This window comes from Pseudoalteromonas sp. 2CM28B, from assembly GCF_023161935.1.
In genome coordinates, this window is the sequence record NZ_JALNTH010000002.1 from 288,358 (window position 1) to 346,028 (window position 57,671).

At 40.9% G+C, this 57,671-nt stretch carries 49 protein-coding genes (2 of these 49 only partly in view); 26 read left to right on the forward strand and 23 right to left on the reverse strand.

The features are described from left to right. Nucleotides 1-168 carry the 3' portion of an FKBP-type peptidyl-prolyl cis-trans isomerase gene (locus MTN96_RS03785; protein ID WP_008112467.1) on the forward strand. It extends 450 nt beyond the left edge of the window, so the window shows 168 of its 618 coding nt (coding positions 451-618); its start codon lies beyond the left edge, outside the window; the stop codon is at nucleotides 166-168. A 78-nt stretch (nucleotides 169-246) separates the two neighbouring features. On the opposite strand, the gene MTN96_RS03790 is transcribed toward MTN96_RS03785, so the two are convergent. Together MTN96_RS03790 and MTN96_RS03795 are read right to left on the reverse strand one after the other, a co-directional pair. Next, nucleotides 247-2,637, reverse strand: a complete 2,391-nt coding sequence (locus tag MTN96_RS03790; protein WP_248530768.1) for a TonB-dependent receptor — start codon at nucleotides 2,635-2,637, stop codon at nucleotides 247-249. Nucleotides 2,638-2,788: 151 nt separating this feature from the next. Beyond that, on the reverse strand, nucleotides 2,789-3,178 hold the full coding sequence (locus tag MTN96_RS03795) for a YkgJ family cysteine cluster protein (RefSeq protein WP_248530769.1): 390 nt from the start codon (nucleotides 3,176-3,178) through the stop codon (nucleotides 2,789-2,791). 208 nt (nucleotides 3,179-3,386) lie between these two features. On the opposite strand from MTN96_RS03795, the gene MTN96_RS03800 reads away from it, so the two are divergent. From MTN96_RS03800 to MTN96_RS03810, 3 genes are all read left to right on the forward strand, one after another. Continuing rightward, nucleotides 3,387-3,812 carry a tetratricopeptide repeat protein gene (locus MTN96_RS03800; protein WP_008112472.1) on the forward strand — a complete coding sequence of 142 codons (426 nt, stop codon included), beginning with the start codon at nucleotides 3,387-3,389 and terminating at the stop codon, nucleotides 3,810-3,812. 360 nt (nucleotides 3,813-4,172) lie between these two features. Further along, nucleotides 4,173-4,310, forward strand: coding sequence for a hypothetical protein (locus MTN96_RS37250; protein WP_248530770.1), 138 nt, complete (start codon nucleotides 4,173-4,175; stop codon nucleotides 4,308-4,310). A gap of 27 nt (nucleotides 4,311-4,337) precedes the next feature. Next, on the forward strand, nucleotides 4,338-4,934 hold the full coding sequence (locus tag MTN96_RS03810) for a DUF1287 domain-containing protein (RefSeq protein WP_138627291.1): 597 nt from the start codon (nucleotides 4,338-4,340) through the stop codon (nucleotides 4,932-4,934). Between the two features lie 119 nt (nucleotides 4,935-5,053). Here MTN96_RS03810 and yfaE read toward each other — a convergent pair whose 3' ends face one another. The 5 genes from yfaE to ubiG form a co-directional block, all read right to left on the reverse strand. Next, nucleotides 5,054-5,326 (reverse strand): class I ribonucleotide reductase maintenance protein YfaE, encoded by a 273-nt coding sequence (gene yfaE / locus MTN96_RS03815; protein ID WP_248530771.1) that lies wholly within the window; start codon nucleotides 5,324-5,326, stop codon nucleotides 5,054-5,056. Next, nucleotides 5,326-6,456 carry a class Ia ribonucleoside-diphosphate reductase subunit beta gene (gene nrdB / locus MTN96_RS03820; RefSeq protein ID WP_036982786.1) on the reverse strand — a complete coding sequence of 377 codons (1,131 nt, stop codon included), beginning with the start codon at nucleotides 6,454-6,456 and terminating at the stop codon, nucleotides 5,326-5,328. Before nrdB ends, yfaE begins: the two co-directional genes overlap by 1 nt. Nucleotides 6,457-6,529: 73 nt before the next feature. After that, on the reverse strand, nucleotides 6,530-8,812 hold the full coding sequence (gene nrdA / locus MTN96_RS03825) for a class 1a ribonucleoside-diphosphate reductase subunit alpha (protein WP_036982784.1): 2,283 nt from the start codon (nucleotides 8,810-8,812) through the stop codon (nucleotides 6,530-6,532). Between the two features lie 1,081 nt (nucleotides 8,813-9,893). After that, nucleotides 9,894-10,574, reverse strand: a complete 681-nt coding sequence (locus MTN96_RS03830; protein WP_214552424.1) for an HAD family hydrolase — start codon at nucleotides 10,572-10,574, stop codon at nucleotides 9,894-9,896. Then, nucleotides 10,574-11,284 (reverse strand): bifunctional 2-polyprenyl-6-hydroxyphenol methylase/3-demethylubiquinol 3-O-methyltransferase UbiG, encoded by a 711-nt coding sequence (ubiG, locus tag MTN96_RS03835; RefSeq protein ID WP_248530772.1) that lies wholly within the window; start codon nucleotides 11,282-11,284, stop codon nucleotides 10,574-10,576. Before ubiG ends, MTN96_RS03830 begins: the two co-directional genes overlap by 1 nt. Before the next feature lie 178 nt (nucleotides 11,285-11,462). On the opposite strand from ubiG, the gene gyrA reads away from it, so the two are divergent. From gyrA to MTN96_RS03885, 10 genes are all read left to right on the forward strand, one after another. Continuing rightward, complete coding sequence (gene gyrA / locus MTN96_RS03840) at nucleotides 11,463-14,162, forward strand: DNA topoisomerase (ATP-hydrolyzing) subunit A (RefSeq protein WP_214552422.1); 2,700 nt, start codon at nucleotides 11,463-11,465, stop codon at nucleotides 14,160-14,162. 115 nt (nucleotides 14,163-14,277) lie between these two features. Continuing rightward, the gene (gene serC, locus MTN96_RS03845; protein ID WP_248530773.1) at nucleotides 14,278-15,360 is read left to right on the forward strand and encodes a 3-phosphoserine/phosphohydroxythreonine transaminase; all 1,083 of its coding nucleotides are present in this window, start codon (nucleotides 14,278-14,280) and stop codon (nucleotides 15,358-15,360) included. Then, nucleotides 15,360-16,637: a 3-phosphoshikimate 1-carboxyvinyltransferase gene (gene aroA, locus MTN96_RS03850; protein ID WP_248530774.1), complete on the forward strand. Its 1,278-nt coding sequence runs from the start codon at nucleotides 15,360-15,362 to the stop codon at nucleotides 16,635-16,637. Before serC ends, aroA begins: the two co-directional genes overlap by 1 nt. Nucleotides 16,638-16,744: 107 nt before the next feature. Further along, the gene (cmk, locus tag MTN96_RS03855; RefSeq protein WP_069439428.1) at nucleotides 16,745-17,455 is read left to right on the forward strand and encodes a (d)CMP kinase; all 711 of its coding nucleotides are present in this window, start codon (nucleotides 16,745-16,747) and stop codon (nucleotides 17,453-17,455) included. 95 nt (nucleotides 17,456-17,550) lie between these two features. After that, the gene (gene rpsA / locus MTN96_RS03860) at nucleotides 17,551-19,218 is read left to right on the forward strand and encodes a 30S ribosomal protein S1 (protein ID WP_002961176.1); all 1,668 of its coding nucleotides are present in this window, start codon (nucleotides 17,551-17,553) and stop codon (nucleotides 19,216-19,218) included. A 67-nt stretch (nucleotides 19,219-19,285) separates the two neighbouring features. Then, on the forward strand, nucleotides 19,286-19,573 hold the full coding sequence (ihfB, locus tag MTN96_RS03865; protein WP_008114744.1) for an integration host factor subunit beta: 288 nt from the start codon (nucleotides 19,286-19,288) through the stop codon (nucleotides 19,571-19,573). Nucleotides 19,574-19,594: 21 nt separating this feature from the next. After that, complete coding sequence (locus tag MTN96_RS03870; RefSeq protein WP_036982773.1) at nucleotides 19,595-19,876, forward strand: lipopolysaccharide assembly protein LapA domain-containing protein; 282 nt, start codon at nucleotides 19,595-19,597, stop codon at nucleotides 19,874-19,876. A gap of 2 nt (nucleotides 19,877-19,878) precedes the next feature. Then, nucleotides 19,879-21,015, forward strand: coding sequence for a lipopolysaccharide assembly protein LapB (gene lapB / locus MTN96_RS03875; protein ID WP_248530775.1), 1,137 nt, complete (start codon nucleotides 19,879-19,881; stop codon nucleotides 21,013-21,015). A gap of 33 nt (nucleotides 21,016-21,048) precedes the next feature. Beyond that, entirely contained in the window at nucleotides 21,049-21,753 is a 705-nt protein-coding gene (gene pyrF / locus MTN96_RS03880) for an orotidine-5'-phosphate decarboxylase (RefSeq protein ID WP_016899932.1), read from the forward strand. 90 nt (nucleotides 21,754-21,843) lie between these two features. Next, nucleotides 21,844-22,218: a hypothetical protein gene (locus MTN96_RS03885; RefSeq protein ID WP_248530776.1), complete on the forward strand. Its 375-nt coding sequence runs from the start codon at nucleotides 21,844-21,846 to the stop codon at nucleotides 22,216-22,218. A gap of 55 nt (nucleotides 22,219-22,273) precedes the next feature. Here the strand turns inward: MTN96_RS03885 and MTN96_RS03890 are convergent, their stop codons facing one another. After that, on the reverse strand, nucleotides 22,274-23,104 hold the full coding sequence (locus MTN96_RS03890; RefSeq protein ID WP_248530777.1) for a S1 RNA-binding domain-containing protein: 831 nt from the start codon (nucleotides 23,102-23,104) through the stop codon (nucleotides 22,274-22,276). Nucleotides 23,105-23,106: 2 nt separating this feature from the next. Next, the gene (locus MTN96_RS03895; protein WP_138627286.1) at nucleotides 23,107-24,429 is read right to left on the reverse strand and encodes a DEAD/DEAH box helicase; all 1,323 of its coding nucleotides are present in this window, start codon (nucleotides 24,427-24,429) and stop codon (nucleotides 23,107-23,109) included. Between the two features lie 205 nt (nucleotides 24,430-24,634). Between MTN96_RS03895 and MTN96_RS03900 the strand changes: the two genes are divergently transcribed. Continuing rightward, nucleotides 24,635-25,642: a rhodanese-related sulfurtransferase gene (locus tag MTN96_RS03900; protein WP_248530778.1), complete on the forward strand. Its 1,008-nt coding sequence runs from the start codon at nucleotides 24,635-24,637 to the stop codon at nucleotides 25,640-25,642. Between the two features lie 59 nt (nucleotides 25,643-25,701). Here the strand turns inward: MTN96_RS03900 and MTN96_RS03905 are convergent, their stop codons facing one another. Further along, nucleotides 25,702-26,139 (reverse strand): hypothetical protein, encoded by a 438-nt coding sequence (locus tag MTN96_RS03905; protein ID WP_248530779.1) that lies wholly within the window; start codon nucleotides 26,137-26,139, stop codon nucleotides 25,702-25,704. A 221-nt stretch (nucleotides 26,140-26,360) separates the two neighbouring features. Here MTN96_RS03905 and MTN96_RS03910 point away from each other — a divergent pair, with 221 nt between their 5' ends. The 4 genes from MTN96_RS03910 to MTN96_RS03925 all read left to right on the forward strand — a co-directional run bounded on the left by MTN96_RS03910 (nucleotide 26,361) and on the right by MTN96_RS03925 (nucleotide 33,147). Next, nucleotides 26,361-27,377 carry an efflux RND transporter periplasmic adaptor subunit gene (locus MTN96_RS03910; protein ID WP_069439432.1) on the forward strand — a complete coding sequence of 339 codons (1,017 nt, stop codon included), beginning with the start codon at nucleotides 26,361-26,363 and terminating at the stop codon, nucleotides 27,375-27,377. 2 nt (nucleotides 27,378-27,379) lie between these two features. Then, nucleotides 27,380-30,460 (forward strand): efflux RND transporter permease subunit, encoded by a 3,081-nt coding sequence (locus MTN96_RS03915; RefSeq protein ID WP_248530780.1) that lies wholly within the window; start codon nucleotides 27,380-27,382, stop codon nucleotides 30,458-30,460. Between the two features lie 86 nt (nucleotides 30,461-30,546). Further along, nucleotides 30,547-32,442: a putative nucleotidyltransferase substrate binding domain-containing protein gene (locus MTN96_RS03920; RefSeq protein WP_076921119.1), complete on the forward strand. Its 1,896-nt coding sequence runs from the start codon at nucleotides 30,547-30,549 to the stop codon at nucleotides 32,440-32,442. Nucleotides 32,443-32,445: 3 nt separating this feature from the next. Beyond that, the gene (locus MTN96_RS03925; protein WP_036982761.1) at nucleotides 32,446-33,147 is read left to right on the forward strand and encodes a 3'-5' exonuclease; all 702 of its coding nucleotides are present in this window, start codon (nucleotides 32,446-32,448) and stop codon (nucleotides 33,145-33,147) included. A 75-nt stretch (nucleotides 33,148-33,222) separates the two neighbouring features. Here the strand turns inward: MTN96_RS03925 and MTN96_RS03930 are convergent, their stop codons facing one another. From MTN96_RS03930 to pxpB, 4 genes are all read right to left on the reverse strand, one after another. After that, nucleotides 33,223-34,803 carry a BCCT family transporter gene (locus tag MTN96_RS03930; RefSeq protein ID WP_036982759.1) on the reverse strand — a complete coding sequence of 527 codons (1,581 nt, stop codon included), beginning with the start codon at nucleotides 34,801-34,803 and terminating at the stop codon, nucleotides 33,223-33,225. 798 nt (nucleotides 34,804-35,601) lie between these two features. Next, complete coding sequence (gene asnB, locus MTN96_RS03935) at nucleotides 35,602-37,266, reverse strand: asparagine synthase B (RefSeq protein WP_248530781.1); 1,665 nt, start codon at nucleotides 37,264-37,266, stop codon at nucleotides 35,602-35,604. A 287-nt stretch (nucleotides 37,267-37,553) separates the two neighbouring features. After that, nucleotides 37,554-38,495 (reverse strand): biotin-dependent carboxyltransferase family protein, encoded by a 942-nt coding sequence (locus tag MTN96_RS03940; protein ID WP_248530782.1) that lies wholly within the window; start codon nucleotides 38,493-38,495, stop codon nucleotides 37,554-37,556. Then, nucleotides 38,492-39,148 carry a 5-oxoprolinase subunit PxpB gene (pxpB, locus tag MTN96_RS03945; protein WP_138627278.1) on the reverse strand — a complete coding sequence of 219 codons (657 nt, stop codon included), beginning with the start codon at nucleotides 39,146-39,148 and terminating at the stop codon, nucleotides 38,492-38,494. The genes MTN96_RS03940 and pxpB overlap by 4 nt, the downstream gene beginning before the upstream one ends. A gap of 360 nt (nucleotides 39,149-39,508) precedes the next feature. Here pxpB and msrA point away from each other — a divergent pair, with 360 nt between their 5' ends. After that, a complete protein-coding gene (gene msrA, locus MTN96_RS03950; protein WP_248530783.1) occupies nucleotides 39,509-40,795 on the forward strand; it encodes a peptide-methionine (S)-S-oxide reductase MsrA in 1,287 nt (428 codons plus the stop codon). Between the two features lie 842 nt (nucleotides 40,796-41,637). On the opposite strand, the gene MTN96_RS03955 is transcribed toward msrA, so the two are convergent. From MTN96_RS03955 to MTN96_RS03995, 9 genes are all read right to left on the reverse strand, one after another. Continuing rightward, nucleotides 41,638-42,516 carry a LysR family transcriptional regulator gene (locus tag MTN96_RS03955; protein ID WP_013464894.1) on the reverse strand — a complete coding sequence of 293 codons (879 nt, stop codon included), beginning with the start codon at nucleotides 42,514-42,516 and terminating at the stop codon, nucleotides 41,638-41,640. Nucleotides 42,517-42,763: 247 nt separating this feature from the next. Beyond that, nucleotides 42,764-43,420: a 3-oxoacid CoA-transferase subunit B gene (locus tag MTN96_RS03960; protein ID WP_013464895.1), complete on the reverse strand. Its 657-nt coding sequence runs from the start codon at nucleotides 43,418-43,420 to the stop codon at nucleotides 42,764-42,766. A gap of 15 nt (nucleotides 43,421-43,435) precedes the next feature. Further along, a complete protein-coding gene (locus tag MTN96_RS03965; RefSeq protein ID WP_013464896.1) occupies nucleotides 43,436-44,134 on the reverse strand; it encodes a CoA transferase subunit A in 699 nt (232 codons plus the stop codon). A 29-nt stretch (nucleotides 44,135-44,163) separates the two neighbouring features. Beyond that, nucleotides 44,164-45,060, reverse strand: a complete 897-nt coding sequence (locus MTN96_RS03970) for a hydroxymethylglutaryl-CoA lyase (RefSeq protein ID WP_248530784.1) — start codon at nucleotides 45,058-45,060, stop codon at nucleotides 44,164-44,166. After that, nucleotides 45,060-47,051: an acetyl/propionyl/methylcrotonyl-CoA carboxylase subunit alpha gene (locus MTN96_RS03975; RefSeq protein WP_248530785.1), complete on the reverse strand. Its 1,992-nt coding sequence runs from the start codon at nucleotides 47,049-47,051 to the stop codon at nucleotides 45,060-45,062. Before MTN96_RS03975 ends, MTN96_RS03970 begins: the two co-directional genes overlap by 1 nt. 8 nt (nucleotides 47,052-47,059) lie before the next feature. Next, entirely contained in the window at nucleotides 47,060-47,830 is a 771-nt protein-coding gene (locus MTN96_RS03980; RefSeq protein ID WP_214552408.1) for an enoyl-CoA hydratase/isomerase family protein, read from the reverse strand. Nucleotides 47,831-47,842: 12 nt separating this feature from the next. Continuing rightward, entirely contained in the window at nucleotides 47,843-49,450 is a 1,608-nt protein-coding gene (locus MTN96_RS03985) for a carboxyl transferase domain-containing protein (RefSeq protein WP_036982745.1), read from the reverse strand. A gap of 10 nt (nucleotides 49,451-49,460) precedes the next feature. Then, nucleotides 49,461-50,636 carry an isovaleryl-CoA dehydrogenase gene (locus MTN96_RS03990; protein ID WP_013464901.1) on the reverse strand — a complete coding sequence of 392 codons (1,176 nt, stop codon included), beginning with the start codon at nucleotides 50,634-50,636 and terminating at the stop codon, nucleotides 49,461-49,463. A gap of 37 nt (nucleotides 50,637-50,673) precedes the next feature. Beyond that, nucleotides 50,674-51,108, reverse strand: coding sequence for a MerR family DNA-binding transcriptional regulator (locus MTN96_RS03995; RefSeq protein WP_008114692.1), 435 nt, complete (start codon nucleotides 51,106-51,108; stop codon nucleotides 50,674-50,676). Nucleotides 51,109-51,437: 329 nt separating this feature from the next. Between MTN96_RS03995 and MTN96_RS04000 the strand changes: the two genes are divergently transcribed. The 6 genes from MTN96_RS04000 to mmsB form a co-directional block, all read left to right on the forward strand. Next, nucleotides 51,438-52,619, forward strand: coding sequence for an acetyl-CoA C-acyltransferase (locus MTN96_RS04000; protein WP_214552406.1), 1,182 nt, complete (start codon nucleotides 51,438-51,440; stop codon nucleotides 52,617-52,619). 70 nt (nucleotides 52,620-52,689) lie between these two features. Next, complete coding sequence (locus MTN96_RS04005) at nucleotides 52,690-54,180, forward strand: CoA-acylating methylmalonate-semialdehyde dehydrogenase (RefSeq protein WP_069439443.1); 1,491 nt, start codon at nucleotides 52,690-52,692, stop codon at nucleotides 54,178-54,180. Nucleotides 54,181-54,298: 118 nt separating this feature from the next. After that, entirely contained in the window at nucleotides 54,299-55,456 is a 1,158-nt protein-coding gene (locus MTN96_RS04010) for an acyl-CoA dehydrogenase family protein (protein WP_010389955.1), read from the forward strand. A gap of 10 nt (nucleotides 55,457-55,466) precedes the next feature. Beyond that, nucleotides 55,467-56,246, forward strand: a complete 780-nt coding sequence (locus MTN96_RS04015; protein WP_036982737.1) for an enoyl-CoA hydratase — start codon at nucleotides 55,467-55,469, stop codon at nucleotides 56,244-56,246. Further along, nucleotides 56,246-57,403, forward strand: coding sequence for an enoyl-CoA hydratase/isomerase family protein (locus MTN96_RS04020; RefSeq protein ID WP_248530786.1), 1,158 nt, complete (start codon nucleotides 56,246-56,248; stop codon nucleotides 57,401-57,403). Before MTN96_RS04015 ends, MTN96_RS04020 begins: the two co-directional genes overlap by 1 nt. A 4-nt stretch (nucleotides 57,404-57,407) precedes the next feature. After that, nucleotides 57,408-57,671, forward strand: the beginning of a protein-coding gene (gene mmsB, locus MTN96_RS04025; RefSeq protein WP_248530787.1) for a 3-hydroxyisobutyrate dehydrogenase. 636 nt of this gene lie beyond the right edge of the window; only the first 264 of its 900 coding nucleotides appear in the window; the start codon lies at nucleotides 57,408-57,410; the stop codon falls past the right edge of the window.

Here is a 57,671-nt window from a genome sequence, read left to right on the forward strand (position 1 = left end):
GGTGGCGTGATCAAAGGTTGGACTGAAGCATTACAAATGATGCCAGTAGGTACTAAATGGCGTTTATACGTTCCTCATGAGCTTGCTTATGGTGAACGTGGTGCCGGTGCTGCAATCGCACCTTACTCAACACTTGTATTTGACGTTGAGTTACACGCAATTCTTTAATTAGAATTTAGTTATAAAAAAACCGCATTCATTATTTTGAATGCGGTTTTTTATTGTCTGATTAAAAATGAGCGCGTTTTAAAAGTAGCCTCTAACGCCAAATTGGAAGTTACGCCCAGGAAGAGGCGCCGTATCTTTAATAAATGAACTATGCACGAAACCAAGCTCATCCGTAATATTATCAACACTTAAGTAGAGCTGTGTATCCACTGCACCTAAATCAAGCTGATAATTGGCTTGTAAATCAATTAATGTATAGCCATCCGTTGCCGTTTCGTAAGCACTAATATCATTTTGCTCAAAGTAATGGGTTCCTGTTAAGGTAAATTGCGCATTACCTAGGGTATATTGTAGTTCTGAGCCCAATTTATTGGCAGGGATACGTGGTAAATTACCTTCATTATCTTTTAGTTTGGCACGAGTAGAGTCACCAAATACTTTTACCATGGCGCTGGGGTTTATTTGATAATGTGCATCAAATTCAAAACCATAAAGCTGCGCATCTTTACTGGTAAATTGATAAACATCAATTGCATCGCTGTGTCCATTGACAGCAGACTCAAAGCCATCCATCTCATCAAACACTAATCCGGTGTTTTGTTGATAATAAAAGTTTTTAATATCGTTATAGAAAAAGTTGACGGTGTAGCCAAAGTCACCGCTAAAACGACGTAAACTAATATCAAGATTGGTAGAGGTTTCTTGTTTAATTTCTTCAGGTTCAAAATGCGCTTCGGCCCCTTCAATATGATAGCCCAAACCAAGCTCATAAGTACCTGTGGCAACATGCAAACCATTAGAGAGTAATTCAGCTGAAAGTGGCGCACGCTCTGAATGTGATAAGCTAACGGCTAGGTTGTGACTTGGCGTATACTCCCAAATCGCACCGGCTGAGGCACTTACATTAGTAAAGCTTTGGGTGTAGTTAATAGTCTCATCTGCCGATACAGGTTGTTCATCATGGCTGTGCTGATGTGTATCTACATCACTTTTGATATCATAATCTTCTAGGCGGGCGCCAAGCTCTACGGTGACATCGCCAAATGTGCGTTCTTCAAGTAAATATAACGCATGAGTGGTAGTGACACTTGCAGGCGTAAACGCTTCTTCGCCAATTGCATCGTAATCAGATTCACTATAGTGATAGCCAATCATGCCATGCCATTGGCCTAACTGATGCTCTACATTTAAACGTGCTTCAGTGGTTTCGTTACTAAATGTGGTGCCAATCGCGCCATCTTCAATTTCACTGTGCGTATAGTCGGTGTAGCCAAGACGAAGGTTAATAGATTCAATCCAGTTATCATGAAATGCATAACTTACCAGTCCTTGCCAACGATCTTGCTCTAAATGAGCATAAACGGGAGTTTCTATATGTTCTTCATCCGCATGATCTTCATGATCGCCTTCTTCTTCATGGGCATGACCGTGATCATGTGAATGCCCAGGAATGCCATAATCTGTTTCAATATTGCCGTATGAAAAGCCAACAGTTAAATGCTCACCGACATAGCTGGTACCAAAGTTTACTGTTTCACTGTCGATAAAGGTATTTTCAACTGAAGTGGCTGTTTCTTCATCGCCCTCAATGTGTACTTCACCTTCTTCATGTTCATCCGGTAGGTTAAAGCGAGGCGTTTGATAATCATCACCACTGCGTTTGGTGCCATCAAAATGAAAATTAAAGTTATTGCTGCCTGTTTCTAATTTTGCAGCATAGGTGTTCGCATTTGAAACGGTATCGTGTGTGTATTGCGCCGCTCCCAAGAGTGTGTCAGTATTATTGGTTGGAATACGGTTATCAACCACATTTACCACACCACCAATCGCACCAGAGCCATAAAGTAGGGTGCTTGGGCCTCGTAGTACTTCAATTTGTTCAGCGGCTAAGCTATCACTTGATGTTGCGTGATCTGGACCAATACGTGATGCATCACTGCTATCTAAACCGTTTTGAGTAATTTTAACACGAGGACCACCTAGGCCACGAATAATCGGACTTGAAGAGACAGGGCCGAAATAACTCGCGTTTACTCCTGGTATTCCTTTAAGTGTTTCACCGAGGGTCGGTTTCGCTTTATTTTTTAGTTCATCCCCTGATAGTACGCTTACAGGTGAAATCATTTCTAAGCTATTTTTATGCAGTGCCGAGGCATACACAATCACAGTTTCAACCGAAGACGGCTTTAATGTAACAGTAATTGTATCGTCTACATTCTCAAGTGATATACGTGAATCGATGTAGTTATCTTTACTAATATGTAATTGGCTTTTAGCATCTATGTCAATACTAAACTGACCTTGTTCATTGCTTTTCACGCTTTGTGACTTTCCATGAACATGAATTGTGGCGTTGGCAATGGGTTGCATTTTTGTATCTGTTACTGTGCCGTTAATCGTTGCTGCTAGGGCAGAGTGAGAACATAAAACAGACAGTAGCGCTGAGGATATGAGTGTTAGCTTAGTCATAATTACTTCGAATCGTGGTTGTTATGTTGTGATATAATATAACACTACAAAATTAAGCTATCAACAATGTTATACTATAACTTTAAAATTTGCGTTGAATAACACAATAGAGCGATAAATTTAATCTAGCACGGTATTATTACAGTCAAACTTAAGAGCGACTGTCTATCATTAGTATGTCTAACTTTTTTTGTGCTTTAAAATGATTTTGTTTATCGACAGGTTCAAGCATTTCACATTCATCATTTACCATTTCTGAAATTAAACTTGGGTAGTGTCGGCAATCTTGAGGACGGTCATGATAAATACTGCAAGTATATTTATCTTTTTCTTCAGGAGATGCTCTATTGGCAAGCACTAAAAATGGGCATTGCGTTAATTGCTCACCCGTTGTTGGGTCAAACCATAATTTATCGTTTTTAACGTATTGAAATATTTCAGGGTTAAATAACGCCCACATTGCAATTTCATCCTGATTTGTATCTAAATCTGCCGCACCATATTTAGTGCAGCATTTACCGCATTGATTGCAATTTTGCATAGGGTAGGTATTTACTATTGCGACTTAAATTAAGTGTTAACTGTAGCACTGTAATATCCAGGTTTTTAAATTAAACCTCTGTTTTTATCGCTTATAATACTTTTGTAACAACGCAGCGCTTAATAATAATGTACTATTAGGGAATATATTTCGAATACGATGTCTTTAATAAGTCAAAAAAGGCGCGTCAATAAGGTAGCGAGTAATTATGAATACTAAAGTATACAAAGCGGTTCACGATTTGGCGGAAAAGCTGATGGCAGCGGCTAATAAAAATGATACTAAACAGTTTGAATCTTTATATGCTGAGCTAAAAGCTATTTGTATTGAAAACGAAAATACAGCGAAAGATCACCCTGTTCAGTGGGAAACATTAGCAGATTTTACCGAAGAGCTAGAAGAAGCTATCGAGACTTACGAAAAAGCGTTACAGAAGTCGATAGAAATTAATAACAAAGATCATATGTCGTCTGTTGCCTTTTCTATGGCTACTTTACAGCTTGAGCTGGGTGATAAAGAAGCGGCAATTAAAAATTTGCAAGATGCTAAAATCAGTGCGAATAAAATTGAAGACAAAGAATTAAAATCAGAGATCCATGAGTTATTAGAATCATTGGTTGAAGAAGAAGGTTAGACAACTTTATAGCCATTATTAATAATCAGCGTCAGTAATAATACCATTGGCGCTTTTTTTTGATAAAAGCAAATTCTGCGTCATTAAATGTTTATGCTTAAATTAAGTCACTAAGCAATTTTTTGGAGAAAACATGCTAGCGCAAATAGAACAATTGATTGATAAAACGAATAGCGAGTAGTTGATCAAAGAATATGCTGTAATACATTTGCTAGCGAATTTGCTGGCTTTGGATGTAGCAGGATCACCTATAAAGACACTTATTACATATTACCTCATGTTGCGCGTAATTTAAGAGTGCATTTTCATGAGCTGGCTTATGTCGTTCAATGGCGCGAGCTCGGTGCTCACGCTTTTATTATGCGCTATATCAATGAAATCCAAACCTGTGGTTATGATGATGCTCCGCTTGAAAAAATGGCCTATAAACTTGGTGCGCACTTTACCAGCAATGGAAATAAATTTAATATTCCTGACTATATTACTCAACAGCTTTAGTTAATAAATATTATAAAAGGAATTTATATGTCGCGCTTTATTCTCTATCCGCTTGTTTTACTTGCCTTTGATGTAAAGGCAGCCGATTTTAATCATGATATTGTCAACGCATTGATACACAGAACAACGCAACAAGTAACTTACGATGGCGCCTATCATAGGCTTGAATACCCTGGTGGCGATGTGCCCGCTAATATTGGTGTGTGTACTGATGTTATAATTAGATCGTATCGACAGCTTGGTATAGATTTACAAAAGTTAGTTCATGAAGACATGCAGAATAATTTTCGTGCATATCCTTCTAAGCGTATTTGGGGATTAACCAAGCCAGATAAAAACATTGATCATCGACGTGTACCTAACTTACAGGTTTATTTTGAGCGGCATGCACAAGTGTTAACTAAATCGCTTAATGCAGCAGAATATAAAACCGGTGACATAGTCACTTGGATGCTGCCAGGCAATTTACCGCACATAGGTATGGTTGTTAATCAAATATCGCAGGACAGTGGTCACCCGCTTATTGTGCACAATATTGGTCGCGGACCTGAAATGAGCGATATGCTTTTTGCCCATACAATTACGGGTCATTACCGATTTGTACCTACTGCTTATTCAGAGTAAATAACACGGCTATAATCGTGATTACTTGAGTAATAATTGCAGCAAACAGGTAAGTGAATAAAGTGAATAAAGTGAACTGTTAGGCATTACACTGTGTGGTTTGTTAACCTCAATGCTAGTTACTTTAAATTAATACTGATATCACCATTGGGCTTGCAGCAACACAACAGTATTTCACCATCACGCACAAAGGCTAATGGTTCTTCATTGTAATTTACTTCACCAGAGACAAGCGTAGCACGACACGCACCACAATATCCCTCACGGCACTGGTAAGCAGCATTAATTTTATTCGATTCTAAGCAGTGTAAAAGAGAAGGGCAGCCAGCGGTAAAATCTAAGCACTGGCTGTTATCTGCAAGCGTGACACTTGCAGTGGTTCTATCAGTCATTATAAATCAAAGTCACCAAATTCAGCTGCATCAACCTGTGAATCAATTTGACCTACAAGGTATGAGCTAATTTCCGCTTCTTGTGGAGCAACTTGCACGTTATCAGAAACAAGCCATGAGTTGATCCATGGAATAGGGTTACTGTTATTATCAAACTGTGCTGGTAAACCAATAGCAGTCATGCGTGCATTGGTAATGTATTCAACATACTGACATAAAATATGTTTATTTAAGCCAATCATTGAACCATCTTTAAACAGGTACTCTGCCCATTCTTTTTCTTGCTCTGCAGCGTCAACAAACATTTTGATTGCTTCTTCACGGCACTGTGCAGCAACAATTGCCATTTCAGGGTCGTCTTTGCCATCTTGCATAATATTTAAAATATGCTGAGTGCCTGAAAGGTGAAGCGCTTCATCACGGGCAATAAGCTTAATAATTTTAGCATTACCTTCCATTAGCTCACGCTCTGCAAACGCAAATGAACACGCAAAACTCACGTAAAAGCGAATGGCTTCTAATATGTTCACTGACATCATCGCCAGGTATAATTTCTTTTTCAGCTCGAATAGGTTAACTACAACGGTTTCACCATTAATGTCATGTTTGCCTTCACCGTAAAGGTTGTAAAGCGACACTGAGTTAATTAAATCGTCGTAATAAGTGGTTACGGCATCGGCACGTTCACTAATTTTGTCATTGCTAACAATGTCGTCAAAGATGAGTTCAGGCGCTTGGGTTACGTTACGAATAATATGTGTGTATGAGCGGCTGTGAATGGTTTCACTAAACGCCCATGTTTCAATCCATGTTTCAAGCTCAGGAATTGACACAATTGGCAATAGTGCAACGTTAGGCGAACGGCCTTGAACACTATCAAGCAACGTTTGGTATTTTAAGTTACTTAAAAAGATATGCTTTTCGTGTTCGGGAAGCGCTTGAAAGTCTAAACGGTCTTTACTTACGTCAACTTCTTCAGGACGCCAAAAGAAAGACAATTGTTTTTCAATCAGCTTTTCAAAAATAGGGTATTTTTGTTGATCGTAACGTGACACGTTAACGGTTTGACCAAAAAACATTGGCTCTTGCATTTGGTTATTATGATTTCTGCTAAAAGTAGTATAAGACATGTTTATCACTCAAAAAACTATCACTAAAACTGTCAGGACAAAGCGGGCAAGACGCCCGCTTTAAGTTTAACTATTAAATTTTACACGCGCCGCCTGCACAATCATCATCTTCCACTTCTGGAGCGTCTTCTTGTGCATCTGATGCGCCATCACGGGTGTTATGGTAGTACAGTGTTTTAACACCTAGCTTGTAGGCACCAAGTAAGTCTTTTAATAAGACTTTCATAGGTACTCTACCGCCTTCGTATTTATTTGGATCATAATTAGTATTTGCTGAAATCGTTTGGTCGATAAATTTCTGCATTATGCCTACTAATTGTAAGTAACCATCGTTAGATGGGATATCCCACAGTAACTCATAGCTATCTTTAAGGCGTTCGTACTCAGGGACAACTTGCTTTAAAATACCGTCTTTACTTGCTTTAACACTAATATGGCCACGCGGTGGCTCAATGCCATTGGTTGCATTAGATATTTGCGATGATGTTTCTGATGGCATTAATGCGCTCAGTGTTGAGTTACGCATACCGTGCTCTTTAATGCTGGCACGTAACGTATCCCAATCAAGATGAAGTGGTTCATCACAAATTTTATCTAAATCACGCTTGTACGTATCCGTTGGCATAATACCTTGTGAGTACGTTGTTTCGTTAAATTTAGGACACGCTCCACGCTCTTTTGCCAGCTCATTAGACGCTTTCATTAGGTAGTACTGAATCGCTTCAAATGTTTTGTGCGTAAGCGCATTTGCGCTGCCATCTGAATAACGCTTACCGTTTTTAGCTAGGTAGTATGCGTAGTTAATAACGCCTATGCCTAGCGTACGACGTCCCATGGTTGCGTTTTTAGCTGCAGGTACTGGGTAGTCTTGAAAATCAAGTAGGTTATCAAGTGCGCGTACTGCAAGCTCAGCTAACTCTTCTAGTTCATCTAAAGACTCAATGGCACCTAAGTTAAACGCAGATAATGTACAAAGTGCAATTTCACCTTCTTCATCATTCACGTTGTTAAGAGGCTTAGTTGGTAACGCAATTTCTAAACATAAGTTAGATTGACGGATCGGAGCCACTTTTGAGATAAACGGACTGTGTGTATTACAGTGGTCAACGTTTTGTAAGTAAATACGACCCGTGCTAGCACGTTCTTGAGCAAACATAGAGAACAGCTCAATCGCTTTAATTCGTTTTTTACGAATTGACTCGTCTTGCTCATATTTTACATATAGCGCGTCAAACTCGTCTTGGTCTTCAAAAAATGCATCGTAAAGGCCAGGCACGTCAGAGGGGCTGAATAACGTAATGTAATCGTCTTTAATTAAACGTGAGTACATGAGTTTATTAAACTGTACGCCGTAATCTAAGTGACGTACGCGGTTATCATCAACACCACGGTTGTTTTTAAGCACTAATAAGTTTTCAACTTCTAAATGCCAAAGCGGGTAGAAAAGGGTTGCTGCGCCACCACGTACACCGCCTTGCGAACAGCTTTTAACCGCTGTTTGAAAGTGCTTATAAAACGGAATACAGCCAGTGTGATACGCTTCACCGTTACGAATAGGGCTACCTAGTGCACGAATACGACCAGCATTAATACCAATACCAGCACGTTGAGAAACGTATTTAACAATTGCTGATGATGTAGCATTAATTGAGTCTAAGCTATCGCCACATTCAATAAGTACACATGAGCTAAACTGACGCGTTGGCGTACGTACACCCGACATAATTGGCGTAGGTAAAGAAATTTTAAATAATGAAACCGCATCATAAAAACGTTTGATGTAATCAATACGTGTCTCACGAGGGTAATCAGCGAATAAGCTTGCAGCCACTAAGATATATAAAAACTGCGCGCTTTCGTAAATTTCACCCGTTACACGGTTTTGAACTAGGTATTTACCTTCAAGCTGTTTTACTGCTGCGTAGCTAAAGTTAAGATCGCGAGAATGATCTAAGTACGCATCTAGCTCATCTAATTCTTGCTCTGTGTAATCAACGAGTAAATGTGCATCGTAGCGTTTTTGTTCAACCATGTTAGTAACATGGTCAAAAAGACGCGGTGGCTCAAACTGGCCATAGGCTTTTTTACGTAAATGGAATACAGCTAAACGAGCAGCAAGATACTGATAATCAGGCGATTCTTTAGAAATCTGATCCGCAGCGGCTTTGATAATCGTTTCGTGGATGTCTTTAGTACGAATACCGTCATAAAATTGAATATGCGATTTAAGTTCAACTTGTGAAACCGAAACGTTATTTAAACCTTCGGCGGCCCATTCAATAACGCGATGGATCTTGTCTAGATCAAGCGGCTCTTTACGGCCGTCACGTTTGCTTACAGATAACTGTTGGTTCATAGTTTTGCCTGTATTCCTTGGGAATTAAATATTTTTGACCAATGAGTGCACTTAAAATGCCTAGTGCCTATTCTTTTATTGTTATTTATACCGCTTAGGTAAATTTAATTGAATAACATTTAGCCACAATATCTGGTGTTGTTCAAATTAGAGATCACAAGATAGTGTGGTCTGTGATCTTTTGCAAGGGACAGAAACCGCTCTCATTGTGGATAACGTTGGGATAACGTAATTGTGTTAGTAGGCATTAACCTTTGATCATTCGGTTAAGTTGAAATTTGTAAAAATCAACTAAGGAAAGACTAAATTTACGCTTTTTAAAAATAAATTTTGTCTGCTTTTTTTATCATCAAGCTTTGCGTAAAAACTAACACAATCACAATATGTAGTGTTTATTAATTAACATGGCACTATATGTGGTTAGTTTAATTGTTGGCACTAGCTGTTTAGTCAAACTGATATGATTAAGATAAGAATCTTATCCCGAACAAACTGGCACTGAGATGTAAAATCTAAAAATGGGCTATTAATTAGCCCATGTAAATTTAGATTATAAATAAACTACTCAACGTTATAATAACTTTAGAAACAATCATTATTACATTGTCTGAAATCTCTATAGAAATATTGACCTTCAATTTTAGTCATCCTATATTTTATCCTATCACTTGCCGATATTATCAGAATAAGATACGCTCAACTTTCCACACTTGGACGCTTTCCTAATATTTTAGCAAGTGTCTTTACTAGCATCATATTCAAGTCTTGAGTATGGTGCTAGTCCCTCCACCTAGTTGAAATATCTATTCCATCAAAGTGTTAATAGAAAGCTTAATGTGGCAAGAATTCTTTTGCAAGGGACAGAAACCGCTCTCATTGTGGATAACGTTGATGTAACGCAATTGCGTTAGTAGGCATTTACCTTTGATCATTCGGTTAAGTTGAAATTTGTAAAAATCAACTAAGGAAAGATTAAATTTACGCTTTTTAAATATAAATTTCGTCTGCTTTTTTTATCATCAAGCTTTGCGTAAAAAACCAACACAATCACAATATATAGTGCTTATTAATTAATGTGGCACTATATGTGGTTAAATGCATCTATAGGGCTATGCCAATTAAAATCTGCATTCCAAGCCAGTGCTTCGTCTACACTCGGTACATATCCCCACAGTGCGGTAGCGGTGTGCATATTCGCAGCTTTTCCTGCTTGTATGTCCCGCTGTGCATCACCTATATATAGGCAACGCGAAGGATCAACACTCATTTGCTCAGCACAATGTAATAAAGGAAGGGGTGAAGGCTTAGATTCTGCTAAGGTATCACCGCTTATCACAATTTGCGCACTCTTTAACGCAGGAATGGCCCTGACTAAAGGATCGGTTAAAAAACCAGGCTTATTTGTCATAATGCCCCAAGGTATTCCTTTATTATCAAGTGCAATGAGTAGTTGCTCTATACCAACAAAACATTGGGTATGGGTGGCAATATTGGCAGCGTAGTGTGCAACTAGCTCTGCTAAAAGTTGCTCTTGCGGTTGTTGCGCCCAGCCTTCTTTAAAACCAGCAGCAAGTAAGGCTGCTGCGCCATTTGAAGCTGCGGGGCGATATATATCACTGCCTACTTGGTGTTGTTGATGATTATGCAGCACACTATTAAGTGCAGCGCCTAAATCATCAGCGGTATCAAGTAAAGTGCCATCTAAGTCAAACAGCAGTGCTTGATATTCAATTGGGCTAGCAGGTGTTTGCGAGCTTGCCATTACACTAACTTCTCAAAATGCAGCATATAATTTACGCTTACATCATCATTCATTGTGTATTGCCTAGAAAGCGGGTTATAACTTAAACCAGCACTGGCACGTACTTTTAAGCCAGCTTGCTCTGCCCATGCAATTAATTGCGCAGGTTTAATAAACTTTTTATGGTCATGGGTACCTTCAGGGACCATTTTTAACAGTTTTTCTGCACCGACAATAGCGTATAAGTAAGCTTTTGGGGTTTTATTAAGAGTAGAGAAAAAAACATCGGCCCCAGGTTTTGCTAATTTAGCGACCGCATGAATAATAGAAGCGGGGTCGGGGACGTGCTCTAACATTTCCATGCAAGTGATCACATCAAAGCGCTCAGGGTGCTCATCAGCAAATTGTTCTGCAGGCACTTTTATATATTCAACGGGGACACTTGTTTCTAAGCTGTGTAACTTGGCGACAGTTAAAGGCTCTTGCCCCATATCGATGCCAGTTACTTTAGCGCCCATTCGCGCCATGCTGTGACTTAAAATACCGCCACCACACCCAACATCGAGGGTTTCTTTATCAAATAACCCTTTAGTTTTGTCAGCGATAAAATCTAATCGTAATGGATTAATTTCGTGTAAGGGTTTAAATTCGCCTTCTAAATCCCACCAACGTTCTGCGATGGCTTCAAACTTTGCTATTTCTGCGTTATCTACATTTTGATGTTCGGTCATAAAATACTTCCTCGTCAATCTGAGGCCATTATATAGGGCTAAATTGATAAATCGCAAAGTTTTGCGCCTGTAAATTAAAATTAATTGTGATAGCATGGCTGCTTAGAAATAATAACAAACACTCTTAATACCTAATACTGGGTTGTTAAGAGCTGATACTGAAGGAATGTGATATCAAATGACTGATCTCGCCAATGAAATTCTGCCAGTCAATATTGAAGACGAGTTAAAAAATTCCTACTTAGATTACGCCATGAGTGTAATTGTAGGACGTGCATTACCAGACGTACGTGACGGTTTAAAACCTGTTCACCGCCGCGTCTTGTTTGCAATGAACGAGCTTAGTAATGACTGGAACAAGCCTTACAAAAAATCGGCCCGTGTGGTCGGTGACGTAATCGGTAAATACCACCCACACGGCGACAGTGCAGTTTATGACACCATCGTACGTATGGCTCAGCCATTCTCTCTTCGTTATATGTTAGTTGATGGTCAGGGTAACTTTGGTTCGGTTGATGGTGATTCAGCAGCGGCAATGCGTTATACAGAAGTACGTATGGCAAAAATGTCGCACGAATTATTAGCCGATCTTGAAAAAGAAACGGTTGATTTTGTGCCTAACTACGATGGCACAGAGCAAATTCCTGATGTATTACCGACTAAAATACCTAACCTGTTAGTTAATGGTTCGTCAGGTATTGCTGTTGGTATGGCGACAAATATTCCGCCACATAACTTATCAGAAGTAGTGAATGGCTGTTTAGCGCTTATTCAAAACCCTGAGTTAACCATTACTGAGTTAATGGATTATATTCCAGGTCCAGATTTCCCAACTGCGGCAATTATCAACGGTAAAAAAGGCATTGAACAAGCTTATCAAACCGGTCGCGGTAAAGTGTACATGCGTGCGCGTGCTGAGATTGAAACCGATGAGAAAACCGGCCGTGAAACAATTATTGTTCATGAAATCCCTTACCAAGTTAACAAAGCTCGTTTGATTGAAAAAATCGCAGAGCTAGTTAAAGATAAAAAAATTGAAGGGATCAGCGCATTACGTGATGAATCAGATAAAGACGGTATGCGTATCGTTATTGAGATCAAACGTGGTGACGTAGGTGAAGTTATTCTAAACAACCTTTATTCACAAACTCAGTTACAAACTGTGTTTGGTATGAATATGGTTGCGTTAATTAATAACCAGCCCAAGTGTTTCAACTTAAAAGAAATGCTTGAAGAGTTTATTATTCACCGCCGTGAAGTTGTTACCCGTCGTACGGTATTTGATTTACGCAAAGCTCGCGACCGTGCACATACGCTAGAAGGTTTAGCGATTGCACTGGCAAACATTGACCCAATTATCGAACTTATTCGTAAGTCGCCTACGCCCGCTGAAGCAAAAGTTGCACTAACAGCGCGTCCTTGGGAATTAGGTAATGTTAAAGCCATGCTTGATAAAGCAGGCGAAGACAACGTAGCACGCCCAGATTGGTTAGCAAGCGAACTGGGTATTCGTGATGGTCAGTACTATATTTCTGAGCAGCAAGCTCAAGCAATACTAGACTTACGTTTACACAAATTAACGGGTCTTGAGCACGAAAAAATTCTAACTGAGTACCAATCGTTACTCGACCTAATTGCCGAACTATTATTCATTTTGGCAAGTCCGGAACGTTTAATGGAAGTTATTCGTGACGAGTTAGTTGAAATTAAAGAGCAATATGGTGATGAGCGCCGCACTGAAATTAATGCCGCTGCACACGATATTAGTCTTGAAGATTTAATCAACGAAGAAAACGTAGTTGTTACGCTTTCACACGAAGGGTACGTTAAGTACCAAGCGTTAAGTGATTACGAAGCCCAGCGTCGTGGTGGTAAAGGCAAGTCAGCAACTAAGATGAAAGATGAAGATTTCATTGAACGTTTATTGGTTGCCAACACTCACGATACTATTCTTTGTTTCTCTACAGCGGGTCGTTTATATTGGCTTAAAGTATACCAGTTGCCACTTGCCAGTCGTGCAGCGCGCGGTAAGCCAATTGTTAACTTATTACCACTTGAGGCAGATGAACGTATTACTGCAATCCTGCCAGTACGCGATTATGAAGATGATAAATACATCTTTATGGCGACGGCGTTCGGTACGGTTAAGAAGACGCCATTAACGGCATACAGTCGTCAACGTGCAAGCGGAATCATTGCGGTTAACTTAAACGAAGGTGATAGCTTAATCGGTGTTGATATTACCGATGGCAGCAACGAAATTATGTTGTTCACTGATGCGGGCAAAGTTGTTCGCTTTAAAGAGGCTGAAGAAACGGCTGTCGTTGATGAAAATGGTAACCCAGTACTAGACGAAGAAGGCAAACCTGAAATCCGTTTCAAAGGTGTACGTCCTATGGGCCGAACTGCAACGGGTGTTCGTGGTATTAAGATGCCAGACGATCAGCGTGTTGTATCACTTATTGTACCAAAGAATGATGGCGCAATATTAACAGTGACAGAAAATGGTTACGGCAAGCGTACTCAACTTGAAGATTACCCATCGAAGAGTCGTGCAACACAAGGTGTTGTATCAATCAAAGTGAGTGAGCGTAACGGTGCTGTTGTTGGTGCTGTACAGGTTGATGACAACGACGAAATAATGATTATTTCGAATCGTGGTACCTTAGTACGTACTCGCGTTAATGAAGTTTCTACGGTTGGACGTAACACCCAAGGTGTTATTTTGATCAGAACTATTGACGAAGAGCAAGTAGTTGGTTTACAACGTATCGAAGAGATTGAAGTGACTGAAAGTGACTTAGTTGATATCGAAGACGTTGAAACAGTAGATACAGTTATTGATGAAGTGGCGGATGACAATCCTCCTTCAGAATAATTAGATTGAAAAAAGCGGCCTTGGCCGCTTTTTTTATATGGTTGAAAAAAACTAAAGACACTTGAATTAGTTTAATTCAAGTTAAACAGTAAATTACTGGAATGAGGAAAAGGTAATGAGTATATATAATTTTTGTGCAGGCCCTGCAATGTTACCACCGGCTGTAATGCAAAAAGCACAAAAAGAGTTTTTAGACTGGCAAGGGCTTGGCGTTTCAGTAATGGAAATGAGCCATCGCAGTAAAGAATTTTTAGCATTAACGGCTAAGTGTGAAGCTAGTCTGCGTCGTTTAATGAATATTAGTGATGAGTTTGAAGTGCTGTTTATGCACGGCGGCGGTCGAGGACAATTTAGTGCCGTGCCTTTAAACCTCCATGTTGATGGAAAAAAAGCGGTGTATTGTGAGAACGGCGTGTGGTCAAAAAGTGCAACCAGCGAAGCCGATAAGTTTACAAATACACACGCTGTTGATGTGCGCAATGATGATAACGGCCTGTTTTCTATTAAGCAGGTAGCCGATTGGGTTTTACCTGCAGATGCGTCTTACATTCACTATTGCCCGAATGAAACCGTAGACGGCCTTGAAATATTTGATGTACCCAGTCATCCAACGGCGCCGATTGTGGCCGATATGTCATCGACTATTTTATCGCGCGAAATCGACGTTAATAAATTTGATTTAATCTACGCGGGTGCACAAAAAAATATCGGTCCGTCGGGCATTGCTATTGTGATTGTTCGCAAAACGCTACTTGAGCGTGAAGGGCTCGCTAAGCCGGGTATTTTAGATTACGCCATTGAGGCAAAACAAGGCAGCATGTTTAATACACCGCCTACTTTTGCGTGGTACCTAGCAGCCGAAGTATTTGAATGGCTAGAGCAAAATGGTGGCGTCAAAGCAATGGAAGCACAAAATATTGCTAAAGCTAAGCTGCTTTATGACTTTATTGATGAATCGCCTTTTTATACCAATAAAGTAGCGCCGCATTGTCGCTCTCGTATGAATGTACCATTTTGGTTAAATGATGAAAGCTTAAACGAAAAATTTGTAACGCAATCTAAAGAAGCCGGTTTACTTGCCCTAGAGGGGCATAGAATAGTGGGTGGTATGCGTGCTAGCATTTATAATGCTATGCCACTTGAAGGTGTACAAGCATTGGTAGATTTTATGGCGGCATTTGCTAAGGAGCACAGCTAATGGAACAACTACGCTTAGAGCCAATTTCTCGTGTTAATGGCAGTGTTACTCTACCTGGGTCTAAAAGCCTATCAAATCGTATTTTATTATTAGCTGCGCTGGCTCAAGGGACTACCGTTGTAGAAAACCTGCTTGATAGCGATGATATTCGCCATATGCTAGGTGCATTAAAATTATTAGGTGTTAATGTAACCCTTAATGATGATCGTACTGTGGCAACTGTGGAAGGGGTCGGCGGTGTATTTAAAACGCCCAATGAGCCATTATTTTTAGGAAATGCAGGCACTGCGTATCGTCCTCTAACTGCGGTACTTGCTGCAGTATCTGGTGAATATGAATTAATTGGCGATCCGCGCATGGAAGAGCGCCCTATAGGGCATTTAGTTGATGCTTTACAAGCGCTCGGGGGGGATGTTAGTTATTTAAAAAATAAAGATTACCCACCACTTAAAATTATCGGTGGGCAAATAGCCGGCGGTGAAGTCGAAATTGACGGCAGTATTTCAAGTCAATTTTTAACGGCGCTGCTCATGGCTGCGCCGTTATTTAAAGGCGATACACACATTAAAATTAAAGGCACCTTAGTCTCTAAGCCTTATATTGATATTACTCTGGATGTGATGGCGCGCTTTGGTGTGGCTGTTGAGCATGATAATTACACCACGTTCTTCGTTAAAGGTGCTCAGCAATACCAAGCTGTTGAGCGCATAATGGTTGAAGGTGATGCTTCATCGGCTTCTTATTTTATTGCTGCTGCAGCAATTGCCGGTGGCGAAATAGAAATTAAAGGCGTCGGCGCTAAATCAGTTCAAGGTGATATTGGCTTTGCTAAAGTGATGGAGCAGGTCGGTGCCAAAATTGATTGGTATGACGAGCGTTTAGTTGTTCGTAAAGGTGAGCTTAACGGTATTGATATTGATGCTAATGCTATACCTGATGCTGCAATGACCCTGGCGACTGTTGCCTTGTTTGCAAAAGGGCCAACCGCTATTCGTAATATTTATAACTGGCGGGTAAAAGAAACTGACCGTTTACATGCGATGGCCACCGAGCTTAAAAAAGTAGGGGCTAACGTAGTTGAAGGGCACGACTTTATTGAGATCACACCGCCAAAACATTTTAATAATGTGGCTGTAGATACCTACGACGATCACCGTATAGCCATGTGCTTTGCAATGGTAGCGGTAGGGGGCAAGCCTATAACGATTAACGATCCGGCTTGTACTTATAAGACATTCCCAAAATTTTTCAAAGTGTTAGCATCTGTCAGTAAATAAGCTATTTATAAGTATTTATAAAAAGTTACATACTAAAAGCGGATAATCTTTATTAATTGGCGTATAATGTGGCGGTTTATTTTGGTGTGCATTGAAGGAGGTTTTAAATGCCGGCGTTATTAATGCCCGTAATCACCGTAGATGGCCCAAGTGGTTCTGGTAAAGGAACTGTTTGTCGCCTATTGGCTGAAAAATTAGGCTGGGATGTGTTAGATAGCGGAGCAATTTATCGCGTACTATCACTTGCAGCACTTCATCACCAAATTGCTTTAGATAACGAGGAAGCACTTGTCCCACTAGCTGCAAATCTTGATGTGCAGTTTTTGATAGACAATGACACTAATGCAGGAAAGATTATTTTAGAAGGCGAAGATGTCACAACCACTATTCGAAATGAAGAAGTAGGTGCTGCAGCGTCTAAAGTAGCCGCATTACCGCGTGTTCGAGAAGCGTTGCTTCGCCGCCAGCGTGCGTTTAGAACAGAAAACGGTTTAATTGCCGATGGCCGCGATATGGGCACTGTGGTATTTCCAGATGCGCCATTAAAGATATTTCTAACCGCAAGTGCAGAAGAACGTGCTCGCAGACGTTTTGTTGAGTTGAATGAGCGCGGGCTTGATGTTACACTAAGTGGTCTATTACAGGACATTCAAGCACGTGATGATCGCGATATGAATCGTGCCGTTGCGCCGCTTGTACCTGCAGAGGATGCGATTGAGCTTGATACTAGCGAGCTTAACGCTCAGCAAGTGTTTGATAAAGTTATAACTTTATTAGATGCGAGCATCTCAGAAGGTAAGCTTCCTAAACGAAGCTAAATACATTTTATGCACCAGCAGGATGCCAGTGCTATTTTAACAACCCCATGCAGCATGGTTGCTTATTGGTATTAATATATGAGACGTATATTCGTATGTCAGAAAATTTTGCGCAGTTATTTGAAGAAAGCTTAAAGGGTTTTGAAGCAGAGCAAGGCTCTATCGTTAAAGGTACAGTTATTTCTATCGAGAATAACATTGTACTTGTAGATGCTGGTCTTAAATCAGAAAGTGCTATCCCTGCAGAGCAGTTCAAAAATGCTGCTGGTGAACTAGAAGTTGCTGTAGGCGACGAAGTAGATGTTGCACTAGATGCAATCGAAGACGGTTTCGGTGAAACTATCCTTTCTCGCGAGAAAGCGAAGCGTCACGAAGCGTGGATCCGTCTTGAGAAAGCATGTGAAGAGCAAGAAACTGTTACTGGTGTTATCAACGGTAAAGTTAAAGGCGGTTTCACAGTTGAAGTTGATTCAATCCGTGCTTTCCTACCTGGTTCACTTGTTGATGTTCGTCCAGTACGTGACACAACTCACCTTGAAGGCAAAGAGCTTGAATTTAAAGTAATCAAGCTTGATCAAAAGCGTAACAACGTTGTTGTTTCTCGTCGTGCAGTTATCGAATCTGAAAACTCACAAGAGCGTGAAGAGCTTCTTGCTAACCTTGTTGAAGGTCAAGAAGTTAAAGGTATCGTTAAGAACCTTACTGACTACGGTGCATTCGTTGACCTTGGTGGTGTTGATGGTCTACTACACATCACTGACATGGCGTGGAAGCGTGTTAAGCACCCTTCAGAAATCGTTAATGTTGGCGACGAAATCGCAGTTAAAGTTCTTAAATTCGACAAAGATAAAACTCGTGTATCTCTAGGCCTTAAACAGCTTGGCGAAGATCCATGGGCAGCTATCGCTGGTCGTTACCCAGAAGGTTCTAAGCTTTCTGGTCGTGTAACTAACCTAACTGATTACGGTTGCTTCGTAGAAATCGAAGAAGGCGTTGAAGGTCTAGTACACGTTTCTGAAATGGATTGGACTAACAAGAACATCCACCCTTCAAAAGTTGTTTCACTAGGTGACACTGTTGAGGTTATGGTTCTTGAAATCGATGAAGAGCGTCGTCGTATTTCTCTTGGTCTTAAGCAATGTATTGCTAATCCTTGGCAGGAATTTGCTCGTCTACAAAACAAAGGCGACCAAGTTACTGGTAAGATCAAATCAATCACTGACTTCGGTATCTTTATCGGTCTTGACGGTGGTATTGATGGTCTTGTACACCTTTCAGACATTTCTTGGAATACACCTGGCGAAGAAGCTGTACGTGAATTCAAGAAAGGCGACGAAATCACTGCTATCGTATTGCAAGTTGACCCAGAGCGTGAACGTATCTCTCTAGGTGTTAAGCAAATCGAAGCTGACCCATTCAATAACTACCTTGATGCAAACAAAAAAGGTGCTATTGTTAAAGGTAAAGTGACTGAAGTTGATGCGAAAGGCGCAACTGTTGAACTTATCGAAGGCGTTGAAGGTTACATCCGTGTAGCTGATATCGCTCAAGAGCGCGTTGAAGATGCAACTACTGTTGTTTCTGTAGGCGACGAGATTGAAGTTAAATACGTTGGTGTTGATCGTAAGAACCGCACTTTAAGCTTATCTGTTAAAGCTCTTTTCGAAGCAGAAGAGAAAGAAGTACTAGAGAAGCTTAAGAAAGAAGAGCCAGTGTTTGAAAACGCAATGGCAGCTGCTTTCGCAAATGCACAAAAAGACTAATTAATTATAGTCTTTTAATTGGAAGGGCAGTTTATGCCCTTCCACTATTTCTTTTTAAGGAAACGCTATGACTAAGTCAGAACTGATAGAAACACTTGCTGAACAACATTCACATATTCCTGTGAAAGATGTTGAGAACGCTGTTAAAGAAATTCTTGAACAAATGGCCGGCTCATTATCTTCTTCAGATCGTATTGAGATCCGAGGTTTTGGAAGTTTCTCTTTGCATTACCGTGCGCCTCGTACAGGCCGTAACCCTAAAACAGGAGAAACTGTAGAGTTAGATGGTAAGCATGTACCTCATTTTAAGCCAGGCAAAGAACTACGTGACCGTGTAAACGAGAGCATTGCTTAGTAAAATTATTGGAGTAGTTACTTGTTCAAGGTATTAAAAATTATTCTGGCGGCACTTTTTTTAATTGGTGCGTTTGTATTGGGTTCACAAAATCCACAATTAACACAAATTAACTACATAATAGCCAGTAATACATTACCTTTAGCCGTTATACTAAGTATCTGCTTTTTGCTAGGTGTTGTAGTGGGTTGTTTTGTGAGTTTTAAATTGTTCACGCAATTAAAGTGGCAAAATTACCGTTTAAAAAAGCAATTAACGCCTGAAAAAGATAATAATAAGCGTATTGCCAACAAAGACACCTAATTATGATTGAGCTGTTGTTTTTACTGCTTCCCGTTGCTGCCGGATATGGTTGGATCATGGGGAAAAACAGTGCAAAAAATCAGGCTCATCAGTTTAACCGTCAAATTACTTCTGAGTACAGTAAAGGCTTAAAGTTTTTACTGGATAGAGAAGAAGATCAGGGGCTTGAGCACTTAATTAATTTGCTCGAAGTAGCTGCTGACTCTGTTGAACATTATTCTACTTTAGCAACCATGTTTCGCCGTCGTGGTGAGCTTGACCGCGCAATAAAAATTCACGAACTGCTGCTAAAACACCCAAGCCTTAACGAAAAACAAGCCGCTAATAGCCGTTTAGAACTAGCCGAAGATTATATTATGGCTGGCTTATTAGACAGCGCAGAAGAACATTTAATATGGCTGGTAAAAAATAGCCATGCAGATGCACTCGATCCTATTATTTCTTTATATTCACAAACCCGTGAATGGGAAAAAGGCATTAATATGTTTGAAGCGCATACTGAGCTTTTTTCAAAAGAACAACACTTTAAAGCCATCGCTAATTTTTACTGTGAGCATGCCATTGCCAGTAATAACCCACAACTTATGCGTAAAGCCATCAGCTTAAACTTTAAAACAATTAGGCCTTTATATGAGCTTGGACTGTCAGCTTACACCAAAGAAGATTACGTAAAAGCAATTTACTATTGGCGAGAACTCATCTGCCAATTTACTTTTTTTGCGCCATTGTTTATTGAAAAGTTAGCGCATAGTTATAAGCAACTAAAATTAACCCATCAGTTTCATGAACTCGTAGCGGAGTTATTAGAAAAAGGTGGAGTAATGATAAAAATACAACACTGCCAAGCGTTGCTTGAGCAAGGCCATACAGAACAAGCCTTTGAGTTTTTAACTGATAATTTAAAACGTCAGCCCACAATTCGTGGTTTTAGTTTTTTATTGCAGTTAATGAGCGCCGAAAATAAAAATACAAAAGATGTGCTTAATCAAATAGATAAACTTGTTACCTCATATATTGCTACTAAGCCCGACTTTCAATGTCAGCATTGTGGCTTTACTAGCTACACCATTTACTGGAATTGCCCTTCATGTAAACACTGGGAAACCATTGTGCCTAGCAGAGGCTTAGACGGATTTTAATCTTTATACTTTTCGCTCACTAGTAGGATAGTTATGTCTTTCGAAAAATCAAAAAAAATTCTTATCGCGCTTGATTATGATGATCAGCAAACTGCTTTAGCATTTGTAAAACAGTTATCACCAGATACCTGTCGATTAAAAGTGGGCAAAGAAATGTTTACTTATTTTGGTCCTGCATTTGTTAAAGAATTGGTCGATTTAGGTTTTGATGTATTTTTAGATTTAAAGTTTCACGATATTCCAAATACCGTTGCTAAAGCGGTGACTGCTGCGGCTAAAATGGGTGTATGGATGGTCAATGTACATGCATCGGGCGGTTATGAAATGATGCATAAAGCTAAACAAGCACTTGAGCAGTTTGGCGACAAAGCGCCATTACTTATTGCAGTAACTGTATTAACCAGCATGGACGAAGCTGAACTTGAGCGTTTAGGTATAACTAAATCTCCCCAAGAGCAAGTTATGCATTTAGCTAAATTAACAAAGCAAGCAGGGCTTGATGGTGTTGTTTGTTCCGCGCAAGAAGCGCAAAGTTTAAAGGCTGCTTTAGGGAAAGAGTTTAAATTAGTTACGCCAGGTATTCGCCCAGCGGGCAGTGATGCGGGCGATCAAAAACGTATTATGACACCTAAAGAAGCGATTGAAGCAGGTAGTGACTATTTAGTGATTGGGCGTCCGATCACCCAGGCACAAAACCCTGTAAAAGTACTAAATGATGTAAATGAATCAATAGCTTAAATTTAAAGTTAGCATAATTAAGAGCAGCTCCTTACAACTGCTTTTCTTTGTGCTACATTTAAATTACGGGTGTGCAGTGAGGGATTTGCTTTGCGTATAATAATATTTTTAGTTGTAATTATCATTAGTGGCTTTGCTGTTAATAAATATGTTTTTTCAACTAAAGTGTATGATGATGTTTCAAACGTTACTGACTTGGTATCTGGTTACCCCGTTGATTTATTCAAGTTTAAAAAAATTGCTCAAAATTATGCCCAGCATCTGTGTTACACCAATGAAGGTGTGTTAGCAGAAATAGATGTTAGCAGCAGAGACTGTGTTGCGACACATGATGAAATGCAAAATGAGTGTACAGAAAAAGTTTTTAGGCTAGCGCCATTAAATTTAGATTCTAAAAAAGAATTAATTGAATATTCAAATGAATATTCTCGCTGTACCTTACCTTATAAAAACATTAGGTTATAAATTTCAGATACTAAAAAGCCACTTAGGTTTAAAATTTAAGTGGCTTTTTATTTAATTATTTTAAACGAATAGACTTAGCTTCAATATCAATTAAGCCTTGTTTAAATAAACCGCCAATGGCTTTTTTGTAGTTTGCTTTGCTGGTCGAAAATACTTTTTTAATTAATTCAGGTTCAGACTTATCGCCTATGGCTAATATACCACCTTCATCTTTTAGTTTTTCCATTATTTTTTCACCAAGCTCGTTTACTTTACCCATGCCAGGTTTTTCAAGTATGACGTCAATTTTTCCGTCTTCACGTACCTTTTGAATAAATCCTTTTAGCTTTTGACCAACAAACAGGCTCTTAAACACCATGTTGTAAAACACGACGCCAAAATGAGATTCTTCAATAAGCACCTTGTAACCAATATCAGTTTTGCCTGCAACAATTAAGTCAACTTCTTGTAAATGACTATACTGAGGCTCATCTTTTGATAAAAAACGATTAAAGTTAGTTGAGGCACAAATACGCTGACTGGCGTTATCAAGATATAAACGTACTAAATATGAGTAGCCTTCTTGCATACGTGGTTTTTGTTCATTAAACGGTGCGAGTACGTCTTTTTCTAAGCCCCAATCTAAAAACGCGCCTATGCTGTTTATTTCTTTTACACGCAGTAGGGCATATTCACCGACTTGAGCATGCGGCTTTTTAGTTGTGGCTGTCGGCAGGTTTGCATTATCTAAAAATGTGAATACGCTGATGCTATCGCCAGCTTCAAGCTCATGTTTTATTTCATGTTTAGGTAAAAAAACTTCACCTAAGTCATGCCCATCTAAATAGGCACCTTCGTTGCTGACTTCTTTAACAAAAAGGGTTTGGGTGGTTCCTAGGTAACTCATAATTATTCCTGCTCAGGCTTTTTTTTACGACGCATCGGGGTATCACCATCAATATTAAGAGGTGCTTTAATTGGGGTCGTTGGCTTTTTCGGTTTTGCTTTTCGTTTTGGCTGTGGCTTATCAGTAGTCACTGCTTTTTTAGTCGGTTTAATTGGCGCTACTTTTTTCTCTTTAATGCCTTTAAATTTCGCTTTTAAACCCTCAACAGCAGCAAACGATAATTCATCATTTAAAAATGATTTTATTGCCAAGTAACTTGCCCAATCTTTAGGGCCCACAAGTGATAATGCGTTACCTTTAAAACCAGCACGACCAGTACGACCAATACGATGAACGTATTCTTCTGCGTGTTTCGGTAAATCAAAGTTAATAACATGGGTAACACTGAGTAAATCTAAACCGCGCGAAGCAACATCTGTAGTAATTAATATTTTAAAGTTTTCACGGCTAAACGCATCCATAATATCAAGGCGCTTACCTTGAGTTAAATCCCCAGCTAATGCGACAGATTTAAAGCCTTTACTATTTAATGATTCACTTAAACGGCTGGTATCAGCTCGTGTGGCAGTAAATATAATGCACTGGCCAACGTTATCTTGGTTTAAAAAGTGCTCAAGCAGTGCTTCTTTATGATCAAGGTGGTCAGCTAAGTACAATGTTTGCTTTATATCACTGTGTTGTTCATTGGCTGCACTGAGCATAATTTGTTTGGGTTTTTTTAATAAATTACGCGATAACGCATCAACTTGAGCATGATCTAATGTCGCCGAAAACAATAAAGTTTGACGAAGACGATGATCGGCCAGTTCATTAATTAGTTTAAGTTGATCGGTAAAACCTAAATCTAAAATACGGTCAGCTTCATCGAATATAAGTAATTCTAGGCCACTTAATTGTAATGAACGTTGCTTTAAATGATCGGCTAAACGCCCAGGTGTGGCGACAACAAAATGAGGGTCGTTACGCAGTGCTTTAATTTGGTCGTTAAAATTTTCGCCACCGAGGATTTTAACGGCCTTTATGTTGGTACCGGCAATAAGTAATCGAAGTTGAGTAAAAACTTGGGTCGCAAGCTCACGAGTTGGAGCAACAATAAGTACACGAGGATCACGTTTACTGAGTGCTTTTTGTTTCATTACACGCTGCACAGCCGGTAATAAAAACGCTAAAGTTTTGCCTGACCCAGTTTTTGACTGAGCGAAAATGTCATGTCCCGCCAGTGCCGTTGGCACAGCATGAGCTTGAATATCGGTAGGCTGGGTGATCCCTTGGTGCGCTAATTGTGTTTCTAGGCGAGTATCAATCCCAAGATCAGTAAAGTGCAATGTATGTTTCTCCAATATGAGCAAGTCTGTATAAATTTATCCGCGCATTATAGCCCACTGAGCTACTGCGCTAACAGTAAAAAGCGCATTATCATCCATTTTTTTGCATTTAAATAAAAAAAGCGTAAAATACGCGCCCCATATGCGCCGGATTTACGATTCGGTAAACGCCACTTAAGGCTATCAAAGCAAAATAGGAAGCAAAATGACTGCTGTTCATAAAAATGATGTAACAAACGAGCACTTTGTAGTATGTGCTATGTATAAATTTGTAGCTTTACCAAACTTTGAAGCACTACGTAAACCACTCTTAGAAGTAATGGAAGCCAACGAAGTACGTGGTACTTTATTACTTGCTGCTGAAGGTATTAACGGTACTGTATCAGCTAAACGCCAAGGAATAGATAACTTACTAGCATGGTTAGATACACAAGAGAATCTAAATGACATCGTAACGAAAGAATCATACGATGACGAATGCCCGTTTTACCGCACCAAAGTTAAGCTGAAAAAAGAAATTGTGACTATGGGTGTTGAAGGCGTAGACCCATTAAAAGTAGTGGGCAGTTATGTTAAACCACATGAATGGAATGCTCTTATTTCTGATCCAGAGGTGATCCTTGTTGATACCCGTAATGATTACGAAATTGAAATTGGTACGTTTCAAAACGCAGTAGACCCAAACACTAAAACATTCCGTGAATTCCCTCAGTGGGCCAAAGAAAACCTAGACCCATCAAAACATAAAAAAGTAGCCATGTTTTGTACTGGTGGTATTCGCTGTGAAAAATCAACAGCCTATATGAAAGAGCAAGGTTTTGATGAGGTATACCACCTTGAAGGCGGCATATTAAAATACCTAGAAGAAGTGCCAAAAGAAGAAACCATGTGGGAAGGCGAGTGTTTTGTATTTGATAACCGTGTAGCGGTAAATCATGACTTACAAAAAGGCTCATACGATCAGTGTCACGCATGTCGCATGCCTATCACAGAAGAAGAAAAGCTAAAGCCAGAATACATGGAAGGGGTGTCGTGTCACCACTGTATTGACAATGTAACCGATGAACAACGCGCACGCTTTGCAGAGCGCCAAAAGCAAATAGAGCTTGCTCAAGCGCGCGGTGAAGGCCACATTGGTAACGAAGCACAAGCTGTTTTACAACAACGTAAAGAAGCTAAAAAGGCGCAAAAAGAAGCACAGCGAAATAAATAAGCGGTACTTTTTGTTTGTACGTTATTAATAATAAAACCTCAGTTTTAACTGAGGTTTTATTATTTTAAACTCTTTTCACAATTGCTTGTATCTGTAGTAGAGAGCGTGACCTTATTGGCAGCATTGACGAGCACACATTTTGTGTTTTTATCGAGCTTTTTCTTTTGAATAACGGTAAATTCACCTTCATTAGCAGCATATAAATTATACTGATACGCGCTGTTACCCCCTTCAAATAAAGCAGTAAATAATCCACCGACTAGTCCACCAACAATCGCGCCGCCAATCATTTCTTCTTTGTTGCCATCTAAGCTATCTACAAAGCCAAACCCCGCACCAGCAGCTATTCCAGTTCCCACTTCAGAGGAGAGTGTTACTTTTTGTATTGATTCAACAGACGCATAATAACGTTTAACAACTTGATTTTGATCTGCCCGATCAATCCCTGATGATGCACAGCCTGATAGCAAGATCACCATAATTAAACTCTTTTTCATAAATGTTGCCTTTATTAAAAATATTGATGTGCTAAATCATAGTCATAAATGTAATTTAAATATGTGTGGATTTTGTATGCTGCTGTAAAAATATGTAGAGTGGCTAGCATGCTTAATTTCAGCTTATTGTTTTGCTAATTTGTCGTACTTAGCTATTTATTGATCATAGAGCTGTTAAACTACGTAACATAATGCAAATAATAATTAATTAGGGTGATCCTTTGAAATCGCGAATTCTCTTTACCAGCGTGTTTTTTTCTTTAATGTCGTTAAGTTTATCTGTAAAGAGTGCCAATGTCGTGGTGGAGCGGGTAGCGATGGAACGTGCTAAAGAGCAAGTTCAGGCTGTCGGTAACGCCGAAGCAATTCATTCGGTTATTTTATATCCGGCTGTGGGCGATAAAGTAACGGCGGTGCATTTTAAACCTGGTGATAGCGTAAAAGCTGGTGATGTGTTACTTGAACTTGATTCTCGCAGACAAAAAGCAGCACTTGAAGAGGCAAAAATAAAACTTGCTGACACTCAAAGAACCCTCGCACGTTTAAAGCAAAGCCAAGCAAAAGGGGCTGTGCCACAAAGTGATGTGGATGATGCAAAAACAGTTGTTGAATTAGCAAAAGTCACCCTTACCCAAGCAGAAACAGAGTTTGAAGACCGCCAAGTTCGTGCGCCTTTTAACGGCACTATGGGACTGACCGACGTTGAAGTGGGTGACAGAATTACTCCCCAAACGGCGATTGCAAGTATTGATGATACGCGCGCTTTATATATAAATTTTAACGCCCCGGAATCGGCCGTTTATATGCTGCGCAATAAAGGCAATGTAAAAGTATTCCCTTGGCAGTCACAAAATGCTGTAAACGCAAAAATTGCTTATCTAGATTCACGAATAGACCCACAAACCCGCACCTTACGTGTAAAAGCGCAGCTTGAAAACCCGCAGCAAAAGTTTTTACCTGGCATGAGTTTTCGTGTTCATATTGAAGTAGAAGGGCAACGTTTTGCTGCTGTACCTGAAGCGGCATTACTGTGGGGAGCAACAGGCCCTTACGTTTGGACAAGTGTTGATAAAAAAGCCACTCGAATTGATGTTAAAATTGAACAACGACTTGCTGGTCGTTTATTAGTTTCGGGCGCTTTAAAAGAACAAGATAACTTAGTGGTAGAGGGCGTACAACGCTTACGAGCTAACCAAGAGCTAAGCTTCTCAGCGCCAATCGCTAATACGCAGGAATAGCCATGAAACAGCAACCTATGATGCAAGACTTGCCATCAATGGCTATTCGCCGTCCAGTGCTTATTGTGGTACTGAATTTACTGATTATTATTGCCGGAATTGCCGCCATAGCAGGCGTAGAAGTTCGAGAGCTTCCAGATGTAGACAGACCCCGTATTACTGTATCAGCCTCGTTCCCTGGTGGTTCACCTGAAACCGTTGATACCGAAGTTACCAGTAAACTTGAAGGTGCCGTGGCCCGCGTGAGCGGTGTTAAATCGATTCGTGCACAAAGTGAAGAAGGTAATTCACGCATTGTGGTTGAATTTAGACCGGGTGTTAATCTGGATGATGCCGCTAATGAAACGCGTGAGTCAGTTGCTCGAGTGCAAAGAGAGCTCCCTGAAGAGGTAGAGCGCGTTTCTATTATTAAGGCTGATAACGACGCTGAAGCAGTAGTTTCATTAACAGTATCAAGCGAAAGTTTATCGTTAGAGGCATTAACAGAGCGGGTTGATGTTGATTTAGCGCCGCAGTTTTTAACTATCCCTGGCGTTGCCGACGTACGATTAAACGGCGATAGAGAACGTGTGCTCAGGGTTCGCATTGATCCATTAAAGCTCAGCAGCTTTAACTTAACGATTCCAGATGTCGCCGATGTACTCAGGCAAGCCCCCTTTGATGTGCCTGCAGGGAGTTTAAAATCAAACGATCAGCAAATAATAGTGCGCGCAGATGCAACGTCTGTTACCCCCGCACAGGTGGGCGATATTATAATTCAGGGAGATACTCGCATTAGCGATATTGCTGCCGTGTACTTTGGTCCTGCGGATCCACGCTCTATGGTAAGGCTCAATGGTAAACCTGTTATTGGTATGGAAATTATTCGCCAAGCACAGTCCAACACTATCGAAATTTCTGATGAAGTACTCAACCTTATAGAGGGAATGCGTGAGCGCTTTCCTGAGATGGAGTTTACGCTAACATCAGATGACGCGCAGTTTATTAGAAGCTCAGTAGATGAAGTGATTAACTCATTGGTATTGACGGTACTGCTAGTGATCATCACCTTATGGGTGTTTATTGGCTCATGGCGTGCAACATTAGTCCCAGCATTTGCCATTCCTGTTGCGCTTATAGGTTCATTAGCACTGATATGGGCACTTGGTTTTTCAATTAATATTTTAACCTTATTAGCACTGGTATTAGCGACAGGATTAATTGTTGATGATGCAATTGTAGTGAGTGAAAATATTCAACGCCAGCGAGGGTTAGGCCTTGGAAGGCGTGCCGCAGCGGTTGTTGGTACCCGTGAAGTATTTTTCGCCGTTATTGCCACCACTGCAGTATTAGCGGCTGTGTTTGTACCCATCGCATTTTTACCCTCTACAGCAGGGCGTTTATTTAGGGAGTTTGGTGGCGTACTAGCTGGTGCGGTAATTATATCTAGCTTTGTTGCGTTATCGTTAGTGCCGGCACTTACCTCTAAGCTAAAGCTTAAGCAAGGCGGTTTTCATCCATTTGCTAAGTTTGGTAACGTACTTGCTAATTTATATACCAAAACAATTCATAAAGTTCTCGATCATGCGTGGCTTACTTTTATTGCCTGTTTATTAGTCGCAGGCGGCTCAGGTGCATTGTATATGAGCTTAGATAACGAGCTATTACCAACAGAAGATCGCGGTAAAATTAGAATATTTGCTCGTGGGCCAGATGGCGTAGGCTTAAACTTTATGGACAGGCAAGCTATTAAAATGGAAGACACCTTACTGCCTTTCGTTGAAAGCGGTGAAATTGAATCTATTTACACAGTAGTTGGTCAATGGGACCCTAATATTGTGTTTATTACTGTGCCTTTAAAACACTGGGATGAACGCAACTTTAGTCAACAAGAAATCATCAATAAAATTCGACAGCCTTTAATGAATATTCCTGGAGCACCCGCATACGCAGGGGGGGCTAATAGTTTAAACTTACGTGGCCAAGGTGGCGGAATCGAAATTGCTTTGCTGGGGCAAGATTACCTTGAAATATTTAAAGCTGCACAGCAGTTTTCAGCAGATCTTGAAAAAGCAGTACCTGAAGTTGCACCGGTTCGCGTATCGTATCAGCCATCGCAACCACAACTTCGCGTCAATATAGACAGACGACGCGCAGAAGAACTCGGTGTATCGTTAAGTGATATAGCCATTACCCTAAGAGCTGCCATTAATGGCGACGATATAGCCGATTTAAATATTGGCGACCAGTCAATACCAATTATGTTACAGGCTCAAAATCAAACCATTAATGACCCCAGTGATTTAGCAAATTTATATGTAAGCGCCCGCGATAATCAATTAGTACCGCTCAGTAGTGTCGCTAATATTACAGAGGAAGGCGTAGCTGCAGAGCTTGAGCGCCATGCTCAGCGACGTGCCATAGAATTAAGCATGGAATTACCCGAAGGTTTAACTATTGCCACACTGGTAGAGCAAATAAAACAAGTGTCTGAGCAATCATTACCAGCAGGTATTACCCTAGCGTTTAAAGGGGAAGCTCTGACATTTGAAGAGACCTCAAACGAAGTATTAATGACCTATGTATTGGCATTTTTAATTGTATTTTTAGTATTGGCAGCACAATTTGAAAACGTTAACAGCGCCATTGTGGTGATGATTACTGTGCCATTTGGTATTACATCCGCTATTTTAGCACTGTACTTAACCGGCACATCACTCAATATTTATTCGCAAATTGGTCTGGTAATGCTTATTGGTTTAATCGCTAAAAATGCAATTTTATTAGTCGAGTTTGCTGATCAATTAAGAGATCAGGGGCTGAGTGTTCGAAAAGCGGTTGAACAAGCTGCATTGGTACGTTTAAGACCAATCACCATGACCTTAATATCGACCTTACTCGGTGCGTTACCCCTAATTATGTCAACAGGTGCCGGAGCAGAAGCACGTAACGCCATTGGCTGGGTGGTATTTGGTGGACTCGCGTTAGCGGTATTGTTTACGCTTTACTTAACACCGGTGATTTATTTAGGGTTAGCCCGCTTTACCAGTCCTCGTGGCGATGAATCAAAGCAATTAGCCCAAGAGCTGGAGCAGCTAGACTAACTAATTACGCTAATTGGCTATTTTTCTTTGAAAAAATAGCCAATTAAGCCCACAATTCAACTAGATTAAAGCCACAAGGATCACCCATGCAGGCCGAGCAAGTTGAAATAGCCCAATTTTTAGTTGAACACCCCCCCTTTGATACGCTTGAGAGCGAGGCACTAAACGAACTAGCAATGCAAATTGAAGTTGCTTATTTTCGTGCGCAAACTGATATTTTACATTTAGGCCAAGATATTAGTGACTTATATATTATTCGTAGTGGCTCGGTTGAAATTTCACGCCGTAATGGCGAGCTCTATAATCGTTTAGCCACAGGCGGCATTTTTGGCCAAATGGGCCTATTAATGAACCGCAAAGTGCGCTTTCCGGCTCGTGCGCTTGAAGACACCTTAACCTATTGTATTAACGTTAATACCTTCAACGAATATTGTGATAAATACGAAACCTTTGCCGATTTTTTTGAAGTGGATGGTAACGTACGTTTGCACCAAGCCATTGTAGAGCAAGCCGACAGCAATGATTTAACCACCGCGAAAGTAAAGTCATTATTACACCGTGATGTGGTCACAGTAACAATGCAAACTGCTATTCAAGACGTCGCATTTTTAATGACGCAAGAATCGGTCTCTTCAGTGTTAGTTACTGACATAGAAAAACAAATAAGCGACGACCCAGAAGAAGACGACGGTCAAGTCGTTGGAATTATAACCGACAGAGACATTCGCACTAAGGTAGTTGCCCAAGGGTTAACATATGATACACCCGCCAAAGAAGTAATGACATCAAGCTTAGTACTACTTGATAGCAACGCCTATGTATTTGAAGCCGTATTAGCCATGCTAAGAGATAACTTACATCATTTACCTGTGGTACATAAAAAACGGCCAATTGGGGTAATATCACTGTCTGACATTTTACGTTATGAATCACAAAGTAGCTTACTGTTAGTACGCGGTATTTTAGCGCAGCAATCAGTTGATGACCTAGTTCATTACGCACGCCAATTACCTAATGTATTTGTACGTATGGTTAATGAAGATGCAAATTCGCATATGATCGGAACCGCTATGGCGGTCATAGGGCGTACCTTTAAACAGCGTTTATTAGCATTGGCCGAAGAAAAATTTGGCGAGCCGCCTATTCCTTATTGTTTTATAGCCTTAGGCTCAATGGCCCGCGACGAGCAGCTAATTGTGACCGATCAAGATAATGCTCTCATTTTGGATAATAGTTTTGATGAAGCACTGCACGATGAGTATTTTCAAAACCTATCAGATTTTGTGTGTGATGGTTTAGCTAAATGTGGCTATACCTATTGTGACGGTGAAATTATGGCGTCGTTTAAAAAATGGCGTATGACCCGTACACAATGGAAAGAAAAATTTGCTAGCTGGATGGCCGAGCCGAAACCGCAAGCACTGCTTAATAGCTCGATATTTTTTGACTTAGATGGTGTGTGGGGCAAGCTAAAATGGGCCGATGAGCTTAAAACGCTAGTGGCCAAAGAAAGCAAAGTAAATAAGCGCTTTTTAGCAAACCTTGCTGCTAATGCTCGCAACAGAACGCCACCATTAGGATTCTTTAACGGCTTTGTACTTGAGCATAATGGCCAGCATAAGCGCTCAATGAACTTAAAACGCCGTGGTACGGCGCCGCTATCTGATGTGGTGCGCGTGCACGCGTTAGCGGTTGGCTCACGTAAACAAAACTCCTTTGAGCGCTTAGAAGATATTATAGAGGCAAATTTACTGCCTAAAGGTAAAGCACAAGATTTGCGTGATGCGTTTGAGTATATTGCCACAGTGCGTATTCGTCATCAGGCATGGCAAATAGAGCAGGGTGAAGCCCCAGATAATGATTTAGACCCCCATTTACTTTCACCCTTTGAGCAAAGTAATTTAAAAGAAGCTTTTGCTATTTTAGAGAAAGCCCAGAGCTTTTTAAAATTTAGTTATTCTGCGCATTCGGGTGTGAAATAAATTATGAGTAAATCAACGTTAAGGTGGCCACAGCGCTACGAGCAGTTATTGCAAACTGCGCAAAACCCGCTGCTTAAAGACTTTTATCAACAAGCGTTTACCAATCAGGCTGCTCCACTTAAAGATGTCCCTTTTGTGGCGCTCGACTTTGAAACAACCGGCCTTGATGCGAATAGCGATGATATTGTTAGTGTGGGGCTGGTGCCTTTTAATGTAAATCGTATTTATTGTAAAGAGAGCCGCCACTGGGTTGTGCAACCTCGACGAGATTTAAGTGAAGAGTCAATAGTTATTCATGGAATTACTCATTCAGAAGTGGATGAAGCCCCTGATCTTAATCGAATTTTAGCGCCACTGCTTGATGCCCTTAAAGGCAAAGTGGTGGTGGTACATTATGCTGCAATAGAACGTCATTTTTTTTATAACGCGCTACTTATGCGTATAAAAGAGGGCATTGAGTTTGCACTAGTTGATACGATGGAAATAGAAAGGCGGGCGCTTAAAGCACGGCAGGGGCTATTAGGCAGGCTGTTTAATTCAAAGCTAGGATCACTTAGGTTAAGTGATACACGGGAGCGTTATTCATTGCCATTGTATCAAAACCATAACGCGCTTACTGATGCACTAGCCACTGCCGAGCTGCTGCAAGCGCAGCTGAGTTACCACTATAGATCAGACACGCCACTGAGTGAAATTTGGCTTTAGCTATTGAAGCATTACTGTTAAAAATAGAGCACAAAAAAAGCCGCAATTTGCGGCTTTTTTATTATGAAATGTGTGTTATTTAACTGGGCGAGGCTCAGTTCGTAAACCTAAAATTAAGCTTACACACATCAATAACAATACAATGGTAAATGGCAGACCGGTTGATATAGCCCCCGCTTGCAGTGCTTCAATCGCTTGAGTGCCACCAATCCAAAGTAATGCAGCAGCGATAGCACCCTCAACAGACGCCCAAAAAATACGCTGTGGTACCGGCGCATCAATCTTACCACCTGCTGTAATTGAATCGATTACAAGTGACCCTGAATCAGAAGAGGTAATAAAGAATACCAGTACTAAAACAATAGCAATGAAAGATAAAACGTTCGCCATTGGCATTTCATCAAGCATTTGGAACATCGCCATAGGCACACTTGTTAAACCGTCAGTTCCTAGGGCACCAATTCCATTAACTACTTGGTCAATTGCGATGCCGCCATAAATAGACATCCACAGGATAGTGACTGCTGTAGGAATAAGTAGTACAGCGGTTAAAAACTCACGAATTGTACGACCACGTGAAACACGGGCAATAAACATACCTACAAACGGTGACCACGAAATCCACCAAGCCCAATAAAATACTGTCCATCCATGCATCCATGTTTCATCTTCACGACCATGTGGGTTACTTAACGGAATAATGTTTTCTACATAGCCCATTACCGTGTTTGGTATATTACCCATAGATACAGCAAAACCAACTAAACATACAAATACCAGTAGCACTAAAGCAATAAGCATATTGACGTTACTAAGTAACTTAACGCCACCATCAATGCCTCGAATAACAGATACGACTGCTAGTAAAGTAACACCTGTAATAACCAGAATTTGCGAACCTACGCCACCTTCTAAACCAAATACGTGGTTAATACCGGCAGAAGCTTGTTGTGCACCTAACCCAAGCGACGTAGCTAAACCAAATAAGGTTGCTAATACAGCTAAAATATCAATTATATGACCAGGCCATCCCCACGCTTTATCACCTAAAATTGGGTAAAAAATCGAACGAATAGAAAGCGGTAAGCCTTTATTGTAAGTAAAAAAAGCTAACGAAAGCGCGACAACCGCATAAATGGCCCATGGATGAAGACCCCAATGGAACATAGTTGCACCCATTGCCATTTTTGCGGCTTCTGGTGTGTTAGCTGTTACATTGAGTGGTGTTTCATACCAACCAGTGTAGTATGCAACTGGTTCAGCAACCGCCCAAAACATTAAGCCAATACCCATACCTGCTGCAAATAACATTGCCAGCCAAGAAATACGAGAGTGAGATGGTTTAGCATCGTCGCCGCCTAAACGGATATTGCCGTAAGGCGAAAAAATTAAAACTAAACAAAAAATAACAAAGAAGTTAGCAGCCCACATAAACAGGCCGTCAAAATTATTAATAATATCGGTTTTAATACCATCTAGCGTCGTTTTAGCAACTTCGGCATCAGATACTAATACGGCAATTAAAAACAGCGCTATTAACCCTGCACTTATTCCGAATACAGGGTTATGTATATCAAACCCCCATTTTTGCACGTTGTCTTGACCTACGGTGTAGTCCGTATTGTCAATACTGTACTTGTCATGATTCTCGCTCATGCAATACCTCATTGGTTAATGAAACAGGCTGGCTTAATGCCAGTTTTTTATAGTTCACTGTATTCGTGTTATTAGATTCTTTGTCAAAGCTAACAACACGAATAATTAGAAGACTAACTAATTCAATTGCCCATCATACCTTTACTGCTAGGGGAGTTAAATATTAAATACGAAAGAATTAACACTTTGCTAAAATTTTGAGCTGACTTTGTCTTTTTTTGTACATGTCTGGTCGCTGAGAAAATGAAAACTAACGCGTTAGCACTTTATTTTATAGTCGTAAATAGCAATGAATGTAAAAGCTAAGTTAATGAATATTCATATTAATAGGGCGTATAAACAGATAAATCACTTAATTGGATACGCTAAAAGCGTACTCTGATTTTTAAAACTAAGAGTAATTTATTAAATGGGCTTTTTTATGACTTTTTAATTACATTTTTATAGCTTTGGATTTTTAGCCAAGGGGAGGTTAATAGAATCAGCAATGAAAATAGCAATGTTAAAGTAGTTTTTAAAAAGGTGGCATACAAATTTTGCAGTTTAAACTAATTTGCTTTCTTTTTCATTTATTTTGAGTCTTAACAGCTTAACTCACAAAGAGGATAAAGTGACGCTGCGCTTTTAGAGAAGTAACAAAGCCACATAATTAACAAAAATGATGAGGCAGAATGGCTTTTACTTTCTCATTTTCTTCTCATTCACTTCTCTCAGTGCAATAAGCATTTTAAGAAAATTACGCAAAAGACACCAAAAAAAGCTGCAGCTTTAACACTGCAGCTTAGGGTGGTTAAATTTTCATTTGTACGCTTCGTTATGAACGCCCGCGGCGCGCCCTGATGGGTCGGCATTATTTTGAAATGATGCATCCCATGCGAGTGCTTCTGGGGTTGAACACGCAACTGATTTACCATGTGGTACACACTTAGCCGAGGCATCGCCTGGGAAGTGCGACTCAAAAATACTGCGGTAAAAATACGCTTCTTTAGAGTCTGGCGTGTTAATTGGGTATTTAAATTTGGCATTCGCCAATTCTTGATCCGTTACTTGCTCATTAACAAACTCTTTTAAGGTATCTATCCAGCTGTAGCCAACGCCATCAGAGAATTGCTCTTTTTGGCGCCATAACACTTCATCTGGGAGGTAACCGTCAAAGCCTGCACGTAAAATGTGTTTTTCAATTTTGCCGTCTTTACACATTTTAGCTTCAGGGTTAATGCGCATTGCCACATCAACAAACTCTTTATCTAAAAATGGTACGCGTGCTTCAACACCCCAAGCCGCCATTGATTTATTGGCACGTAAACAATCAAACATATGGAGCTTTGAAACTTTACGGTTCAGCTCTTCATGAAACTCTTGTGCATTGGGTGCTTTATGAAAATATAAATAACCACCAAATAATTCATCGGCACCTTCACCTGAAAGTACCATTTTAATGCCCATGGCTTTAATTTGGCGTGCCATTAAGTACATAGGGGTTGATGCACGAATAGTGGTTACATCGTAGGTTTCAATGTGATAAATCACTTCTTTAAGAGCATCAATACCTTGTTGAATAGTAAAGATAATAGGGTGGTGAATAGTCCCTATCATATCAGCTACTTTTTGCGCTGCGGCTAAATCAGGGGAGCCTTCTAAACCCACCGAAAAGGAATGCAGTTTAGGCCACCAAGCATCGCTTTCATCGTTATCTTCAATACGTTTTGCAGCAAAGCACTGGGTAATAGCGGAAATTACTGATGAATCTAAGCCACCCGATAGCAATACCCCATAGGGTACGTCACACATAAGCTGGCGCTTAACCGCCGCTTCCAATGCATCTTTTACATCTTCTGCTTTGGCATCGTTGTTTTTAACAGCGTCGAAGCGTTGCCAATCACGTTGATAGTAAGGGGTTAATTTGCCGTCTTTGCTGTAAAGGTAATGCCCCGGCGGAAACTCTTCAATATGCTTACAAATAGGTGAGAGCGCTTTGAGCTCTGACGCTACATAAAAGTTACCGTGCTCATCGTGACCTGTATACAGTGGAATAATACCAATGTGATCGCGACCAATTAAGTACGCGTCTTGCTCTTCGTCATATAAACAAAAAGCAAAAATACCATTTAAGTCATCTAAAAATGCCGGCCCTTTTTGTTTATACAGGGCTAAAATCACTTCACAATCTGACTGGGTTTGAAAATCAAAGTCGACCTCTAAATTAGCGGCCAGCTCTTTGTGGTTATAAATTTCGCCATTAACCGCTAAAATATGGGTTTTTTCTGGGTTGTAAAGGGGTTGAGCACCGCTTGATACGCCAACAATGGCTAAGCGCTCATGCACTAAAATTGCTTTATCAGATGAATACACACCAGACCAATCTGGCCCACGATGACGTAACAGTTTAGACATTTCGATTGCCTGAGTGCGTAACTGGCTGGGATCCGATTTAATATCGAGTACACCAAAAATTGAACACATAATTTTTCCTCATTCCTATTAAGTGCCTACGATAGCGAGTTTGCTAAAGACTAACCTTGTTTTATCAGAAATAAATAACTAAGTCACACGGCTTTTTTAAATTAATAAGAATAATTTATGCACCAAACAAGTTACTGGTGCACCAACATGGTGAAGTTGATAGTGTGATAGCAACTGATTGTACAATTTTTAATTTAAAACAGGCAGGGATAAGCATTTAATGCTCATGAAAATTTATATTTGCACCAAGTAGGTGCAAATGTAATCGTTAAGAAAATAGCTTTAAGTTAATTAGCCCAATAGCGATTTAAACTCAGTTTAAGCTGAGATAGATGTGCATCGAGTTTGTTTTTTGCCGCGTTTGCTTGTTCAAGCGTTACAAACTCAAAAGTAATTGAATCGGCGGTTCTAAACTGAGCAAACTGATGTAAATCCGCCTCTATTACATGGCCTATCAATGGGTAGCCCCCCGTTGTTTGTGCATCATTTAATAGCACAATTGGGTTGCCATCGGGTGGGAGTTGCACGCTTCCCGGTGCTACCGCGAGTGAGTGTAGCGAAAGCGAGTGTTGCATTATTTGGCTATTATTATGATCTAGGCGTACTCCCATTCGATTGCTATTCGGGTTAATAGTAAATGAGGTGGTACAGAAAGCGTTTATACACTCAGGTGTAAGTAGTTCATGATGTGGGCCTTGATGTAGCCGAATAACTTTTCGTTTAGGCGGTGTTAATGCGCCTTTATTGCATAGCCAAGGCTGAGTATAGGGGGTTATTTTTATAATATCGTCGCTTTGTAATGCTCGGCCATTATAACCACCAATGGCTGCCCCTAAGTCAGTTGATTTAGAACCCATAACTTCAGGGCATTCAATTCCACCTTTTACGGCAATGTAAGCTCTGGAGCCACCGCGTCCTGTATCAAATTTAAGTGTTTGTTTTGCTTTTACCGGATAACTCCACCCGGGGTAAACGGCTTGAGCGTCAAGTTTAGCATTTAAGTCGGCTCCATGCAGAGCAATGACGGTATCGCACTCAAATCGTAATTCACATAACCCAACGGTGAGTTCAAGTACGGCATCGTTATCGTGATTATTTACTAAGCGATTGGCAATAATGTGCGCATAGGTGTCTAGACTACCCGAGCGGCTAACCCCTAAATGACGAAAACCCACACGGCCTAAATCTTGGATTGTAAGCTGTATACCGGGTTTGATTACTTTAATCATTGTTTACTCCTTTTAACAGGCACAAATTGAAGGGTGTCACCGGGTTTAAATAAACAAGGGTTTGAGGCGGTTGCATCAAATAAACAGGCATCAGTATGAGCAATAATATGCCAGCCACCGGGTGAGTCTTCAGGGTAAATGCCTGTTTGGTCTGCCCCAATCGCAATTGCGCCTTTAGGAACACTGACTCGTGGGTTATCACGTCTTGGGGTAAACAGTTGAGCGTTGAGCCCATGTAAATAAGGGAAACCGGGCACAAAACCTAAAAACAACACATGGTAAATTTCTTTACTGTGTAGATTAATTACCTCATCTATTGTTAGCTGGTGATAATTAGCCACATAGTTTAAATCTTCACCTTGATAATAGGTGTCTATTTTATGATGCTGACTTTCAAAGGCGTAATCATCAACTTCATCCCATAGTTTGGTTAAGGTGTTTTGCCATTGATGTAAATTACTGGCAGATTTTAAATACAAGGTTAATGAGTTCATCCCGGGGACTAAATCTATAAACTCATTGGTGTTTTTACAATACTGTGACAGCGCCCAGAGTTTTTTTTGCGTCGCAAGTATATGTTGTTCACTGTAGTGAGAAACATCAAAAAGCAGACTAGAATTTGTTAATATTTTTATACTTGGCAAAGTGCTCATACAGATAACTTATTAATATTGTTTGTATTTAAGCTATCACAGTCGATGTGCTATTACGATATTAATAGACAAACTCGGATCGATTAAATTCCCGTCTTCGTAAAGTTTTATTGTGTGTGAAATTTATTCTTGCGTTTAAAGGTCTGCTTTAGGGTCTGTTGACCTTTGCGGATTAAAATCGCTCCTAGGCAGAACCCGAAGGGCAGCGCCTGTTTGGCATTGATGCTTCGTTATCGCCTATTTATGGGGAATAACCACACCACATAGGCTCTGCCTTGTCTAAACACTAAACAAACTGCTGCAAATTTAACCTTGGAAGGTCAACAGACCCTAGAGTAACTAAAACTAAGAGGTCATCGTATGTTTAAGCGGGTAATACTATCGGCGTTTGCCATTGTGGGCTTACTAAGTGCAATGAGTGCTATATCGTCAGATGAAATAATCAAACCAACTGATTTAGATGCAACCATGCATGTTGAAAAAATAGTGCTGGGTTCGGGCTGTTTTTGGGGGGCAGAAAAACGCTACGAAGCACTTAATGGTGTGTTAGACGCTGAATCGGGTTACGCCGATGGCCAAGGATTTAAGCCAACCTATAGAAATATCACTAAGTTATCCCGTCGCTTTGATGAAGATAATTACGCCGAAGTGGTGCAGGTTACCTTTAATAGTAATATTATTTCAGCAAGAGAGTTGTTGCAAAATTACTACGAGAGCCACGATCCAACGCAAAAGAATCGTCAGGGTAATGATGTAGGAACGCAATATCGCTCTATTATTTTAACCACTACCGATCAGCAAGCGAGTATCGCAAAAGCCGTCACGAGTGAGTATCAGCAATTATTAAGTAAAGCCGATTATGGAAAAATAGTGACGCAAATAAAGCCACTTGAACGCTTTTATTCGGCTGAAGAGTATCATCAAAATTACCTTGGAAAAAATCCAAACGGCTATTGCCCTGATCATTCAACCGGCGTTGTATTTACCCAAAGTGATAAACCTAAGGTAGATAATACTGCATTATTAAATAGCAAACAGATTGTCATTTTAGACTCGCAAAGTTATTGCCCTTACTGCGAAAAGTTTAAAGCGGCCGTTGCCAATGACTATAAAGGCACAATTCCAATGACTTTCCGCCATGCTGATCAGCTTGCAGGGTTAACGATTAAATCGGCGACATGGGCTACGCCTACCATATTATTTTTAGAAAATGGGGTTGAGGTCTATTCTCGCCAAGGCTACATGAACGCAGAGCAATTTTATAAAGCATTAGGTGCATTTAAGCTTGGCAACAGTGAAGCTTATAAGGTGGCTTTTAATGCTAAAACCGACAGCCCTTACTGCAAAGAATATGCTATTTTTAAAAACACACCCGATGGCATCTTTATTGATAAATTAAGCGGTGAGCCATTATTTGATACCCGTGATAGATTTAACTCAGGCACCGGTTGGCTTTCGTTTACCCACCCTATAAAAGACAGTGTAACCCAACATGAAGATAATAGCTGGGGAATGCAGCGCATTGAGCTTAAGTCTAAAAGTACCGGTATTCACTTAGGGCATTTATTTCCGGGTGAGGGGCCTAGAGGGCAAGATAGATATTGTATTAATGCGACTGTTTTAGAATTTGTAGCCAGAAAACAGTAAATTTTAAGCAAAAAAAAGCAGCGATGATTAAGTAACCTGAACTCTGGATAATAAATCTATCTCAAGCAGCTATTTACAGCGCTAACTACGTTGAATTTACTTGCAATAGGCGAGCTATTGACGCGTAATTTCGCCTTGTTTTCACTGGAAATCTCTGGCTAGAGAAAATAAACATAAATATCAATTTTGATTCAATACGTTAGTAAATCTCTTAACCAAAGTTCAGGTTAAGTAGATACTTAACGGTCGCTGCATTTCAATTGACAACATCTTCACACACAATAAAGATTCGGGGGGGTGTATTAGTACAAAACTAACTCTGGCTTATTGTTGTTGATGAGAATGAAAATAAAAACAACCCAAGCTCAGTCACCACCGGACTTGAGTTGTTTTTTACACTGACAACATCTTCACACACAATAAAGATTCTTAAGTTTATTGGCGGGTGTAAGGGTAAAAATAAAAACAACTCAAGCTAAGTCACCACCGAACTTGAGCTGTTTTTTACACTGACAACATCTTCACACACAATAAAGATTCTTTTTACTAGCTCGTTGTTACAAACTAATGAAATCTGATTTAAGTAACACGTTTTATATTTTTTAGCGTGTTGCCGTTTGGTTGAGTTAACTTTAGAGCTTTTACTCAATTTCGACAAGCGATAAAAACAAAACTAATAAGTGAAAAAAACTAACTTATGGGGTTTTAGATTTTTTTAATAAATAAATCAATGATAAATAGTCGCTTTTGTTGTTGTTCCGGTAGGGGAATTTTAAAAATAAAAGTTGCACACTTTAAAATTAGCTAATAAGCGCTCAACAAGGAGCGCTTATTTGAATCTGCTATTTAGTTTGCCTAAAGGTGTTAATCACCCATTTTGCAAACAAATCGAGAGGGTGATTAGCGGTACTTGAGCCATGCTGAACTAAATAGTATTTGTCTTTTGTTGTTAGTGGTTGCTCAAACAGTTTGTAGAGCCATTGCTCATCCAGCCAGCTTTGACTTATTGGCAAAGGAATAAGTGCAATGCCCATACCTTGTTGTGCAGCCCGTGCTACGCCAAACATACTGTCTATTTGAATAATTTGTGCAGGGGAAAAGTCATCAATACCGACTTTTTCAGCCCATTGGTGCCATGCCCAAGGCCGGGCTTTGTGAACAATAAGCGGCACTTGATTGAGCGCCTGGCAGTGATCGTTTTGCCACTGATCGAGCAGCTTTTTATTACACGCTGGAATATATTCTAAATTAAATAACTCAGTAGCTAGCCCATCAAGCGGTTTGCTTGAAGATAAAATGATTGATAAATCACTTTGGCGAGTCAACTCTTTTCGTGTTTTAAGGGTGTCCATGTGTAAATTAATATTAGGATGCTCACTCGTCCACTCACTCAGTTTTGGCATTAGCAATTCACTGGCAAAGAACTCGGGCAGGGTAATGGTTAAATTTACATTTTGTTGTAACTGACTAAATTCGGTGATGGTGCTTTCCAGCATATTTATAATGGGGTAAATCGCTTCAAAAAAGTTTTTACCAGCTGGCGTTAAGCTTATGGAACGGGTTTGCCTTTGAAATAAATCAATGCCCAGCTGCTCTTCTAGCTGCTTTATTTGATGGCTGACCGCCGATGGCGTTAAATACAGCTCTTTGGCGGCATGTTTAAAACTTAAGCTTTTTGCGGCAAAACAAAAAGAGCGAAGGCCGCGAATAGGTGTTTGCATGGTATCCAATATAAAGTTATTTCAATCACCTTATTACAGGCAATTATTAAACCAAAAATAAAAGCTAACTATATCAGTTATTTAATTTTTTTATTAGGGTGAATTCACCTAAGTGGTGCGTTAAATTCTCACTATAGTGCAAAAACTAAAATAAAGGCAAAAAAAATCCCTCTTGCGAGGGATTTTGGGTAACTCAGCGCCATTGGCACTGGGAATGAGGTCGGTACAGGGTGAAATTGTGAGTGGTTTAAAACACCATCTCAGGAATATCACCGTCGACAAGCAACTTACCTGCCGTTTTACTAATAATTTCATCAACTGATACGCCTGGTGCGCGTTCTAGCAAATGAAATGCGCCGTCTTTAACTTCTAATACAGCTAAATCGGTTACTATTTTTTTAACACAGTTAACGCCCGTCAGCGGTAACGTACAGCTTTCTAATAATTTAGAATCGCCGTGTTTACTGGCATGGGTCATAGTAACAATAATGTTTTTTGCACCGGCGACTAAATCCATCGCACCGCCCATACCTTTAATTAATTTTTTAGGGATCATCCATGAAGCTATAGACCCGTTTTGATCCACTTCAAAAGCGCCCAGAACCGTTAAGTCTACATGACCACCCCGTATCATGGCAAAACTATCTGCACTATTAAATATAGCTGCACCGGTAGCTGCCGTCACGGTTTCTTTACCCGCGTTGATCATATCTGCATCTACTGTGTCTTTGGTTGGGTATTCACCCATACCTAATAGGCCATTTTCGGACTGTAGCATAACTTCTATGCCATCGGGTACATAGTTTGCGACGAGTGTCGGAATACCTATGCCTAAATTAACATAGTACCCATCTTGTAGCTCTTGAGCGACGCGCATTGCGACTTGTTCACGTGATAATGCCATTTTAAGTGCTCCTGCTTAATCTCGTGTGGTAACACGTTCAATACGTTTTTCAAAGTTACCCTTGATCACGCGATTTACAAAAATGCCAGGGGTATGAATTTGACTTGGCTCTAGTTCACCGGGTTCAACTATCTCTTCCACCTCAGCAACGGTAATTTTACCTGCGGTTGCAGCCATAGGGTTAAAGTTCATTGCGGTATGGCGAAACACTAAATTACCGTAGCGGTCTGCTTTCCATGCTTTTACAATGGCAAATTCACCCGTGATTGACTCTTCTAAAATATAAGGGCGACCATTAAATTCTTTTACTTCTTTACCCTCAGCTACTGGCGTACCGTAACCCGTGGCGGTATAAAAAGCAGGAATACCGGCACCACCAGCACGCATTTTTTCTGCTAGAGTCCCTTGTGGTGTTAGCTCTACATCAATTTCGCCATTAAGTAGTTGTTGTTCAAAAAGAGCATTTTCGCCCACATAAGAGGCAACCACTTTTTTAATTTGTTTGTCTTGTAATAAAAGTCCTAAACCAAAGTCATCAACGCCGCAATTGTTCGATACGACCGTTAACTCTTTGGTTTGCATTTTTTTAATTTGGGCTATTAGTCCCTCGGGAATACCGCATAAACCAAAACCACCAGCGATGATAGTATCGCCGTCTTTTAAACCTTCCATTGCAGCTTCGTAACTCGAAACTACTTTATCAAAACCGGCCATGAGTGACTCCTCATTCTATGCTATTGCAATTATTGTGTGTGTAATGCCACTGAAACTTTACTAACAGGCTGTTTATTAAGCGCATTAGTAATTTGCCAACCTGCTTGTGCAAGCCTTTTTAAATCAATTCCATGTTCAATGCCAAGCCCTTGCAGTAAGTAAACAACATCTTCGGTGGCAACATTTCCTGACGCACCCTTAGCGTAAGGGCAGCCACCAAGGCCAGCAACGGCAGCGTCAACTGATGAAATACCTAGGCTTAAGGCAGCGTAAATATTTGTGAGCGCCTGTCCATATGTATCATGAAAATGTACTGCAAGCTTACTTTTATCAATATGCTTGAGCAGCAATGTAAGCAGCTCAGTCACTTTACCTGCGGTGCCGACACCAATAGTATCGCCAAGGCTCACTTCATAGCAGCCAAGCGCTAATAACTTTTGTGCCACGTTTAAAACAACCTGAGGGTTAACGTCTCCCTCATAAGGGCAGCCTAAAACACAGCTTACATAACCACGAACGCGTATATTATTCGCTTTAGCAAAAGTCATTACCTCGCTAAAACGATCAATACTTTGCGCTATTGAGCAATTTATATTTTTTTGACAAAACGCTTCGCTGGCCGCCGTAAATATAGCAAATTCTTTAATACCAACAGCATGCGCAGCTTGTGCGCCTTTTAAATTTGGCGTTAAGGCACTTAAATTAATCTCTGGAAGGTCAAGCGCATTGATCACCTCGCTTGAGTCTGCCATTTGTGGCACCCATTTTGGGGATACGAACGCACCAGCTTCTATGTCTTTTAATCCCGCACCGGCGAGGGCATTAATTAGTGTTACTTTATCTTCAGTGCTGACGGTTTTTTCATTTTGTAAACCATCACGTGCACCCACTTCAACAATACGAACTTTGTTTGCAAAGGCACTCATTAAGCACCTTCCTGCACAGTCGTATCTTCAACAATGGCTAACAGTGCGCCGTGTGAAACTAGTTCACCTTCACCAAAGCAGTAACTCTGTAATATGCCGTCATGTGGTGCATTAAGTGTATATTCCATTTTCATGGCTTCGATAATAACAACGGCATCACCTTTGGTGATAGTGCTACCTACTTCAATTAAATGTTTTACTACCGTGCCATTGAGTGGCGCAGCGAGCGGCAGCGCGTCACTTTCGTGTGAACTAATATAATGTTTATCAACACATTCAAACTTAGTTTGCAGTGCTTTATTCATTACAGTAATTTCATTGTCAGTTATGTTGACATGCGCACTGTGCTTTTCACCGTTAATAAATACGTTGCACACACCATTATTTAGCGTCCCTTGAACCCTGTATACGCCCGCACTGTGTGTCACATTGTAACCCTGCGCTGTTTTGATAGCGCTAAGCGGTAAATCTACAAATGGGATTTTAATTGCCTGCGGTGCATTTAAAGTAAAGCCAATAAGTTGTTGCCAAGGGCTGGCACTATTGTTTTGTGCTTGGTGCGTGTTTAACGACTCTAAATAGGCAAAAGCAGCAATAAGCTGGCTTGATAGCAATAATGACTCATCAACCGTAGCGAGTGAATCACCTTGTTCAGCAATAAAGTGTGTACTTGGCGCGCCTTGTTTAAAGCTTTCGTGGCAAGCTAAGTTATGTAAAAAGCCAATATTGGTACTAAAGCCCGCTAAATGAAATTGTTCAAGCGCCTGTTGCAAACGAGAAAGCGCTTGTTCGCGATTATCATCATGAACAATTAACTTTGCAATCATTGGGTCGTAATAAGGGCTTATTTCATCACCTTGGGCAATCCCGGTATCTATGCGTACAAATTCACTATTAACGGGGACGTGTAACGCTTCAATGGTGCCTGAACACGGAATAAAGTCATTTGCAGGGTCTTCGGCGTAAATACGCGCTTCAAAGCTATGGCCTTGCAGTTGAATATCAGATTGCTTTAACGGCAGTGTTTGCCCGCCCGCAATATTAATTTGCCAATTTACTAAATCAACGCCGGTTACCATTTCGGTCACTGGGTGCTCTACTTGCAGGCGAGTGTTCATTTCCATAAAGAAAAATTCATTACCGCAAAGTAAAAACTCAACGGTACCGGCACCACGGTAATTAATGGCTAATGCACAGCGTACAGCCGCTTCGCCCATTTCTTTACGCAGCGCATCAGATAAACCTGGAGCAGGGGCTTCTTCAATCACTTTTTGGTGTCGGCGTTGTAACGAACAGTCACGATCACCCAAATAAACACAGTTACCGTGATTATCTGCAAATACTTGTACTTCAACATGGCGAGGTTGATTAACGTAGCGCTCTAATAGCACTAAATCGTTACCAAAACCGGCAATGGCTTCACGTTGGGCGCCTTCAAGTGCAGTTATAAAGTCTTTCGGCTTTTCTACCACTCGCATCCCTTTACCGCCACCGCCAAAGGCCGCTTTGATAAGAACAGGGTAACCAATTTTTTTAGCCTCAGATTGCAAAAAAGCAGGGTCTTGTTTATCACCATAGTAACCAGGTACTAAAGGAACGTTTGCCGCGGCCATTATTTCTTTAGCACGGGTTTTTGAGCCCATTGCTTCAATACTCGTTGCTGGTGGGCCAATAAAAGCAATGTTATGGGCTTCACAGGCTTTAGCAAATTCACTGTTCTCAGATAAAAAGCCGTAGCCTGGATGAATGCAATCAGCGCCACTGGCTTTAGCAACCTGCAAAATTTTATCTGCGACTAGGTATGAATCTTTACTTGGCGCAGCACCAATATGGTAGGCTTCGTCGGCCATTTTTACATGTTGCGCGTTTTTATCTGCATCTGAATACACCGCAACCGTGGTTAAGCCCATTTGCTTTGCGGTGCGCATAATACGACAGGCAATTTCGCCACGGTTAGCAATCAGAATTTTTTGTAATTGTACTGTGTTCATAATGCGTCCTAGAGTTGCCATTGGGGAGGGCGTTTATCAAAAAAGGCGCTCAGTCCTTCTTGGCCTTCAGTTGATACACGAGTTTTAGCTATACGCTCTGCAGTCAGTGCAATTAGCTCCTCGTTTATCTCTTTATTGGCAACATCGTTAATAAGTGCTTTTGCGGCCTTAACGGCAATAGGGCCGTTATCAATCAAGGTTTGCAGCAAATTATCGAGGGCTGTTTCTAAGTTCCCAGTAATTTGATGCACTAAACCCAGTTGCTTTGCTGTGTGGGCATCAAACACTTCTGCAGTTAAAAAATATCTGCGTGCGGCACGCTCACCAATGGCCTTAATCACATAAGGGCTGATCACGGCAGGTATTAGCCCAAGTTTAACTTCACTTAAACAAAATTGTGCATCGTCTTTACTAAGCGCAATATCACAGCAGGCAATTAACCCTAATGCTCCACCAAAGGCGGCACCTTGTACCGCACAAATTGTAGGATGCGGGCTCTGTGCTAATACTTGCATAAGTTTAGCCAGTTGCATTGAATCAGCTAGGTTATCGTTATAGTTATTATCTGCCATCGATTTCATCCAGGCTAAGTCGGCACCGGCTGAAAAATGTTTACCTTCGGTTTTGAGGACTAAGGCACGAATATCGAGCGTATTAGCATGTTCAATACATTGAATAAGCTCATGGATAACGTCGCTATTAAATGCATTACGTTTTTCTGGGCGGCTTAAAACGAGTACAGCCACATTAGATTTTGTTATTTGTAGTGTTACTGACATTGTGCGCTCCGGTTACATTCTAAATACGCCAAACTTAGACTCACGCTGTGGTGCATTTTTAGCTGCGCTAAGTGCAAGCCCAAGAACATTGCGTGTATCGACAGGGTCTATAATGCCATCATCCCATAAGCGGGCACTGGCATAATAAGGATGACCTTGTTGTTCGTATTGACTAATAATTGGCTTTTTAAAATCGCTAACTTCTTGCTCGCTCATGCTTTCGCCTTTACGGGCTAATCCATCTTGTTTAACTTGTGCCATAACACCTGCAGCTTGCTCACCACCCATGACTGAAATACGGGCATTTGGCCACATCCACATCATGGTCGGTTCAAATGCACGGCCACACATTCCATAATTGCCGGCGCCATAAGAGCCACCAATAAGCACGGTGAATTTTGGTACATCAGCACACGACACCGCCATCACCATTTTAGCGCCATGTTTAGCAATGCCTTCGGCTTCGTATTTTTTACCGACCATAAAGCCAGTAATATTTTGTAAAAATACCAATGGAATGTTGCGCTGGGCACACAGTTGAATAAAGTGCGCGCCTTTTTGCGCCGACTCACTAAATAAAATACCGTTATTAGCCACTATGCCCACAGGGTTGCCATAAATGCTGGCAAAGCCTGTCACCAGTGTTTCGCCAAAGTAACGTTTAAATTCATCAAAAGACGAGTCATCGACAGTGCGAGCTATTACTTCACGCACATCAAATGGCTTTTTAAGATCAGTACCAACAATGCCGTAAAGCTCGTTAATATCATAACGGGGGGCTTTTACGTCATCTAATAATGGGGCGGTAGGGCGTGTGTAATTAATTCGCTCTATACATTGGCGTGCAATCGATAATGCATGGGCATCATTTTCTGCGTAATGATCGGCCACACCCGATGTTTTACAATGAACATCGGCGCCGCCAAGTTCTTCTGCGGTAACTTCTTCACCGGTTGCCGCTTTTACCAGTGGTGGACCTGCTAAAAATATAGTGCCTTGCTCTTTTACGATGATGCTTTCATCGGCCATAGCGGGTACATACGCACCACCTGCGGTACATAAGCCCATAACCACTGCAATTTGTGGAATGCCTTTACCCGACATACGTGCTTGATTGTAAAAAATACGTCCAAAGTGCAGTTTGTCTGGAAATACATCGTCTTGCTCTGGCAGGTTGGCACCGCCAGAATCAACTAAGTAAATACACGGTAAGTGGCAACGCTCAGCAATATCTTGTGCGCGTAAATGCTTTTTAACAGTAAGCGGGAAATAGGTGCCACCTTTAACTGTCGCGTCGTTTGCAATCACCATACATTCAACGCCTTTTACGCGACCAATACCTGCAACCACACCGGCACAAGGTATCTCTTGTTCATACACACCAAATGCAGCAAATTGCGATATTTCTAAAAAGGGTGAGCCTTCATCTAATAAAGTACTGATACGGTCACGAACAAACAGCTTTCCTCTGCTTTCATGGCGCTCTTTAAGTGCAGCGCCACCACCTAAGCTAATATTGGCAACTTTATCGCGTAAATCATCCACCAGCGCCGACATATTTTTGTGGTTTTGCACAAAACTAGGATCGTGGGGATTAACGCTCGATTTTAAAATCGTCATAAATTAATCCTTAACGGCTTTCAGTAAATAATTCACGGCCAATCAACATGCGGCGTATTTCTGAGGTGCCTGCGCCAATTTCGTATAATTTCGCATCACGCAGTAAACGACCTGTTGCGTATTCGTTTATGTAGCCATTGCCGCCTAAAATTTGGATTGCATCAAGCGCCATTTTAGTTGCAAGCTCTGCAGCGTATAAAATTGCGCCAGCTGCGTCTTTACGGGTGGTTTCGCCGCGATCACAGGCTTTTGCTACTGTGTACACATAAGAGCGGGCTGCATTCATTTGTGTATACATATCGGCAATTTTGCCTTGAATTAACTGAAATTGACCAATAGGACTGTCAAACTGCTTACGCTCATGAATGTAAGGCACCACAATGTCCATACATGCTTGCATAATTCCTAACGGGCCTGCAGCTAAAACAACTCGCTCGTAATCAAGGCCGCTCATAAGTACCTTAACGCCTTCGTTTAAGTTACCTAAAATATTTTCTTCGGGTACTTCACAGTTATCAAATACCAGTTCACAGGTGTTTGATCCGCGCATACCGAGTTTGTCGAGTTTTTGTGCGGTAGAAAAACCAGGGAATGTTTTCTCAACAATAAAGGCGGTAATCCCTTTAGCACCGGCATTTAAATCTGTTTTTGCGTAAATAACCAGTGTATCTGCGTCAGGGCCATTGGTGATCCACATTTTATTGCCGTTTAAAATGTACTTATCGCCTTTTTTCTCGGCTTTAAGTTTCATTGATACAACATCAGAGCCCGCATTAGGCTCACTCATGGCCAAGGCACCAATGTGTTCACCGCTAATTAGTTTAGGTAAGTATTTTTCTTTTTGTGCTTGTGATCCATTACGGTTTATTTGATTAACACACAGGTTTGAATGCGCACCATAGCTTAAGCCAATAGAGGCACTTGCACGGCTAATTTCTTCCATGGCAATAACGTGCTCTAAATAACCTAAACCCGCACCACCAAATTCTTCATCAACGGTCATGCCTAAAACGCCCATTTCACCCATTTGCGGCCAAAGTTGATTGGGAAACGCATTATCCAGATCTGTTTTTTCAGCTAGTGGGGCAATTTCTTGACTGGCAAAGCTGTTTACATGACTGCGGATCATGTCCGCTGTTTCGCCAAGACCAAAATTCATTTCTTTATATAGTGAAATAGTGCTCATGATTCATTCCTGTGTGTTTGATGACGTTTATTATATTTTATTCATCTATTTTGCTAAGCGTGTCGCGACAACGACGTTCTGCGGTAACCAACTCCATTAGTACAACTTTAATGTCGTCCATTTGTTGAGATAGGTCGGCCTTTTTTTCGCTGATGAGGTCAAGCATAGTAACTAACTGTTTAGCGCTTGATTTGTCTGCATCATACAGTTCAAACAAACGACCGGTTTCAGCCAAGGTAAACCCTAAACGTTTACCACGAAGTATTAACTTTAGGCGTACTTTATCGCGCTTTGAGTAAATACGTGTTTGGCCATTGCGCTCTGGCGATATTAACCCTTGGTCTTCGTAAAAACGGATAGAGCGGGTAGTAATATCAAATTCTTTAGCCAATTCGCTGATACTAAAAGTTTGTTCGTTTTTAGCCGGCTCGTTGGCTGAATTTGCAAAGTTTGTTTGATTATCTGATTTCATTGTAATGTTTACCTCATTCGAATATCACCAATATAAGTGAAGTTTACGTAAAGGTAAAGTGCGATTTAATTGTTATACTTTAGACGTACAAAATAAAGGCGGGTTTACAGTAGAAGTTGAGTGTTTATAAACGTTATAAGCCATTTATGGAGGTTGTAATACATTTTTAGCAAGCTTGCTTTACAGTTTTTACACTAATTAGAAAGTTGATTTTAGATTTACGTTGGCGTAAACGTAAATTTTATGTATGCTCGTATTTATCAGATTAGTTTAAACATTAAGCTAAACATAATAAAACATGTTTGCGTTAATTGAAAATGGAGCCTTTTATGTCTTTCGAAAGCGTTGTAATTGTAGCAGCAAAACGCACCCCAATGGGTGGATTTATGGGCGCACTAAGTGATGCGCAGTCTACCGAACTAGGTGCTACAGCTATTGCAGGTGCACTTGCTCAAACGGGTTTAAGCAATGATGCAATTGATGAAGTGATTATGGGCTGTGTATTGCCAGCTGGCTTAGGCCAAGCGCCTGCACGTCAGGCTATGCTTAAAGCAGGGCTAGCACTAAGCACAGGCGCTACCACAATTAATAAAGTATGTGGCTCGGGTTTAAAAGCGGCCATGTTAGCGAATGACCTTATTAAAGCAGGTTCTATTGAATCAGCCATTGCCGGTGGTATGGAAAGTATGACCAATGCGCCTTATTTTATTCCTAAAGCCCGTGGCGGTATGCGTATGGGCCACGGTGAAATAAAAGATCATATGATGAGTGATGGCCTTGAAGATGCTTACGACAATAAAGCAATGGGTTGTTTTGCTCAAGACACAGCCGATGAATACGGTATTGGCCGTGAGCAAATGGATAATTTTGCATTAAGCTCACTGACTAAAGCAAAAGCTGCAATTGAAAATGGCAGTTTTGAAGCCGAAATTACACCGCACACTATTAAAACACGTAAAGGCGATGTCACCGTTTCAATTGATGAGCAACCTGGTAATGCTCGCCCTGAAAAAATCCCAAGTTTACGTGCAGCATTTAAAAAAGACGGCACCATTACTGCGGCAAACTCATCGTCTATTTCAGATGGTGGCGCAGCACTGATTTTAATGAGCGAATCAAAAGCAAAAGCAGAGGGTTTAACACCACTTTGCAAAATTGTTGCTCACAGCACGCATTCTCAAAAACCCAGTGAATTTACCGTAGCGCCTGTTGGTGCAATGAACAGTGTGCTTGAAAAAGCAGGGTGGACAACCGCAGATGTTGATTTATGGGAAATTAACGAAGCGTTTGCCATGGTTACCATGCTAGCTATTAACGAGTTAAAGCTTGATGAGAACAAAGTTAATGTTAACGGTGGCGCCTGTGCATTAGGTCATCCTATTGGTGCTAGCGGTGCGCGTATTTTAGTAACACTTATCCATGCACTTAAAAACCGGGGTCTTAAAAAGGGCGTAGCCTCTTTATGTATTGGTGGCGGTGAAGCCGTTGCCATGGCCGTAGAAGCACTTTAACTAATAATAAAGCCGCAGCAACTATAACAAAAACGCTGCGGTCCCCAATTTAATCAATAGGATTTTAATTATGCACCAAGTACCCTTACTCATTAACGGCGAATTTATTCAATCAACTTCAAATGAACTAATTGATGTTGTAAATCCTGCTAATCAAGAAGTGTTAGCGCAAGTACCTTGTGCTACAGACGCTGAAATGGACGCGGCTATTGCTTCTGCCAGTGAAACGTTTAAAACCTGGAAAGACGTACCAATTACAGAACGTGCGCGCATTATGATGAAATACGCGGCGCTGTTAAAAGAAAACCATGATGAATTAGCCACTATTATTTGTCATGAGCTAGGTAAAACATTTGAAGATGCAAAAGGCGATGTGTGGCGTGGTATTGAGGTGGTTGAGCAAGCTGCTAATGCACCATCGTTAATGATGGGCGAGACGATGGAAAACGTAGCGCGTAAAATCGATACCTATTCATACATGCAGCCACTAGGTGTATGTGCAGGTATTACCCCATTTAATTTTCCGGCCATGATCCCATTGTGGATGTTCCCACTGGCAATTGTGTGTGGTAACACCTTTATTTTAAAGCCGTCTGAGCAAGACCCACTTACGCCTATGCGCTTAGCTGAGCTATTTATTGAAGCCGGTGCACCAAAAGGCGTGTTACAAGTAGTACACGGTACAAAACCACAAGTTGACCGCTTATTAGAAGACAAAGCCGTTCGTGCTATTTCGTTTGTTGGCTCGTGTGGTGTGGGTGCATACATTTATTCTAAAGGCACACAACACCTAAAACGTGTGCAAGCGTGTGTTGGCGCTAAAAACCACATGGTGATTATGCCTGACGCGAGTAAATCGCATGTTGTTAATAACTTAGTAGGCGCATCAGTTGGTGCGGCAGGCCAGCGTTGTATGGGTATTTCAGTGGCGGTATTTGTTGGCCAAGCAAAAGACTGGGTTGATGAAATTAAAGCTGGCTTTGAAGGTGTACGCCCAGGTGTTTGGGATGATGCAGACGCTGCTTATGGTCCGCAAACATCACCTGCAGCAAAAGCGCGTATTTTATCATTGATTGCCGATGGTAAAGCGCAAGGCGCAACCTGTTTAATTGATGGCTCTGACTTTACTGTTGAAGGGTTTGAGCAAGGTAACTGGGTAGGTCCAACGTTATTTACTGATGTAACCAAAGAGATGAACTTGTACAAAGAAGAGATTTTTGGCCCAGTACTGGCGTGTATGTTTGTTGATACCCTTGAAGAAGCCATCGCCCTTATTAACGAAAGCCCTTACGGTAACGGTACCTCACTATTTACATCAAGTGGTGCAGCTGCACGTAAGTTCCAACACGAAATTGAAGTGGGTCAAGTGGGGATTAATGTGCCTATTCCTGTGCCGTTGCCATTTTTCTCGTTTACTGGCTGGAAAGGCTCATTCTACGGCGATACTCACACCTATGGTAAACAAGGTATTCGTTTTTACACAGAAACTAAAACTATTACCTCTCGTTGGTTTGAGGATGACATTGCCTCAGGTCCAAACATGAGTATTAATCTTAAATAATATTGCACTGAATAATTAATAAAAAAGAGGGGCAGAACACACAGTGTTGTCGCTCCTCACTAATTACTCCCGTTATGGGATGCACCGACAACAAACAAAACACAACAAGAGGTCTACCATGGACTTTAACTTATCTGAAGATCAACAAGCTTTTGCGCAAACGGCGCGTCAATTCGCAGAATCTGAACTAGCACCACACGCTGCCAAGTGGGATCGCGAACATATTTTCCCAAAAGACACAATTAAAGCCGCTGGTGAGCTTGGTTTTTGTGGTTTATACACCCCAGAAGAAGCCGGTGGTTTAGGTTTATCTCGTTTAGATTCAAGCATTATTTTTGAGCAACTTGCACTGGGCTGTACTGCAACAACGGCAATGTTAACCATTCATAATATGGCAACCTGGATGATCGCAAGCTTTGGCACCGATGCAGTAAAAGACAAATACGTTGAGCAATTGGTAATGGGTGAATTACTGGCATCGTACTGTTTAACGGAGCCAGGTTCTGGCTCTGATGCTGCGTCGTTAAAAACTAAAGCAGTTCGCGATGGCGATGAGTATGTTATTAACGGCTCAAAAATGTTTATTTCAGGTGCCGGTGAAACAGAAATATTAGTGGTCATGGCGCGTACAGGGGCAGATGGCCCAAGCGGCATTTCAGCGTTTGTTGTACCAGCAGATGCCAAAGGCATTGAGTACGGCAAAGCAGAAGAAAAAATGGGCTGGAATGCACAGCCCACACGTTTAATTAGCTTTGAAGATGTGCGTATTCCAGCCGCAAACTTATTAGGCCAAGAAGGTGAAGGCTTTAAATTCGCCATGCAAGGTTTAGACGGCGGCCGTATTAATATTGCCACTTGCTCTATTGGTACAGCCCAAGCGGCACTTAATACCGCACGTGAGTATTTAAAAGAGCGTACCCAATTTGGTAAGCCATTGGCTGCGTTTCAAGCGCTACAGTTTAAAATTGCCGATATGAATACCGAGCTTGTAGCAGCACGCCAAATGGTGCGCTTAGCGGCGTTTAAACTCGATACTAACGACAGTGAAAAAACCACTTATTGTGCTATGGCTAAACGCTTTGCAACCGATGTAGGTTTTACTGTTTGTAATGACGCGCTGCAAATTCATGGTGGCTACGGATACATAAAAGAATACCCGCTTGAGCGCCATGTTAGAGATGTACGTGTTCATCAAATTCTTGAGGGCACTAACGAAATTATGCGTGTGATTATTGCGCGTCGTATTTTAGCCGAATCAGCCAGCGAAGTTTTATAAGGAGATTAGTATGTCAAATCCTAGCATTGAATTAACTATTGAAGGCCATGTAGCTATTTTAACTATGTCGAATCCGCCAGCGAATACCTGGACTAAAGACACCTTAGTGGCGCTTAAAGACACGGTTAACCAATTAAATACCAATAAAAATATTTATGCATTAGTACTGACTGGTGAAGGCGAGAAGTTTTTTAGCGCCGGTGCCGACCTCAATGTATTTGCCAGTGGCGATAAAGGTGTCGCTGCAGATATGTCATGTGTATTTGGTGAAGCGTTTGAAGCGTTAACTAATTTTAGAGGCGTGTCGGTTGCAGCCATTAATGGTTATGCAATGGGTGGCGGCCTTGAAGTAGCACTTGCTTGCGACATTCGTATTGCAGAAGAGCAAGCACAAATGGCATTGCCTGAAGCAAAAGTGGGTTTATTACCCTGTGCTGGTGGAACGCAAAACTTAGCATGGCTTGTTGGCGAGGGCTGGGCAAAACGCATGATTTTATGCGGTGAGCGCTTAAAAGCCGATAAAGCCCTACAAATTGGCTTAGTGGAAGAAGTGGTTGCACAAGGTGAAAGTTTTGCAGCAGCGCTAAAACTGGCAAACCAAGTGGCAGAGCAAAGCCCATCGTCGGTTGCTGCGTGTAAAACATTGATTCAAAAAGGGCGTCATCAACCTATGGCAAATGCGTTGCCACTGGAACGTGAACTGTTTGTTGGTTTATTTGATACCGAAGATCAGCAAGAGGGCGTGAACGCCTTTTTAGAAAAGCGCAAAGCTAATTGGGTGAATGGCTAATGAGTGAATTAACCCGTTTAAATTCAGCTGATGCTGCCGTGGTATTTGAAACGGCAACCACAGACAATGGCCGACTCATTGGTTTTGCTACGCTTAACGCGCCTAAGTCATTAAACGCGTTAAATTTTGAAATGATCAGCTTACTCGAGCCGCAACTACAGCAATGGGACAAAGACGATAACATTGCATTAGTGGTTCTTAAAGGCGCAGGTGAAAAAGCATTTTGCGCCGGTGGCGATGTAGTGAGCTTACACAAAGCAATGAGTGAAGGTAAACCGAGCTCACTGGTTGAAGAGTTTTTTACTCAAGAGTATCAGCTCGATTACCTTATTCATTGTTACAACAAACCCATTTTAGTCTGGGGTAACGGGATTGTAATGGGCGGCGGTTTAGGTTTAATGGCCGGTGCCAGTCATCGTGTGGTTACCGAAACATCACGCATTGCCATGCCAGAGCAAACTATTGGGCTTTACCCTGATGTAGGCGGCAGTTATTTTTTACATAAAATGCCCGCCCATGTTGGTTTGTTTTTAGGGCTGACCTCGGCATCTATAAATTGTGAAGACGCTAAGCTTGTATCGCTTGCCGACCACTTTGTAAATGCCGATAAGTACCCAGAGCTTGTTGAAGCATTACTCAATACAAAATGGGGTAAAACAGCAAGCTTAAACCACGACAAGCTAAGTAACTTGCTAATTGAGTTAGATAACAACTCTAGTCGTATGCCCAAAGGTAATTTAAAAGCAAACTTAAGCTTGATTCAAAAGCTTGGTGAGTTTGACACATTAGAGCAGCAGGTAGATTACATTTTAAACCTAACCACTGATGACAAATGGCTACAACGCGCACAAAAATCGTTGGCGCATGGTTGCCCATTAAGTTGTGCCTTAGTGAGTGAGCAGCTCAAACACAGCAAAGGTAAAACGTTGGCAGAGTGTTTTAAAATGGAGCTTGCGATGTCGGTTCGTGCCGGTGAAGTGGGCGAGTTTCAAGAAGGTGTACGTGCCTTACTAATCGATAAAGACGGTGCGCCACACTGGCAGTTTAAAACGTTAGCTGATGTACCAAAAGAAGTGGTAGAGAGCTTTTTTGCAAATCGCTTTGGCGAGCAACATCCGCTAGAGCCGTACTTTTCTCAACTTAATTTACAAGGGTAAAGCGATGAGTAAACTCAATATAGGATTTATTGGTTTAGGTAACATGGGCGGCCCAATGGCGGCTAATTTAATTAAAGCTGGCCATACGGTGAGCGTGTTCGACCTAAGTGCTAATGCAGTGAACGAGCTAGTTGAAAAAGGTGCCAATGCAGCAAAAGATGCACAAGCCTGTGCAACCAACGTTAATGTGCTAATTAGCATGCTACCGGCAAGCAAACATGTTAAATCACTTTATTTAGGCACAGACGAGCAATCGGGTTTAATTAAA

What these genes read in the sequence shown, in the direction of transcription:
- MTN96_RS03790 (WP_248530768.1), bottom strand. Translation starts at nt 2,637, where the DNA reads ATGACTAAGCTAACACTCATATCCTCAGCGCTACTGTCTGTTTTATGT.
- MTN96_RS03795 (WP_248530769.1), bottom strand. Translation starts at nt 3,178, where the DNA reads ATGCAAAATTGCAATCAATGCGGTAAATGCTGCACTAAATATGGTGCG.
- MTN96_RS03800 (WP_008112472.1), top strand. Translation starts at nt 3,387, where the DNA reads ATGAATACTAAAGTATACAAAGCGGTTCACGATTTGGCGGAAAAGCTG.
- MTN96_RS37250 (WP_248530770.1), top strand. Translation starts at nt 4,173, where the DNA reads ATGCGCTATATCAATGAAATCCAAACCTGTGGTTATGATGATGCTCCG.
- MTN96_RS03810 (WP_138627291.1), top strand. Translation starts at nt 4,338, where the DNA reads ATGTCGCGCTTTATTCTCTATCCGCTTGTTTTACTTGCCTTTGATGTA.
- yfaE (WP_248530771.1), bottom strand. Translation starts at nt 5,326, where the DNA reads ATGACTGATAGAACCACTGCAAGTGTCACGCTTGCAGATAACAGCCAG.
- nrdB (WP_036982786.1), bottom strand. Translation starts at nt 6,456, where the DNA reads ATGTCTTATACTACTTTTAGCAGAAATCATAATAACCAAATGCAAGAG.
- nrdA (WP_036982784.1), bottom strand. Translation starts at nt 8,812, where the DNA reads ATGAACCAACAGTTATCTGTAAGCAAACGTGACGGCCGTAAAGAGCCG.
- MTN96_RS03830 (WP_214552424.1), bottom strand. Translation starts at nt 10,574, where the DNA reads ATGGCAAGCTCGCAAACACCTGCTAGCCCAATTGAATATCAAGCACTG.
- ubiG (WP_248530772.1), bottom strand. Translation starts at nt 11,284, where the DNA reads ATGACCGAACATCAAAATGTAGATAACGCAGAAATAGCAAAGTTTGAA.
- gyrA (WP_214552422.1), top strand. Translation starts at nt 11,463, where the DNA reads ATGACTGATCTCGCCAATGAAATTCTGCCAGTCAATATTGAAGACGAG.
- serC (WP_248530773.1), top strand. Translation starts at nt 14,278, where the DNA reads ATGAGTATATATAATTTTTGTGCAGGCCCTGCAATGTTACCACCGGCT.
- aroA (WP_248530774.1), top strand. Translation starts at nt 15,360, where the DNA reads ATGGAACAACTACGCTTAGAGCCAATTTCTCGTGTTAATGGCAGTGTT.
- cmk (WP_069439428.1), top strand. Translation starts at nt 16,745, where the DNA reads ATGCCGGCGTTATTAATGCCCGTAATCACCGTAGATGGCCCAAGTGGT.
- rpsA (WP_002961176.1), top strand. Translation starts at nt 17,551, where the DNA reads ATGTCAGAAAATTTTGCGCAGTTATTTGAAGAAAGCTTAAAGGGTTTT.
- ihfB (WP_008114744.1), top strand. Translation starts at nt 19,286, where the DNA reads ATGACTAAGTCAGAACTGATAGAAACACTTGCTGAACAACATTCACAT.
- lapB (WP_248530775.1), top strand. Translation starts at nt 19,879, where the DNA reads ATGATTGAGCTGTTGTTTTTACTGCTTCCCGTTGCTGCCGGATATGGT.
- pyrF (WP_016899932.1), top strand. Translation starts at nt 21,049, where the DNA reads ATGTCTTTCGAAAAATCAAAAAAAATTCTTATCGCGCTTGATTATGAT.
- MTN96_RS03890 (WP_248530777.1), bottom strand. Translation starts at nt 23,104, where the DNA reads ATGAGTTACCTAGGAACCACCCAAACCCTTTTTGTTAAAGAAGTCAGC.
- MTN96_RS03900 (WP_248530778.1), top strand. Translation starts at nt 24,635, where the DNA reads ATGACTGCTGTTCATAAAAATGATGTAACAAACGAGCACTTTGTAGTA.
- MTN96_RS03905 (WP_248530779.1), bottom strand. Translation starts at nt 26,139, where the DNA reads ATGAAAAAGAGTTTAATTATGGTGATCTTGCTATCAGGCTGTGCATCA.
- MTN96_RS03915 (WP_248530780.1), top strand. Translation starts at nt 27,380, where the DNA reads ATGAAACAGCAACCTATGATGCAAGACTTGCCATCAATGGCTATTCGC.
- MTN96_RS03920 (WP_076921119.1), top strand. Translation starts at nt 30,547, where the DNA reads ATGCAGGCCGAGCAAGTTGAAATAGCCCAATTTTTAGTTGAACACCCC.
- MTN96_RS03925 (WP_036982761.1), top strand. Translation starts at nt 32,446, where the DNA reads ATGAGTAAATCAACGTTAAGGTGGCCACAGCGCTACGAGCAGTTATTG.
- MTN96_RS03930 (WP_036982759.1), bottom strand. Translation starts at nt 34,803, where the DNA reads ATGAGCGAGAATCATGACAAGTACAGTATTGACAATACGGACTACACC.
- asnB (WP_248530781.1), bottom strand. Translation starts at nt 37,266, where the DNA reads ATGTGTTCAATTTTTGGTGTACTCGATATTAAATCGGATCCCAGCCAG.
- MTN96_RS03940 (WP_248530782.1), bottom strand. Translation starts at nt 38,495, where the DNA reads ATGATTAAAGTAATCAAACCCGGTATACAGCTTACAATCCAAGATTTA.
- pxpB (WP_138627278.1), bottom strand. Translation starts at nt 39,148, where the DNA reads ATGAGCACTTTGCCAAGTATAAAAATATTAACAAATTCTAGTCTGCTT.
- msrA (WP_248530783.1), top strand. Translation starts at nt 39,509, where the DNA reads ATGTTTAAGCGGGTAATACTATCGGCGTTTGCCATTGTGGGCTTACTA.
- MTN96_RS03955 (WP_013464894.1), bottom strand. Translation starts at nt 42,516, where the DNA reads ATGCAAACACCTATTCGCGGCCTTCGCTCTTTTTGTTTTGCCGCAAAA.
- MTN96_RS03960 (WP_013464895.1), bottom strand. Translation starts at nt 43,420, where the DNA reads ATGGCATTATCACGTGAACAAGTCGCAATGCGCGTCGCTCAAGAGCTA.
- MTN96_RS03965 (WP_013464896.1), bottom strand. Translation starts at nt 44,134, where the DNA reads ATGGCCGGTTTTGATAAAGTAGTTTCGAGTTACGAAGCTGCAATGGAA.
- MTN96_RS03970 (WP_248530784.1), bottom strand. Translation starts at nt 45,060, where the DNA reads ATGAGTGCCTTTGCAAACAAAGTTCGTATTGTTGAAGTGGGTGCACGT.
- MTN96_RS03975 (WP_248530785.1), bottom strand. Translation starts at nt 47,051, where the DNA reads ATGAACACAGTACAATTACAAAAAATTCTGATTGCTAACCGTGGCGAA.
- MTN96_RS03980 (WP_214552408.1), bottom strand. Translation starts at nt 47,830, where the DNA reads ATGTCAGTAACACTACAAATAACAAAATCTAATGTGGCTGTACTCGTT.
- MTN96_RS03985 (WP_036982745.1), bottom strand. Translation starts at nt 49,450, where the DNA reads ATGACGATTTTAAAATCGAGCGTTAATCCCCACGATCCTAGTTTTGTG.
- MTN96_RS03990 (WP_013464901.1), bottom strand. Translation starts at nt 50,636, where the DNA reads ATGAGCACTATTTCACTATATAAAGAAATGAATTTTGGTCTTGGCGAA.
- MTN96_RS03995 (WP_008114692.1), bottom strand. Translation starts at nt 51,108, where the DNA reads ATGAAATCAGATAATCAAACAAACTTTGCAAATTCAGCCAACGAGCCG.
- MTN96_RS04000 (WP_214552406.1), top strand. Translation starts at nt 51,438, where the DNA reads ATGTCTTTCGAAAGCGTTGTAATTGTAGCAGCAAAACGCACCCCAATG.
- MTN96_RS04005 (WP_069439443.1), top strand. Translation starts at nt 52,690, where the DNA reads ATGCACCAAGTACCCTTACTCATTAACGGCGAATTTATTCAATCAACT.
- MTN96_RS04010 (WP_010389955.1), top strand. Translation starts at nt 54,299, where the DNA reads ATGGACTTTAACTTATCTGAAGATCAACAAGCTTTTGCGCAAACGGCG.
- MTN96_RS04015 (WP_036982737.1), top strand. Translation starts at nt 55,467, where the DNA reads ATGTCAAATCCTAGCATTGAATTAACTATTGAAGGCCATGTAGCTATT.
- MTN96_RS04020 (WP_248530786.1), top strand. Translation starts at nt 56,246, where the DNA reads ATGAGTGAATTAACCCGTTTAAATTCAGCTGATGCTGCCGTGGTATTT.